The organism is Pontibacillus yanchengensis (genome assembly GCF_009856295.1).
Lineage (GTDB): Bacteria > Bacillota > Bacilli > Bacillales > BH030062 > Pontibacillus > Pontibacillus yanchengensis_A.
Map to the genome: position 1 here is coordinate 57,672 of NZ_WMEU01000005.1, position 57,671 is coordinate 115,342.

A 57,671-nucleotide genomic window follows, 5' to 3' on the forward strand; every position below is an offset into this window, starting at 1 on the left:
AACGTTTTGCATTTGTTGAAGTATCTCTTTTTCCATCCTTCCAACATTCAATGATTCTGTTATTTGGAAAGGATTCCCTGATACTTGTAACATGGAAATTCCCCATTTCAAGCTTTTTATTGGTACCTATCCTATTCGGGGGTTGGCTTAAAGATGTGTTGTTTGCTTATACGTCAGTCATTTCATCAAACGTCGTAGATCTTTTCTCTCCCAAAAACCTACCTCATCCCACCCAAATCTAGTAAAATAATAGTGGGACGGAGGGACAGGTTCCTCATCCCACCCAAATCTAGTAAAATAATAGTGGGACGGAGGGACAGGTTCCTCATCCCACTTTATGAGACAAGGAACCTGTCCCCCCGTCTCAAATGAAACGTTTTTTAACTTCAACCGTATATAGAGAATAGAGAAAAAGGAGGAATTGTATTGGACAGCGAAACGAGTAATGTCAGGGGAATGTCCTCTGCTCGAAAAAAGAAATGGAATAGATTTGGAGGCTGGTTTGGTAAAGGTGCAATGATTTTATTTGTGCTTTTGATACTTGCTCTCTTGTCCTTCAACTGGATTACAGACTACATATGGATGGGGACAGTAGGGTATCAAGAGTCCTACATGACGATTCTCACAAGTAAGTTGATGCTCGGAGTCGTTGGCTTTATTGTGTTTTCGATTTTTTCATATATCATGTTCAGTTGGGTTCGAAGAGTATATGTTGGATATTTTACCAACGAGCAGTTACCAGGAGTTGTCACCAGTAAGAAGCTAAGTCGTCTGTTGTTGCTGCTCATTTCCTTGATTATCGGATTTTTCGGAAGTTCGATTGTTCAAGGAGTGGGTTGGGAGCCGTGGCTCAAGTTTCTTAACTATGAATCGTTCGGTGTAAATGATCCCCATTTCAATCGGGATGTATCATTTTATATGTTCGTTCTTCCTTTCATAGAGTTCGTGCTTTCGACAGTGCTTGGTCTGGCTATCTTTTTCTTGTTAGTGGAAGTGGGACTTTATTCCGTCTTCCAAATGTATCGCATGAGCCGATCTGCACAGGTCCACATGGGTGTGACGCTTGCTACCATTGGTGTATTATTGGCGGCGCAACACGTCCTTCAACCGTTTCATTCGTTGCTTACGAATCGGGTGAACGTGGCTCAGGAAAGCGTCGTGTATGGCTTGAGCTATACGGATGATGTCATCAATAATCCGGCATCTTACGTATTAGCAGGTGTAGCGCTTTTAGGAACGATTTGGGTGATTATATCCTTGTTCCGTGGCAAGTGGCAAAGTATGATTGCACCAATCGTAATATATATAGCAGTCGGGATTCTTGCTCAAGGGGCGTCGATCATTGTGCAAAACTTCGTCGTATCCCCAAATGAATTTTCTCGTGAAAGTCCTTATTTGGAAGAGAATTTATCTATGACGCGTACTGCTTATGATTTTGAAAATATGACGGAGAATCAGCATCCTGGAGCAGACACGCTGGATCGTACGATGGTGGAGCGTAATCAAGATACGATTGATAATGTGCGTATCAACGATAGTCGACCGATTCTCGATGTGTACAATCAGCTTCAAACGTTCCGAACGTATTATGAATTTAATGATATTGATATCGATCGTTACAATGTCGATGGAGAATATGAACAAGTTTTCCTTGGAGCTCGTGAACTGAACACCTCCGACCTACCTTCACAAGCGCAGACGTGGGTGAACCAGAATCTTCGTTACACGCACGGTTATGGAATTGCCATGAGTAATGTCCATGAAATCACGCCGCAAGGACAGCCGGAGTATATGGTCGAGAACTTGCCTCCGCAAGGGGATATTGAAATCAATCGCCCTCAGATTTATTTTGGTGAAGAACAGTACGATACCGTTATTGTGAACAGTGGGGTTGATGAGTTTGATTATCCTGCTGGAGATGAAAATAAGTCGAACCGATTTGAAGCGGATACTGGGATTCAACTATCTGGTATTAATCGCGGGCTTTTTGCGATTGATGAAGGATCATTCCGTTTATTCGTTTCCGATCAAGTGAGCGGAGACAGTCAAATGCTGCAGACGCGAAATATCATGGATCGTGTGGAGCGCATCGCACCATTCCTCAGCTATGACGATGATCCTTACATTTTTGTTCGAGATGATGGCACATTGGCTTGGATGATTGATGCATATGTAACAGAGAGCAATTATCCTTACTCCGAGCCTTACGAGGGAGATAAAAGTTATATTCGCAACTCGGTGAAGGTAACAATTGATGCCTATACGGGGGAAACTACTTTCTATGTGGTAAATCCAGAAGAACCACTGTTGCAGACCTATCAGAACATGTTCCCGGATTTATTTACAGAGGAAGTGCCTGAAGATGTACGCAATCACTTCCGCTACCCTATCGATCTTTTCAAAATTCAGTCTCAAATGTACCGAACCTATCATATGACGAATCTGGAAGTATTCTATAACCGTGAGGACTATTGGGAAATCCCAACGGAAAAATACTTCAATGATGATGTGACCATGGAACCTTATTATGTGACCATGCGTCTGCCAGATGCGGAGGAAGAGGAATTCATTCTTATGACGCCGTTCACTCCGAGAAATCGTCAAAATATGATCGCCTGGATGGGGGTTCGAAATGACGGGGAAAACTATGGAGAGATGATGATCTATGAATTTCCGAAACAGGAAAACATCTACGGACCGCAGCAAATCGAGAATCGAATTAATCAAGACAGTGACATTTCCCAGCAATTGAACCTATGGTCACAGGGAGGATCTGAGGTAATTCGAGGAAACTTACTTGTCCTACCGATTGAGGATACGATTCTGTATGCTGAACCAATCTATATCCAATCTTCTAACGAAACGTCTCTACCTGAAGTCAAACAGGTTATCGTCGCCTATCAGAACCAAATTGTGATGGAGCCGACGTTTGATCGTGCCCTAGACGAACTTTTATCTAGAATTGATCCGGAAGGCGAAGGTGAACAACCGGAAGAAGATGGAGATGGTGATCAAGGTGAGGCACCTGATACTGGACAGGAAACACTTGAATCGAACCAAGTGCTTCAGCAAGTAGCCGATTTATTCGACCAGTATCAGCAACAAACGTCTGAAGGTAATTACCAAGAAGCCGGTCGTATTATGGAGGAAATTAAGTCTCTATTAGAAGATGCACAAAAAGAGCAACAGTCAACTCAGCCAGAGCTTGATGATGAAGACGCGCCGTCAGATGAATCAACGGATGATACAGAAGAATAGAGTATGTCAAAAAGCCTACCCGGTAGAGGGTAGGCTTTTTTTGTGGGACGAAGGGATAGGTTCCTCGTCTCACTTCGGCACAAAAATGGGACGGAGGGACAGGTCCCTCATCCCACCGCATCACATAAAAAAATGGGACGAGGAACCTGTTCCCCCGTCCCACTTATCTATATTGTTGTCTTCTGATCCATTGGGTGGCTGCCCATTTTTCTCCTACTATGACAGGTGAACCGCCATGTAAGGTTAGCTCGTTTAAAGATGGATCTTGATAGAAATATTCAAAGTAGACTGCCATTCCTTGTTTTGGTTCGACAGACAGGTTTAAGTGTGGGAAGTAAGTTTCCCCACCTTCTTCTACATCATTTAAGTACATGACAAGCGTGCTTATTCTGGGGTTGTTTACTGTTTTGTTAGTGGAAGTAAAGTAGTCCAGGTGGGCTTTGTATTCCTGTCCCACCTTGTAGTTCAGAATATGGAGTCCTTCACCGTGTTCAACGGGAACGTTCACGATTTGGGATACACGCTTTTCAACCCGACTTACCACATCGTTTTCTATTTCTGGAAGGAAAGTGCCGCTACTCGTACGAATGTCACTTATATCTCGATGGGATCCAATCTTGGAGCGGTTCATGTTGTCTTTGGATATCCGGATGAGTTCCTCGCATTCCTCCGTACTTAAGACATTTCCTAGGACGGCGATGCACGGTTCCTCGATTTTGGTGATAATATGAATCTCTCTATCTTCCGTTTTAATCGTGTTTCCTTCATGATTGAAAATGGATGCTTCTGTTATTTGCATTGCCATTTCTCATCATCCTCCTCTTAATAAATAAAACACAAGATACAAAAAACAAAATTGAAACCGTTTATAATACATCTGTTTACTATTTAGCGCTACTAACTATACTTTTGTTGCCAAAATAGAATAAATTAACTATTTCTTATATATTTTACCATACAGGGAAGCTTAATAGCTTCTATATTTTTCGGAACAGGAGCAGACAAAACTATTGAATCCCAACGAATGTGCCTGTAAAAACCCTTTTCCACCCAATTCAATCAAGAGTTCTTTTTCCTTCTCTGGGATGAAGTAGAATTGGGAAATCTTAGTGCCGAACATTATGGAAGAAAACCTCTTCTTGAAATAGACATTCTCATTGGGCTCCGATATAATTGGCAGAAAATATGGAATAGTATTAAAATATGTAATCATTATTGTACTAGGAGGTCTTCCAAACCTATGGTCTATACTCAATCCCAGCATTATCGCCAAGAATGGATGCAACCTACCCAAAAAGATATATGGGAAGCCAAACAACGAATAGCTACTTTTATTACGAACACACCGATACTTCGTACAGATGTATTATCCAAACAAAGTGGTACCAATGCTTATCTTAAGCTGGAAAATCTTCAGCAGACAGGTGCATTTAAACTTCGAGGTGCTGCTAATAAAATACTAAGTTTATCAGAAGAAGACCGACAAAAAGGCGTGACAACCTTTTCTACTGGCAACCATGGACTAGCTGTTGCATATGTAGCAAAACAGCTTGGTATTCCAGTAGTTGTGTGTATCTCGAGCCGTGTTCCTACTAATAAAGTAAATAAAATAAGGGAGATGGGAGCCGAGATTAGTATTGTCGGTGAAAGTCAGGATGAAGCACAGGAATATTGTTATACTCTCCAGGAAACAAAAGGGATGACAGTGGTGAAGCCGTTTGATGATAAGGAAGTCATTGCTGGCCAAGGAACCATTGCACTCGAGTTATTAGAGTCCATACCAGAGATGGATACGTGTATTATCCCTTTATCTGGCGGTGGTTTGTTTTCAGGGATTGCCCTTGGATTGAAGGTTGCTGATCCTTCTATTCGAATCATAGGTGTTTCAATGGAACATTCTGCTGTAATGTATGAGAGTATCCAAGCAGGGAAGCCAATTGTATTGGAGGAGCAGGATACGATTGCGGATAGTTTGTTAGGCGGTATAGGGGATAATAACACCTATACTTTTTCGATGGTTAAAAAATATGTTGATGAGATTGTCCTCCTTTCAGAAGAAGAAATTGCTCAAGGGATGAGCTATATCTGGCACCAACACCAACTTGGCGTAGAAGGGGCAGCCGCGACTCCTGTTTCTGTTTTATTACATTCTAAAGCTAAGAAGGTCGGTAGTCATACTGTGAATATCATCACCGGAAACAATGTGGATCCAACATGTTTTCTTGAGGCTGTAAAAAGTGGTGATGAATATGACGGTTAGTCTGCCCGAGATCATGACTTTGCCTATAATGCAGGAAACGGAGGTGTTGTCAGGGAAAAAGGTTTTACATAAGAAAGAGGTGGAATGGGTATCTGTTATTGAGATGCCAGTTGAAAATTTTGTACGAGAGAACGAGTTTGTATTAAGTACAGGTATTGGACTGGGGGAGAGCCATGAGGATCTTCTTCATTTCGTGAAGGATGTTTATGAATCAGGTGCTTCTGCTCTTGCATTTGCTACGGGGCGTCATCTGTTTGATATTCCAGAAGAGGTGCGATTCTATGCAGAACAAAAACAATTTGTGTTGTTTGAAATAAATTGGGAAGTTCGGTTTTCCGATGTGATTCATTGCTGTATGGATAAAATAAATGATTCCAAAGAAGAAGATCTCAAGCAATCTGAGGAAACTCAACAACAGCTGCTGGAAGTAGTGTTACAGGGGGGGAACCTCTCAGATGTTGCCAGGTTTGTGAATAGACATTTGAATACACCTGTGATGATTGTGGATCAGAAAGGGAAAGTAAAAGGTAAATCCGGTATAGATAAAGATATGCTAGAGAACTGGACTATACAGCCTACAGAAAAAGAAAGCGATATAGGAATGGATCAACACCCTTTACGAAGTAGAATAGAGGAAATCTCTATAAAAGGTACGACTGGATGGAGGATGAAGATTCAATCTGGAAATATGGAACAAGGAGAACTCATTGTATTTTGTTCAGAAACGGGAGAAGACATGGATTTTAGTCTTTTGGAACATGCTGTAACAGCTTCTGCTCTTGCATTTGTAAAAGAAAACGCTGTCAAAGAAACAGAAATACGGCTTAAAGATGACTTCATTCTAAGCCTTGCGAATGGAGAGTATGGCTCAAAAGATAGGTTGGTATCTCGTGGCAAATTGCTTGGATATAATCTTGCTCTTCCTTATGTTTGTATTATTGGAAAGGTAGATAATCTGGAAGAACTATACCAGAAAAATAGCAAAGGGTTTTCTTCCTATGAACATTGGTTTGAAAGTATGATCTACTATGTAAGCGAAGAAATTCTTTATGCAGGAGAGACTGTAGAACGAAAGGTGATGACAACTGCTCAGGAGAATCAGTTGACCATTTTTTTAGAGATGGAGTATTCGGTGAATTTAGAACCTGTTCAACAATTTCTAGATCTTGTGGAACGGCGAATCAGTATGTTGTTCCCTGGGATAATGGTGACATGGGGCATCGGGAAGAGTGACGATGGCTTCTATGCTTTTAATGAAAATTATGAGAAAGCTTTAACAGCACTTGATATAGGGAGTAAACAAAAAGGTCCGGGAAGTAGAATCGATTACGATGAAACCAAAATAAATCGCTTGTTGCAAAGCTTATCCAAAGATAAGGAAGTAAAAGATATTACGATGGATACACTAGCACCACTTCTTTCTTACGATGAAAATAGGCAAATGGACCTGATAGGAACCTTCACAGCTTATCACCAAAACAGTGGAAATGTGAGTCAAACCGCCCGTCAGCTCAATTTACATCGGCAATCGCTTCTATATCGGTTAAGAAAAATTGAATCTCTTACACAGCTGTCTCTTATGAATCCTGATGATGTATTTCTACTAGATCTCACTATCAAAATTTATTCTCTTGGGTTGAGGGATACGTAAAGCAAGACCTTACTGGTCTTGCTTTTTTTTGTTGCATAGGAAATTATAAAATTCAATGCTTGTGTATAACAAAAGTGATGTGGCCGAGGCCTCTATACGTAAGTGTGCTTTTTTTATTAGTGAATGTGTATAAAATCTTTTTTGTAACTTCATACAATTTTGCAATTGTCTATGAACCTGTACAGTAAGTAAGATATACAATAAGAATTTACAAAATATTATAAAAATATTGAAAATTACTAGGTGGCAGGAGGTGTTCTTATGTTGGCTTTTGATAAAAGCGAATACCTGGAGAGAATTCAGAAAACGAAACAAAGGATGCTGCATGAGGGGATTGAGGTGCTACTCGTTACTGATCCTGCGAATATGAATTATTTATCAGGGTATGATGGGTGGTCCTTTTATGTGGAACAGATGGTCGTCTTAATCATCGACGAAGATCAGCCATTCTGGATTGGTAGAGGGATGGATGCTAATGGAGCAAAGGCGACAACATGGTTGTACAAAGAGAATATCATTTCCTACACAGATGACTATGTAGATTCAAAAGAAAAGCATCCGATGCAATTTGTTGCGTCGATTCTAAAGCAAATGGGGCAAGGAAACCGAGTGTTTGGTGTAGAGAAGGGGGCTTATTATTTTACAGCTCTAACCTTTGAATATTTACAACATTCCCTACCAAATGCACATTTCAAAGATGCAACTTCACTGGTGAACCAAGTGCGCATCGTTAAATCAGAGCAGGAAATAGCTTATATAAAAAACGCATCTCGAATCGTAGAGTTAGGAATGAATCAAGCTATTCAATCCATAGCTGAAGGTGTACGTGAATGCGACGTGGTAGGGGATATTTATAAAAGTTTAATTAGCGGGACCTCCGAGTTCGGTGGAGATTACCCTGCAATCGTGCCTATGCTTCCTTCAGGTGAACATACATCTACGCCACATCTAACCTGGTCGGATAAAAGATACCAAGATAATGATCTCGTCATCATTGAATTAGCGGGGTGCTACAAACGATATCATTCGCCTATGGCACGGACGGTCTCTATAGGGCCTCAGGATGAGAAAGTAAATGATCTTTCGAAAGTAGTAGTGGAAGGGTTGAATGCAGCACTTGATGTTGCAAAGCCAGGTGTAACATGTGAAGAAGTAGAGGATGTATGGCGGAAGACAATTGCCCGTCATGGCATTACGAAGGATTCTCGAATTGGCTACTCAACAGGACTAAGTTATCCGCCAGATTGGGGAGAGCACACGGCTAGTCTTCGCCAAGGGGATAAGACAGTACTAGAACCAAACATGGTCTTTCATATGATTCCTGGTATTTGGTACGACGATTACGGAATTGAAATCAGTGAATCATTCCGAGTGACGAATCAGGGGAGTGAAGTACTTGCTGATATGCCGAGAAAGCTTATCCCAACTAGTGATTATTATGCATTCAGAAATGACGCCATTTAACTAAATAGGAGGTAGTCTATGTTTCTTGCTTCCGATGAAGAGATTCGTAGTTATATAGATCTCAATACAGAAACGGTTCAAATTATTGAAGATGCTTTTACGAGCCTGGTGACAAAAAATGTAGAGATGCCACCAATCATGAGGGTAGATATTCCTGCTCACAACGGAGAAGTTGATGTGAAAACAGCCTATGTAAAAGGATTAGATTACTTTGCTATTAAAGTATCCTCTGGTTTTTTTGATAACTATAAACTGGGTCTTCCTAGTGGCAATGGATTGATGATGCTGCTTAACTCCCAAACGGGTCAGCCCGAATCATTACTACTTGATAATGGCTACCTTACGGATATTCGAACTGCTGCGGCGGGGGCAGTGGTAGCCAAGCATTTTGCAAAAGAGGACGCACGGATTGCTGGAGTCATTGGTACGGGAAGTCAAGCGCGTTATCAAATAAAAGCTATTGCGCAAGTAAGGAAGATTGAAAGGGTTCTAGTATATGGGAGAAAGGAAGAAAATATACAACGGTATATCGATGATATGGAAGTAGATTTGGGGATAAAGGTAGAAGCAGTTAGAGCCGAAGAAGCGGTTCGAGGTAGTGACATACTCGTTACCACAACCCCATCTACCTCTCCAGTGATTAAAGCAGACTGGCTTCATAGCGGTCTCCATATAACAGCGATGGGTTCTGATGCTGAATCAAAGCAAGAGCTTGAATCAGAAATACTAGAACAGGTGGATGTTCTTGCATGTGATCGAAAAGAACAATCACAAGTATTAGGAGAGCTTAGACATGCTACATCACAGCAAGAAATGCTAGATAAGGCTGTAGAAATCGGAGAAGTCACTTCGGGCGACAAACAAGGCAGGAAAACCGCGGAACAAATTACGCTGTGTGACTTAACAGGGACAGGAGTTCAAGATACGGCGATTGCCATATATGCCTATGAGCTTCTACAGGAAGAAAAGGCAGGATTAGTTGTAAAACAATAAGGAGATGATCAAATTGACAAAAACAAACATCGGGACAAATTCAGTATGGGCAGGAGAAAAAGAGTATTTAGTACATGGAGCCACGCAAGTTCCTGTTGTTCATAGTGTCGCTTATGGATATGAGGACATGGATGAGTGGTACGAAGTCGCAATTGGGAATAAAAAAGGACATATTTATGGACGAAATACCAATCCAACTGTGCAGGCTTTTGAGGATAAAGTGAAGTCCTTGGAAGGAGCTGAATCAGCTACAAGCTTTTCCACAGGTATGGCAGCTATTAGTAACACGCTCTCTACGTTTTTATTTCCAGGGGATCGAATTGTCTCTATAAAAGATACGTATGGAGGCACTAATAAAATTTTCACCGAATTCCTTCCTTCATTAAATATTAATGTAGAGCTTTGTGAGACGGGTAATCATGAAGCTATTGAAGCGGAAGTTGCAAAGGGATGCAAAATTCTTTATCTAGAAACACCTACGAATCCAACCGTAAAAGTTACAGATATTGAACGCATGGTAAAGGCAGGTCATGATGCTGGCGCTCTTGTCATTATCGATAATACGTTTGCTACTCCGATTAACCAGAGACCTCTTCAATTTGGTGTGGACCTTGTCATCCACAGTGCTACGAAATTCCTTGGCGGCCATGCTGATGCACTTGGTGGTGTTGTATGCGGAAAGAATTCGTTAGTTAGTAAAATTTATCATTATCGAGAAATAAACGGGGCTACAATGGATCCAATGGCAGCATACTTGTTGCTAAGAGGGATGAAAACATTACAACTTCGCGTCAACAAACAATGTGAAAATGCCTTGAAGGTAGCAAACTATTTGCAATCTCATGAAATGGTTGAGGATGTATTTTATCCAGGTCTGGAAACACACCCAGGTCACGAGATAGCTAAGAAGCAAATGGATAACTTCGGTGGTATGTTCAGTTTTGCGTTAAAAGGTGGAGTAGAAACCATTAGACAGTTGCTACCAAAGCTAGAGTATGCCCATCGAGCAGCCAATCTTGGCGCTGTAGAAACAACAGTAGGACCATCTCGAACAACAAGCCATGTGGAATGTACGCCAGAGGAACGAGCAGCAATGGGCATCCCAGAAGGTCTTGTAAGATACTCTGCGGGTATTGAAGATGCAGATGATCTTATTGCAGATCTCGAGCAGGCTTTCCAAGCCATCTCTAGCCCTGAAAAGGTATAAAAACGCTTCGGATAAAGGGTGGGGTAAGCGATGTCGATCGTTGGATACTCGATAAAGGAACGAGCGGAATCATTAGAGGAAGATTTACGCAAATGGCGCCGAGCCATTCACTCCCAGCCTGAGCTGAGCTTTCAGGAGTATAATACAGCAGCTTTTGTTGCCAAAATATTACGCGAAATCGGGGTGGAGGACATTCGGGAAGGGGTTGGAGGTACCGGGGTCGTTGCCACCATTGCTGGTCAGCCCGGACCTACCGTCGCCCTAAGAGCGGATATGGATGCGCTACCTATTCAAGAAACCAATACGCATTCCTATAAGTCTAGGAGAGAAGGGGTTATGCATGCCTGTGGCCACGATGCTCATACCGCTATGTTATTAGGTGTAGCTAAGCTGTTAGTGAAAGATGCTGAGGAGAATCAACTCCGGGGAACGGTTAAACTATTGTTTCAACCTGCAGAGGAAGCAACAGATGAGCATTCCTTATCAGGAGCTCCTTATATGATTAAAGAGGGCGTTGTAGAAGACGTTTCCCATGCAGTAGCGTTACATGTCTGTCCTTGGCAGTCATTCGGAACGATACAGGTTAATGATGGCGAAAGCATGGCAAATGTCGATGTGTTTGAAGGAAAGATCATTGGTACAGGTAGCCATGGAGGGTACCCACATACAGGGTCAGACCCTATATGGATGCTATCATCCGTGCTTCAATCACTCTATAGCATCGTTAATCGTCGTGTTTCCCCACTAGAAACGGCAGTTGTTAGTATCGGAGAAGTTCATAGTGGAAGTGCAAGCAATGTTATACCAAGTGAAGTCAAGATTGTCGGAACGATTAGGACCTATCGAAATGAAACGAGAGACTACCTTATCGGTGAATTAGAGAAAGCCTTTAAAATTGCACAAGCACTTGGTGGGGACTATGAATTTAAAGTGGAGAAAGGAGAGCCGGCATTGAAGAATAACCCTGAAGTGAACCAGACGATAATCGGTGCTGCAGAAACTGTCTATCCCGATGTAAAGGTTGCTAAGGGGCCATTTGGACTTGGTGGTGAAGATTTTGCTTATTTTGCAAAGGAGGTTCAGGCATCTATGTTCTTTCTAGGATGTGCGATGCCTGATGGTATTCAACGCGATCTTCATACACCAATTTTTGATATAGATGAAAGGTGCTTACCAATGGGTACAGCAATATTAACTCAAACAGCACATCATCTACTTACTTAAATGGAGGTGGACATATTGGGTCACAACATAGCGTTTATAGGATTTGGAGGTGTTGGTCAAGGCCTGGCCAACATTCTCCTTCATCAAAAGGACAAGCTTATTCAACAAGAGGACTTAGATGTCAAAGTGGTTGCTATCTCAGATATGATGAAAGGCTCTTTATATCATCCAGATGGATTGGATGTAAATCTTGTTTTGGAAACGCTTCATTCTACAGGTAGTCTGAATGATTACCCAGATAGACGAGGGCTGGTTAAAGGGCTTGATAGTGTAGAAACGATTAGACAAACAAATGCAGATACCATTATGGAAGTAACGTTCACAGATGTGAAGACAGGACAACCAGCAATTCATCACTGTGAGACTGCATTTCAGGCTGGCAAAAATGTGATTACAACCAATAAAGGTCCTATAGCGCTTAAATACAGGGAGCTGAAGAAGCTAGCAGAACAGAATGGCGTCTTTTTTGGATTTGAAGGAACTGTTATGAGCGGCACGCCAGCTTTGAGGATGCCATTATCGTCGTTAGCAGGAAATGAAATCACAGAAATAACCGGGATTTTGAACGGAACTTCCAATTATATATTAACGAAAATGGAAGAAGGTTTGGCATTTTATGATGCGTTACAGGAAGCCAAGGATAATGGCTTTGCTGAAGCCGACCCTACGAATGATATTGAGGGATTTGATGTAAGGTACAAAGCGGTTATTCTTACTAATTATCTAATGGATGTTCCCATTGATGTACAGGATGTACCTTGCGAAGGAATCAGTCACCTAACACCAGAGGATATGAAAGAAGCTCAAAAGCAGGGAGAGCGTTGGAAGCTACTTGCGACGATTAAAAAGGAAAACGGTCATGTTACGGCTAGTGTTGAGCCAAAGCGGATTCCTGTTTCGGACCCTCTTGCTTCCGTAAGTAGTGCCACAAACGCTATTCTGTATCAATGTGATTTAGCTGGTCCGATTACACTTACAGGTGCAGGAGCTGGTATTACAGAAACAGGTTACTCGTTATTAATAGATTTAATTCATATTCATCGTAAGAAGAAAACGGTCAACGCTTATTGAAAGGATGGGTAAAATGACGACTAAAACAGCGGTTCAAAGCATGTATCTTGCGGGAGAATGGAAAAACCGTGAAGCCAAGATTGATGTTCTTAACTCACATGACCAGTCATTAATAGCTAGTGTACCATCAGCCAATAAGGAAGATATGCTGTTTGCAATTGAGGAAGCAAAAGAGGGGAGGGAGATATCTTCAGAGCTTCCCATCCATGAAAGAATGACGATACTTCAGCGTGCTGCCGATTATGTGGAGGAGCATATGGAACGGTATGCTAAGACGATAGCACTGGAAGGCAGTAAAACCATTCAAGAAGCACGTGGCGAAGTAAAGCGGTCCGTTGAAACGATAAGAATTTCTGCAGAGGAAGCGAGGCGCATAACTGGAGAAACGATTTCCTTTGATCAGCATGCTGGTAGTGAAGATCGGGTCGGCTATTATTATCAGTTTCCAGTTGGAATCATAGGTGCCATCACCCCTTTTAATGATCCACTTAACCTTGTAGCACATAAAGTAGGCCCTGCGATTGCATCTGGAAATGCGATTATTGTGAAGCCAGCGTCGGTAACGCCGCTCAGTGCTCTGCTTCTTGCTGAAGCATTGGATTATGCTGGTCTTCCGAATAAAATCTTGTCGGTAGTTACAGGTAGTGGACGAGAAGTGGGGGATACTCTTGTGACACATCCGGCTATTCGAAAAATATCTTTCACAGGTGGTTTGGAAACTGGACAAAAATTAGCAAGTCAGGCTGGATTGAAGAAAATCAATATGGAGCTGGGCTCTAATTCACCTGTCATTGTGCTGGATGATGCAATCCTGGAGGAGGCAGTCCCAGCTTGTGTTTCCGGTTCCTTTGCAGCTGCTGGTCAAAATTGTATAGGTGTGCAGAGAATTTATGTTCAGGAGGAAGTATATCATTCCTTTGAACAACAATTTATTAAGGAGACCTCTACGTATAATTACGGTGATAAATTACTCGAATCAACAGACATGGGACCTATGATTAATGAAAACGAAGCCATACGAGTGGAAGAATGGGTATCGGAAGCAGTTGAGAAAGGAGCAGACCTTCTCATTGGAGGAGAAAGAGAAGGTGCTTATTATCAACCGACAGTGCTGGCAAATGTTCCAGGTGATTGTATGTTAGCAAAGGAAGAAATCTTCGGTCCTGTTGTACTGCTTTATGCTGTCTCAACACTAGAAGAAGCAATCGATCGCTCGAACAATGTGAATTATGGGCTTCATGCTGGAATCTTTACGGAAAATCTTGAACATGCTTTTGAAGCCATAAGTCGCCTTCAAGTTGGAGGGGTTATGATAAATGATAGCAGTGATTATCGTATTGATGCAATGCCATTTGGTGGTGTGAAAGGTTCTGGTATAGGTCGAGAGGGCGTAAAGGCTTCTATACAAGAAATGACGGAGCCACGTGTTGTAAATATTAAATTGAAGCATCGTAAAAAGGTATAGCAAGTAACAGCCCCCCACTCACTGATGAAGTGAGTGGGAACCATTATAACGTCCAAAAAAGAAGGTGAGTGAACATGAACTCCAATGGTAAGAACCCTGTATTCTGGATATCAGCATTCGTAATTACGTTCATCGTTATCTGTGGAGCCTCTGATCCTAAAGGATTTGCTAAGCTTGCTGAAATGGTTTTTAGTTTTACGACTAATGCGTTTGGTTGGTTTTATTTGATTGCTGTGATATTTTTTGTGATTTTCTGCTTTTATTTAGCTATCGGCAAGTATGGAAAAGTGAGGCTTGGCCAACAAGATGAACGACCGAAATATTCCTATTTTACCTGGATTGGTATGCTTTTCAGTGCAGGGTTTGGGGTTGGGTTGGTTTTTTGGGGGGTAGCTGAGCCTATGACGCACTTCTCCACTCCACCGCTTGGTTTTGAAATCCAAGGCGGGTCCGAGGAAGCGGCAAGAACAGCAATGCGATATTCTTTCTTTCATTGGGGCATACACCAATGGTCCGTTTTCACAGTAGTTGGTCTAGTGATGGCTTACTTCCAGTATAAGAAAGGCCGAGGGGCTCTCATTAGCTCAACTATGACATTGAATAAACCGCAAAAGAAAGCAACATGGAAAACGACAGTTAATACTCTCGCAGTCATAGCGACAGTAATGGGGGTAGCTACATCACTAGGAATGGGTATTTTGCAAATTAACGGGGGACTGAACTATATGTATGATGTTCCCCAAAATGCTGCTATACAGCTTGCGATTACAGGAATTATGTTGGTGTTGTACCTTATTTCATCCACAACAGGGTTGGATCGAGGTATTAAGTACTTGAGTAACGTTAACCTCATAGTGGCTCTTGCTCTAATGATTTTTGTTTTATTTCTTGGACCAACTGTATTTATTTTTGAAAGCTTTACGCTTGGAGTAGGAGACTATGTACAAAAATTCATTCAAATGAGCTTCTATATGACTCCATATGAAGGAGGATCATGGGTGAAAGATTGGACCATTTTCTATTGGGCTTGGGTGATAGCATGGTCACCATTCGTAGGTTCGTTCGTAGCCCGTATTTCCAGAGGAAGAACGATAAGGGAAATGGTTTTTGGTGTACTAATTGTACCTCCATTTATTGCAATGGTCTGGATTTCTGTTTTTGGTGGGGCTGCATTGCATATGGATATGTTTAATAACGTACCTCTAGCAGGTGCTGTTAATGACGATGTAACCAGTGCTCTTTTTGCTACGTTAGAGCAGTTCCCATTTGCAACATTACTATCTAGTTTATCCATTTTCTTAATCTCTGTTTTTCTCGTTACATCAGCCGACTCGGCCACCTTTGTATTAGGGATGATGACCTCAAAAGGGAGCATGAACCCACCATTAGCTACAAAAATAGTTTGGGGTACTCTTATTGCTGCTATCTCGGTTGTCCTTATTATCAGCAGTGGTCTTCAAGGATTGCAGACAGCCTCCCTAACAGCTGCACTACCTTTTGCAATAATTATGATTATGATGTGTGTTAACATGTTCACTTCCCTTCGAAGGGATCACCAAGCTGAAGTGAGGGCAAGGGAACAAGCCATATTTAATGTAACATCAGAACAAATGGCTACAACAAGAGATGAGTAAGTAGAACATGAATAGTTAAAAAAAGAGTCCCACCGCTGGGACTCTTTTTGTATGCGTATCATATTAATCAAACGTTTGATCAATAATTAATTCCTATGAATCACACCCATCATCGGTACATACACCTGTCTGATTATTACCAATAGATTCAAAAGCTGGTGTCTTTTTCTCTTCTTCCAGGGCTTTGTTCAGTCCTTGTAAGAAAGCTTCTTTTGGTTGGGCTCCAGAAACAGCGAACTTACGGTTGAAAACGAAGAACGGAACCCCTTGAACGCCAATTTGTTGAGCTTCTTGTTCATCGTTTCGTACGGACTGTGCGTATCGGTCCTCTTGAAAGGCAGCGTCTACATCTTGTTGCGTCATCCCAGCTTGAAGGGCTATTGCTGTTAACGTTTCTCTATTCCCAATGTGTTTTGTTGCTTCAAAATGGGCGTGGAATAGTTGTTCAGAGACTTTATCCCCTAGCCCTTTTTCGTAAGCCTTTTGGAAAAGACGATGAGCATCAAATGTATTCGTCGGAATCATGTGATCAAAATCAAATTGCAGCCCTACTTCAGCGGCTTGTTGGCGTACCCCTTCAGTCATCTGCTTTGCTTCCTCTATGGACTTTCCATACTTAGCCGCTAGACGTTCGTATGTGTTTTTATCAGTATCCACTGGAGCAGAAGGGTCTAACTCAAAGCTCTTAAATTTGACTTCGACTTGTTCTGCTTCTGGAAATTCCGCTAATGCTTCCTCTAAACGACGTTTCCCAATATAACAAAACGGACAGACGAAATCTGACCATACTTCAATTTGCATGTGTAACACCTCAATGTAAATGTCTTTTTTTCATTGTAACATGGTTGCTCATAAAAGTAGGAAGTGGCAGCTTGAAAGACACTGCATGTTGTGTGAAGGTAAAGCTTAGAGTTCCCTGTTCAACATGAAAACTCATTCAGAATGTGTTTTGCTCTAAATGCTTGTATGAGGTCACCATTGTAAATTTTATAATTGAGAAAGACTCCTCTGGTGTGGTTTTAAAAGGAAAATGTAAAAACTGTGGGAATAGCGTTGCAAGGGTTGTTGAGGTATAAAGTGTAAGGAATCAGAATCCTAATTAGGGTTCTGTTTTTTTCGATTATGGCCCATATAAAAAATTTTAAAAAAATAAGCTGATTCGAAAGCAAAGCAAAACATCCTTCCCTCACGTCTAATCAATAGAACAGTAGATAAGGAAGCAGTTGATGAAGAACATACGACTCGTTAAAAAAGCTCAAAAAAGGGACCGGAAAGCGTACTCGAAGCTGTTTCAGCAATATGAGGAAGCTGTTTATCGGACCGCCTACATATATATGATCAGGATGGTGCGCTCGATGTCGTGCAAGAGACGGCTTTTCGTTCTTTTTCTTCGATTCATACCTTAAAAGAGCCGAAATATTTTAAAACATGGCTTATCGGATTGCCATTACAGATGAATCTATCATTTAAAATTGCTGGTTATCCAGTTGAAACCATCACTGGTCTGGAGCGTACGGGGGATGACAAATTAAGGATAAACGTTGATGTACATTACGATTCGAACGATGCAAGATCTCTGCACATGTTCAGAATCAAAGATAAGAGCCACAAGGCTAAGTTTAACTCGAAAACGAAAGCAATTCAGTACCTCGAATATGAAGTGGACTGGGATCAAGATAAGGTTAATGTAACATTCTCGATGAACTTGAAGTGTTTGTGCGAGGCCCATGGAAATTCGGGGATGAGGGGACAGGTTCCTCGTCCCTCCACTTTTCGAAATAAATGGGGTGAGATGAGGGACCTGTCCCTCCGTCTCATTCCTTAAGTTCAACGAATTGACCAAATAGGGTGTAGGGTATATTGTTGGATTTGAAGAGAATAATGAATATATGGAGGGAAATCTATGATGAATACCACTGTGAATTGGACGGGAAATATGGGGTTTTCAAGTGAAACTGCATCTGGACACAACATGATGATGGACGCAGGGCCAGATGCTGGTGGGGAAAACGCAGGAGCACGGCCTACTGAGTATCTAATGAATGCTGTTGCTGGTTGCACAGGGATTGATATCATCTCTATTTTAAAGAAGATGCGCTTAGAACCAACTTCTTTCCATATGGATGTAGAAGGAGATCGTGCTGAGGATCATCCAAAACGATTCACTACGATTCACATTCATTATGCCTTAGAAGGAGATTTACCTGAAGATAAAGTGATTCGTGCTATTCAATTATCTAAAGATAAATATTGTTCAGTATCCAACTCGTTGAATGCTGAAATAACGGCCAGTTATTCTATTAATGGAGATCAAGGTGAAAAAGAGTTGTAGTAGAAAGTTATGTATTTGAAAAGTATATTCATATGTTTAGTAAAGGGACCTTCATATTGGAGGTTCCTTTTATTTTTGGGGACGTGTGGGACTGAGACGAGGAACCTGTCCCTTCGTCTCACATCAAGCTGCCCAGTATGCTAAACCAACAGATAATAGAAATATCAAAATGATAATACCAACGAATAAGAATAAAAGCTTCATGATGCACCTCTCCTCTTAATAGATGTACTTTTGTACAGAATATGGATCTAATCTTAAGTATGGATAGGGAGTACAGTGTTTATACAATCTTTTGGTAGTGGGCTATGGGGACCTGTCCCCTCATCCCAACCCTTCATCGCACCTGTCTGAATATTCTTTACTTTGTGAACATATACTTTTAAACTATGAGTAATATGATTATTTTTCCAGTACATAAGGTGAAGGGAGGAGTTTGCAATGATTATGATTGTCGATACGAAATTAGGAATGGAAATGGTGGGATTTAATCGATAATTAAAGAACATGGAGGAACTTGTATGAAAACAATGGAACGTGTGAATATAGTCGAGTATCATGATGGTCTAGCGAAAAGTTTGGCGAAGATGTGGAATGAGAGTGGGGAGAACTGGGGTGGCGATGCTGTTGTAACAACGGAGCAAGATGTCATGGATAAGGAAGCTAAATCTACGAATCTTCATACATTCCTTGCGCTAGTGGAGGAAGAAGTTGTTGGATATTGCGGCCTCTCTGAGTATAGGGAAGACATTGGTGCACTTTATATTCCTCTCATCAACGTACATCCAGATTATCAAGGGTTAAAGATAGGGAAACAACTTCTCCTTACAGCCATAGAGAAAACGGTGGAGTATGAGTGGCCAAGGCTTGATCTATTTACATGGCCAGGTAATACAAAAGCTGTACCATTATATAAAAAATGCGGTTTCTTTTGGGAAGATAGAGATGATACGACTCATTTGATGAATTTTATGCCGATGGTGTTGCAAATCGATTGGTTGCGACCATTTTTTGAAAAACATGATTGGTACACGACCAGTCAACGAACTATCGATATCAAGCCAGATGGCATAAAACCAAATGAACACACCTTTTATGAGTATAGGTGGGAAGCAGGAGATGAATTCGTTCGCATTCAGTTTGAGCGGACAGGAAGAGGTATTCGCCTAATTGAAACACAGGATTTGTTAATCGAAATGGAGCTACCTGATTTTAAGCTTCTGGAAAAGAAAAATCATGCGGTGAAGTATCGTATAAACAATAAAACGGCAACACCTCTTAATGTTTCGCTAACAAGTAATGCAGCAGAGCTTGTTCATCATCCATTACAAGAAAGCGTAAACATCTCAGATGAATGGCACGGAGATTTTCCTTTTTCTATCACGGTTCCAAAGAGTGAACCTAGTCCATGGAAAACGCATCCTGTCGTAGGAGCGACGATTGATATAGAAGGCTACATTTTCCCTATGAATATGGGTGTGTTCCCAATTAAGGCAGGGAAAGTCGAAGTCCGTTCCGTTACAAAAAGTTGGAGAGCTCAGCAAACGGGAACGTTATATTTAGATTTGGTAAGTCAGTTAGAAGAAGATTCGAACTGGACTATTAAACTCCCAGAAAACAAAGTTGTGAAATGGGAGACATCCGAAATTAATACAAAGGTGGCTAGGAAAGGTCGCATTTCCGTTCCATTATCAGTACAACTTCTACAGAATGGATTCCTATCTGAAGAAGTAGATGTACTTGTTGAATCTGAAAATGGAGCGTCCTACACGTTTACAGCTCGGTTAACACAGGCTTTCCCAGGGTATGGCGGGAAATTTGGAGGAGATACGGACACTCATTGGTACGGCTATAACGGACTAACCTATGTAGAGGTTGAAAAAAGAAACCATCTTGTGAAGATAGGGTCCATGTATTCCTGCGAAGATCCAGTAGTGTTTTTTACTCCTAAAATCGGTAAGCCATATAGTGAAGAGTTTTCAAAAAGAGAAGCGTCGTATGTGGAATACATCGAGCTTCCTGAGGCGTTTGTTATCAAAACAACACTAGCGTCGGAAGCCTTCTCGCCGCTTTTACTCCATACGTATTTCAAACTCTATGGAGAAGGGTTAGTTGAAATCAAGCATGAGTTCGTAAATGACGGATTAGAAACTAAGTCTTCCATTTCCCTTCTTCAGCCGGTCTTCATGGAGTTTAAAAGTGTAGCCATTCCTCAACAAGGTCACGTCATGAAAGGGCATGAAGCGTTGATTCCTTTTATAGAGTATATCCGTGATAAAGACATCTCAGAGCCATGGTTATTTATGAAATCGATGGGAGAGACGAAAGGCCTTGCTTGGTCCGAAGATGCTGTCGGGAAGAAGGATGATTGGCGTTTTGCAGTCGAGTATTCTATTGAATCCATTCAACCGAAGGAAAACATATGCTTAGGTCCGATTCAAGTTGGTGTTAATCTTTCACCGAACTGGCAGAAATGGAGAGAATTTGTATTAGGCGACAAAGCCCCGAATATAATGGAAAGTTCTATGTTTGCCTTAGAAGCAGAGGATGGAGCATTTATTTCTAAAGTAGGAGAATCGGTGGATTACGCTTTTCGTTCTTTGCTTACCCCTTATGTTCATGGAACATTAAGTGTGAAAAACGGTGGCGGAACATTTATAAAAGAAGCTGGAAAAGAAGATGAAGCAACCAAAATGAACGTACAGCTTACGCATAGAGAGCCCGGTGTAAAAGCAATATCAGGACAGTTCCGCTCTCCAGGGCAACGAGCAGCCTTAAATACGTATCAGCTCGTACAAGGAACAGGCAATGTGCAAGTTGTTCAGGGTGAAGATGGATGGTCTGTCGATAATGACATAATTTCTATGAAAGCATGCCCTGACTATTATCCAGGATTGTATTCTCTCTCCTATAAAGGAAAAGAAACATTGCATAACCAATATCCAGAAGCTGGCCCGAGAGCATGGTGGAATCCATGGGGAGGCGGAATCAGCTATAGGTTCCAAGCTGTCAGCGCTTATTCCATGTTAAAAGAAGAAACAAAGATTGAACCTGTTATGAAAATCGACCAGCTCGGAAATCAATGGACTGGTATTTGTTTATCGACTTCGTTCACAGAGCATGAAACCTTCAAAGGAGTTACACTACGTCAATATATGCTGACGCTACCAGAAGTTCCGGTTCTTGCTGTCTATGCGGAAATTCACCAAGGTTCAAACCGCACGTTTGCAAAGGAAAAATTACTATATGATAGCTTTTTTAATCCAGCTGAAAAGTTAACCTCAAGCTATGTGAATGTGAAAACAGATGGCATTTTCCAAAAGTATTATGCAGGTGTGGAGGAATATGAGCTACACGATACACCTTCTGTGACGATTGGCGCTGTTGAGCGCAAAGAAACGATGACCGTTATACACCCGACGACGCGGAAAATGGCGGGAGTGTACATGAACCCAGAAGTGTTTCTTATAGAAGCTGAGTATGAATGGGCAGCTGCATCTGGAGAAACAACAGCAGTAGATCCAACCATACTATTCTTTAGTGAAGACAATCTACCTCCAGCCCAACACCCATTCCACGGAATCAATTTTAAATAGTGAGACAAAGGGACAGGTCCCTCGTCCCATTGGGATGAGGGACCTGTCCCCGCGTCCCAAAATAGGAGGATGTTTTTTGAGAATCATTGATGCACATATTCATTTTTCGTCTATTGATAGTTTTGAATACACCGCCAATCACCTATCACTAGTAGATTATTCTGGTGAAGGGCTGCAACAGGAAATGGAAGATAGTGGTATTGAAATGGCAATTGGTATGGGGGTGACGGAAACTCCTCGAATGGGGTTTCCGGACCACCACGCCACATCTCCTATGGGGCTTGATTTAGAGCATGACTTGCCACCGGGTGTAATGATGTGTCCAGGCATCAACCCGTATCATTTGCATCAATCAGGGCTTGATAAGCTTGAAAAAGACCTGCAACAAGAAGAAGTTGTGGGAATCAAAATTTATTTAGGATATTATCCTTACTATGCATATGACGCAGTCTATCAGCCTGTTTACGACCTGGCAGCTGCTTACAATGTCCCGGTTGTCTTTCATACAGGAGATACATATTCGGAGCGTGGGTTACTAAAATATGCACATCCTCTCACGTTAGATGAGGTTGCTGTAGCAAGAAGAGATGTGAACTTTATGATGGCTCACCTGGGAGATCCATGGGTGCTGACGGGAGCAGAAGTGGTGTATAAGAATCCTAATATGTTTGCGGATTTATCGGGATGGGTGGTTGGCACGGATAAGACGCTAGAAGAGAAGATTCATAGTAATTACTTCGATCACGTGCGACATGCCCTTACCTTCTGTGGTCATTATGAAAAATTGCTTTTTGGATCGGATTGGCCTCTCGTTCCGATTAAAGGGTATGCTGATTTCATCGCTCATTTTATCCCTTCCAAACACGTGGAGCAGGTTTTTTATGAGAATGCAGTTAATCTTTTTCCGAAATTAAAAAAGGCAAAGAGTTCAATATGATGTGAGACGCAGGGACAGGTCCCTCGTCTCACTCTTCCGAACATGAAACGAGGAACCTGTCCCCCCATCTCACTAAAAAAAGCAGGTAGAATCCTAGCTTAATAGAATATATAATGAAAAAAGAATAAGAATGAGAACAAATAGATGGTAGAACGGATTTTAAATCCGCTACCATCTATTTTTCTGATGAAAGTTTTCTTTTGGAAGGAGGACAGCCCTATGGACTTCTTTGAACGAATGGAAGAAAAAACGGGCGTCTGTTTGAATGATGTTCAGAAACAGGCGGTAGTGCATACAGAAGGGCCGTTGCTCCTGTTGGCTTCTCCTGGCTCAGGGAAGACAACGACGCTTAATATGAAAATCGGCTATCTACTGTTAGAGAAAAAAGTGAGAGCGGATCAAATTATGGCAGTCACGTTTAGTAAAGCTTCCGCACAAGATATGTCAGATCGATTTGATTCCTTCTTTTCTGGGTTAACGGAAGATAAAGTTTATTTCTCAACGATTCATAGTTTTGCCTTTAAAGTTGTCCGTGAGTGGTTAAGGAAGAATAGACAAGATTTTTTAATCATTGAAGGAAACATTAGCGAGGAAGAATTGAAAAAAGGCTTTAATGGACCGGATATTCCACTTCATAAGCATTTTATCTTGAAGAAGTTGTTTGAAGATACGAATGGAGCGCAAATTTCTGATGATGACATGGACGAGCTGATGACATATATAAGCTATGTGAAGAACAGAATGATTAGTGGAAAGGGCCTCGAAAAAGTTCAAGTTAACGTGAAGAACGCGGCTTCCATCTTTCATTCTTATGAACAGTTTAAGAACCACCATGAAGACAGAATCCTGCTCGATTTTGATGATATGCTCACTTATTGTTATCACATTTTACTAGAAGATGAGGAAATCTTATCGAAATACCAGCGGCAGTTTGAATATATTTTGACCGATGAGAGTCAGGATAACTCGGTAGTCCAACATAAAATTGTTGAGTTATTAGCAAAACCTCATAATAATCTCTGTGTAGTGGCGGATGATGATCAGTCGATTTTTATGTGGCGAGGTTCTGATGTGAAGAACCTTTTACAGTTTGAGAAAACATTTGCCAATGCTACCGTCATGACGATGTCCCAAAACTATCGGTCTTCACAAGAAATAGTTAACACGTCTAATCAGTTCATCAAACGTAATCAAAATCGCTATCCTAAAGAAATGTTCACTGAGAACCCGTCAGCTAATTCGGTGCAAATTAAATCGATGCGTAGCTATGAGGATCAGCTAAAGTATGTCACGGAAGAAATCAAACGAAGTGGGTGGGACGAGGAGATTGCTGTCTTGTACCGAAACAATTCTTCGGCAGTGCCATTAGTAGACAAGCTCGATAAAGCTGGAATCCCTTTCTATATGAAGGATATCGATGCTAAATTCTTTAAGCACTGGATAGTCGAGGATATGCTGAACTTTATGCGTTTTTCCTACAATGATCGCCGGGTCGATATTCTAGAGAGGATTCATACGAAATTCAATGCGTATATATCCAAGCAGCAAATTGCCTTTTTAAAAAAGAAACCCACTCATACATCTGTTTTTGATACGTTGCTAGATAGCGAACTTCCTTCCTATCAGCAGAAATATATTACGAAAGCAAAGCAGCAGTTCAAAAATATTAACCAGATGGAGCCAGCCAAGGCGATTCGTACGATTCGTGAAAAGCTTGGTTACGACCGTGCTATAACGAATATGTGTGAAAAGTATGGGTTCAACGCTGAACATCTTTTCGGCATCCTTGATACTCTAGAGGAAATCGCAGAGGGACTTGGTTCCCTTAAAGGCTTTGCAGATCGCTTAAAAGAACTTGAAAAACTAATTCAGACATCAAAATATAATAAGAGTAAAAGCAAACTTACGCTCACCACTTTCCACAGCGCCAAAGGATTAGAGTTCGATAGAGTATATATGACGGATCTCGTTGATGGCGTAGTTCCCTCTAAAGATGATATGGACCGCTACCGTAATAAAGAGTATGGGCCTATGGAAGAAGCGACTCGCTTATTCTATGTTGGCATGACGAGAGCTAGGAATCATCTAGAACTCTTGAGCTACAACTATAAAGGCAATGAGCGTGTTACAGAATCAATATTTGTGCAGAACGTTCGAAAAATCGTCCAGCCTAAGAGTGCTAACGCTTCTGTAAAAGGTACACCCCATAGTTCAGATGCAAGCTTGATGCAAATGGATGATATGGACATTGGTGAAGAGGTTGTGCATAAAAAATTTGGTATAGGTGCTATCAAGGTATTTAATGGAGAACTGATTGGCATTGAGTTTGAAGAAGCTGGTTATAAAGAACTGAATGTAGGTATTTGTGTAGAGAATGGTTTGTTATGGAAGTCTGATAAGGTGACAGAAGGTTAACATGTACAAAAGAGCGCTACCCCTAAAGTGGGAGAGCGCTCTTTTTATGTAGGATTAAAGGTGCTTCACGCAACAACCACAAACCACCCCATATCCTATGGGGAGCAGTTTGTATGTCGCTAAACTTTCTTATGTCACTCATCCCCAAAAGCTTCTGGTAACATCTTAAACCCATCAATCTCGGCATCTTCATCCACTTCAATCATAATACAGCGTTTCCCTTTGTAGTTGACTTGTTTTACGAACTGCAAGTCTTGTGGGCTTATCGAGATGTTGGCTACTTTTGTGTTGATTTTTATTGATTTGGAATTGTATTTAGGGACAATGTTGCTTGCTTTTAGTTCGTAAGATTCATTGTCAGTAACGGTTTGAAAAGCACTTTTCACTTTTTCCGAATCGACAGTCTCACCGCTTTCCGTTAAGACACGCTCCACATCTCTATAGCCAAGTGTGGGAGCTTCATCTTCTTCATTTTCTTCGACGACACGGTTGATTTCTCCATAGACATTGGCAAGGGTTGAAGGATTGAGCTCATCTCCTACTACACCTCTAATAACTTCCTCAAATACCGCTTTGTCCTCTTTCGCTGTCATCGGTTCTTCACCGTTTAATACTTCTTCGATGAAATGTGGGTCAGGTTCATGTGCTTTACCTGCTGCGTAAAGAATGTGATTCACATCTGCAGTATGATTTGTGAAGGTAGGAAAAAGAAAGCCTCCCATTGGGGTGTTCAGGTCAATGACCGGATCCACATCGATGTTGTACTTGAACTCTTTCTCTACATAATCAAAAAGCCATTCTTTTTTAGGTTCCTGCGTTTTATTAACGCTACAAAGAATAAAGGGATGGGAATAAACGGTGTCTCGTTCACTTTCCTCTGCTTCTTCGTTCCTACGTTTCGTTGGCTTTAAATATTCGGCTCGGATGAAGGTGATAACAACATCCTTTTCATAAGGCTGGTCCTGGATCATTTTTTCGGTCATGTGAAGCATTTGTTGCTTCCAATCCTCGACATCGCTGCTTAGAAGCCCTTTATGTAAAATAAGTTGTGTGTGGTTTTCGGCTTCACGTTGAAATTTTAGTTCAAATAGTTTCTCATCTAATTGACCAGTCAGAACCTTTTTAAAATTATTCATAAATAGCTCTTGTTGATCTCTGTCGAGCATTTCAAAGGGCTGACTTTGATGGTGAAAAATCTCAGTCGTTTCTTTCATAATATATACATTAAAGATGTCAGATATCTTCATTAAATCATGGTCCACTTTCATTTGCTTGCGAATGCCGGCAATATCTTTTTTGTCCATCAATCGTCCACTCCTATGCTGCTTAGGTTAATATATTCGCTTCATGATTCTTTTATTTTAACATATGGTCGAATCTATCTTAGAGGATTATGGTCCACATTATATCTATTAATTGAAATTAGTAGAAAAGGGCTCTTTCTAAAGGAAAGGAGCTATATAATGTTTTTTAAAGCATGAAATGGTAGATAAATCAATCTGAAATTTCCGGGGTAACGCTTTCAAATTCTATATATGGACATTTTGTTACATTCATTGCTTGTAGAAACATATAGAGCTACACTTAAATGTGAAATGTTTCACAATATTAAAATGGGCGGTGGTCCGATTGGAACAAGAAGCAATCAATAAAGTGATACATGCGGCCAAGCGAAAAAAGATTATGTTGGATGAAACACCTCAACAATATATAGTGCGTGCGGCATTAGCCGGAGTCTATATAGGTTTTGCGGTGGTGTTGTCTTTTACATTGGCTCAGCCATTTTTTGAGCAGCATGCGGCATCGACTTATTTCATAAATGCCATATTCTTTGGAGTTGCCTTTTGCTTGATTGTGTATGGTGACTCTGAACTATTTACCTCGAACACACTATATATGACAGTTTCTTCTCTTACTAAAGAGACGAGTTGGTTCGATACGTTAAAAGTGTGGACCTATTGTTATGCTGGAAATGTAATTGGGTTACTATTTTTTGCAGGAATGATTTATTTTACTGGTCTCTTTCAATCCATTGTTCCTGAGGACTCATTCCTCATCAGTATTGCTGAAAAAAAGATGAACCTACCAACCTCCATGTTGTTTACACGCGCCATTTTAGCGAATTGGCTCGTTTGCTTAGCTATTTGGATTCCTTTGCATGTGAAAGATGATGTTTCTAAAATTATGCTGATGATATTAATTGTATTTACCTTCTTTATTTCTGGCTATGAGCACAGCATTGCTAATATTGGATTGTTCTCTATAGCACTGTCCTCCCCACATACAGCAATGGTTAGTATGGAGGGATTTGTTCATAATATTGTTCCGGTTACCTTAGGAAATGTCGTTGGTGGGGGCTTTTTCGTTGGTGCGACATACGTCTATTTAAATACCAAAAAATCAGTTGTATTTCAGCTCGATAAAGTTCACGCTTTTGAAGAGAAAAAACATTTATAATCTAAGCAAGTAAAAGGTGGTGGCTCTTGCATGTCTAGATCCAGTGCCTTTCTTTATCGAGTACCTGTCAAAGACTGAGGCGACAATCTCAAGGGTGACGGGTATTTTTATGATATGCACACTTTTTTAATCATAAATAAAGGATTCCCCTATAAAAGAGAAATCCCGTTATATGTTTAGTTGTTCTGCTCTGGCTGTTGAGATTTGCGGGCTTTTTTTGCTTTTTCTTTGTGGGCTTTATTAGCAGCTGCACTTCCGAATTCTTCACCAAACTCTGTATCTGCTTTCTTCGGATCGAAGCCTTTTTTATGTTTTTGCTCTGCGTCGTTTTTCTTCGTTTTCTTTGCCATATGAATACCTCCTTGTTATCTGTTTTAGTATGGGAAGTGGTTAAATATTTTATTCTGAAGAAGCGATTGGCAATAAAGGCTTCTATATGGTTTCTCTCCATTTCAAAATCAAATCTTTGACTTATATATCTAAGCGTATTATATTAGTTGATGGGTCAAAAATTGATGCATCAATTAATTGACAAGGAGGGAATTCATTGACTAATTCCTATCAAGAACAACAGAAGATTATTCTTCAACTAAATGATATTTATAAGCAAATGAGCCCTAAGTTTGAGCGCTGTACTGGTATTAGTCAGTCTCGATTAGAGCTTTTGCATAAGTTGATGGAAGTAGACGAAATCAATCAGACCGCGCTAAAGCAACAGGTTCATATAGATAGTGCCGCTGTGACAAGGCACTTGAAGCAACTCGAAGAAAAAGGGATTGTTTCCCGTCGGAAAAGCTCTGAAGATAACCGGATTACGTTTGTTAAGTTAACAGGTGAAGGCCGGAAGAAGATCGAGTGGTATTGCAAGGAAAAAGAAGATTTTATTTCTAAAGTCTTTGACGGATTCACGGAAGAAGAACGTACGGTTTTGACCGAGTTATTAAGCAAAGTTCAATACAATGTAAATAAGATAGAAAACTAATATTCATAAAAAGGGGAATGCAACATGACACAAGCTACAGTAAACGATTTTAATCACATCATCACGGGTCGTCGTTCGATTCGGAACTATGACCCTTCCGTAAAAATAAGTAGGGAAGAAATGGAAGAAATTCTAAGCGAGGCAACACTTGCTCCATCTTCAGTAAATTTACAGCCATGGCGTTTCGTAGTTATTGATAGCGAAGAAGGGAAAGAGACGCTTAAACCATTAGCGATGTTTAACCAGACACAAGTAGAAACGTCCGCTGCCATGGTGGCAGTTTTTGTTGATATGAACAGTACAGAATATCTAGAAACAATCTACAACCAAGCAGTTGATGAGGGTAAAATGCCTGCTGAAGTAAGGGACCGTCAAGTACCTGCCATTCAAGGTCTGATTGAGCAATTAACAGAAGAGCAGTACCGTGAAATGAATGTCATTGACGCTGGTTTGGTGTCTATGCAATTTATGCTAGCAGCTCGTGCACATGGTTATGATACCAACCCAATTGGTGGTTTCGAGAAGGACAAAATCGCAGAAGCCCTCGATTTGGATAAAGAACGTTACCACCCTATTATGTTACTTTCTATTGGAAAAGCAGCAGAAGACGGTTATGAATCCGTACGCTTACCAGTTGATACGGTTACAGAGTGGAAATAAACCATTAGAAAAGAGGAATGACAATGATCATCACGCATGCACATTTTCAAATCGATCCAACAAAAGAACAAGAATTCTTAGAAGAAATTCGTTCCCTTATTGAGAAATCAAGAGTAGAAGAGGGGAATATATCGTATAATCTTATGAAAGATATCGAAAAGGAAAACACGTACACGATGGTCGAAGTGTGGGAAGACCAAGAATCTGTTGAGCGACATGGTAACAGCAGTCATTTTACAGCTTTTGTTGAAAAAGCTCCGCAGTTCTTAACAGCGCCACTTCAAATTGAATCGTATGAAGGACAGAAGTTGGAAAGATAAAATAAATTAGGAAAGGCATTTGAAATAATTTTGGGTACCTTTTCTATGCTCCATCATAAGAAAAGCAGGAAGCCTAGGGAGCTCCTGCTTTTTTGATGTATAGCGTACTATAAACGCTGCGTCACCCATGTACTGTGAGCAGCAGTTTGTACATCGCTAAGCGGGCGCCCCGAGCTTCTGTTCCACGTAAAGCAAGTATGAAATGTTAGCGGTGAAGAAGATCAACGTAGCTTTGGAGGAGTAACTAGAAAAGGTACATACTGTAGGTTCTTCTCGTATAAGAAAGAACAAATGGACTGCTTCGACATTAGTCCATTTGTTCTTTAAATTTGGTTCGTCCTAGCTTCACTTTACCACCTGTTTGAATCGTTACTTCTACATTGAGTGACTCAATTGTGTTTTCTGTAAGCCAATCTTGTTCACCCAGATTTTGTTCTTTAAATTCTTTTGGAAACTTTTTAAATAGTTTATACCCTAGATGGTAAATGTCTGCTTGCTTCTCTACAGCTTTCATATAAGTAGAACGAATCTCACCTTCAATGGCTTTTTCTGCTTTCTCTTTGACCTTTTCAACGGGTATATTTTTAGGATTCTCAATTATCATTCCTGTAAGAGTAACCTTTATTGTAAAGTGTGGGATGCCACCGTTTAGCTCAGGTGTAATGTCAACTTTAGGATCATTAGCTACAAATGAAAGATATGGAGATCCATCTGTTTTCAAAAAAACAGTTGATCTCTGAGTGGATGGTTGCATCCATCGGATTCCCTTCATTTCATCAAGTGTAAAGGTGCCCTTTAATGAGTTAAAATCCATAACTGCTAACCCAGACCATTCCTGTATTGGATGAGGATTGCTATCTCTTTGCCATTGAATTGTATTTAAATCAATGATAGGGAAGACCACCATATTTCCTGGTTCATACTTCTCAATTAAAAATTCCCGTATTGTTTTTGGTCTTACAAAAGAAAATTGTTTATAAACATTTAAAGGGTTATTTTCCTTAGAGTAATATGGGGATAAATCTAAAATAGGCTTTCCCTGAAACAATTCTGCGAGATCGGTTGTAGTACCATACATCCAGGTGGCACTACGTGTTTCAGCATATCTGTTTAATACATCCATCACATCTTCCACCAATCCCTTTTTCTCAAGGGCCTTGGTGGAAAAGATGATATGTTCAATGTGGGACCATGATACACGGTGTTGGGACGTAAAATAAATATTATCACTCGCGCTATCAAATGAATCCCCAATTCCATGCCCAATAAATACAGGAGCTTCTTCTGAGTCACCACCCCCGCCTTCCGTTTTACCGATATTATGAAGGGGGAGTGTTTTGATATACACATGCATTTGATCATCTTTGAAATCTATGCCTAAAGCTGTAATATAGATATCATGTTCTAATTCTTTGAGATCCCAGCAACCTGAAAGAAGCATGACAATACATAAACAAGGAAGAATCAATCGTTTCATTTTTTCTTCCTCCCTTGTCTTGTTTTATCTGGTGTTTTCAACATTTTTGGTCGATTCTGAACAACATCTCTTGGGTTCCATAATGCTTGAGGAATCTCTTTAGGTCGTGTTGGTGATAACGGGGCTAGATATGGAACACCAAAAGAACGTAAATTCGCAAGATAACCAATGACGGCAAATATACATAGGAAAAAACCGAACATTCCAAGGAAAGAGGTAATCAATAGGATAATGAGTCGTAATATTCCTACCAGACTAGTAAGAGACTGGTTGATTAATGTGAATGTGGAAACAAGTGCTACAGCATTCACAACAAGTATGCCAGGCGCAGTAAAGCCTGCAGCAATGGCTGCCTGGCCGATAATGATTCCCCCTACAACGGATAATATCTGTCCTACAGCCATGGGTAATCTGACCCCAGCTTCTCGAAAAATTTCAAAAAGTAATAGCATGAAAAAACATTCTAATGGAGCAGGTAAAGGGACCCCTTCCCTTGAAAGAGCAGCTGTTGCTAATAAAGTAAATGGAAGCTGGTCTGGATGATAACTAAGAAGGGCAATCCAGAAGGCAGGTAAAAATAAGGCGAAATATAAGGCCATATAACGTAATAAACGCTCAAAAGCAACAAAAATGGAAGAAACCTCATTATCTTCTGCTGTTTTTAATACAAATAATAAGTTAACAGGAGCTATCAACGCCGTAGGAGCACCATCCATGAGAATAGCAAAGCGACCATGCAGCAGGCTATCCACCACAAAGTCAGGTCGGCCGGTGTATACAAATAATGGAAAAAGTGGTTTCTTTGTATCAACAATCAATTCTTCTAGCTGAAGATTACTTACTAACCCATCCACCTTTAACTTTTCTAGTCGAGACTTGGCTTCTTCTACTGTTTCACTATTCGTGACATCTTCTAAGTATAGTAACATCACTTTCGTTTTGGTTCGTTCTCCAATCTCGTATTTAATCATCTTTAATGTCTTACTCGGGATACGTTTACGTACAAGAGCCATGTTCACACTAACTTCTTCAACAAAACCTTCTCGTGAACCTCGAATGGATATTTCGGTTTTAGGTTCTTCTACCTGTCTTTTGGGATGGCAGACTACTTGCACTTCCCAAATGGAGGAACGTTCTTCATGAAGTACTATGACATGACCTGTGAAAACTGCTGTTAGGATTTGCTCGGTATAGACCTTCTTGTGAAGTGAAAGTGAGTTTTCACGAAAAATGTAATTAAGTTCCTTTTCAAGTTCATTATGATTATTTTGTATGGTTTGTAAAGGTTTTAAAATTTGATCGAAAAGTTGTTCCTCATTATATAATTCGTCACACATAATCGCTGTGAAAACGCCTGCTTGAGTCGCGATATCATAAAATTTCACATCTGCGCAGCCATCAAATAATTCCCTCATGGCTTCCACAGTAAGGGTGGCGATTTGTTGATTAGAGGATTGATGGGATGATTCCGATTTTCTTTTCTGTTTTCGGCGAAATCTCATATCTTTTGCCTCCTATTTACCCAGGTTACGACGGCTACAAAAATAAAAAAGTAGATGCTCATACATATAATCATTACAGGCAGAAATAGCTCTTTTATGAAGGTATAGAAGTCAATATCCGAGATTGGAAGTAAGAGAGATAGTACTAATCCAATAAGAATAGCGAGGTGAACTTTGGATTTTGTTTTTGCCTTCTTAATTGCAAAAAGTTCAGGAATTAATATAATCATTAAGGCAATCCGAACAACAGCACCTGATAACCATTGATAAATGGTTAAATAGTCCACATGACTAATATAATTTCCGATTGTTACAACCCTCCATTGTTCATAAGCTGGATATCGTAATTGAGAATTAATTTCTGGACCGAACAAAGCGATTCCACCTGTTATAGGAGCCAGCAATAAATTAGTTAGTAACAATCCTATAATGAGATACTTCCAATAAGACGCTTTTTGTTTTAGCTTATCTTGAAGGAAGAACAGAATAATTAAGTCTACACTTCCAGACAAACTGTAAAAAAAGCTTTTCAAAATAGGATCCCATCCGTTAATAAAGGGCGGGAATAAGAGACTATAATTTTTGTTAGGCATATTAGAAAATGACACAAACAAGCCTAATATGACTACTACAGGTAAGAGTATCCCACTAATAATTGTTATGGATTGAATGCCCCCTTTAAGAAATAATCCAATAACCAAAATGGAGCTAATGCTTAAGACCAATTCAGGTGTATTAGGAAGGTAAGAAACATTCGTCCAAGTAATCGTATCAAAAAAGGTGATATATGCTTGTAATAGAAAGTAAATGATAATCGGTAGTAACAGGAACTTGGATCCTATTTTCCCAAAACAAACCTCAAAATATGAAACAATGGATTTATTTTTTGTTTTCACTTGAATGAAGTAAATGATGGAAAGAAAGATTGTAATAGGAATGAGGCTCATTAAAGCCCCAATCCAAGCCCCCCGGCCACCTTCATTAATAATAGCACTCAAGATCACATGATTATAAAAGCCAGTACTCATCATAATCAGAAAAACTAACTGTAGAAAGGAAATGGGTTCGTTTCGCATAGACAGAATCCTTTTCTCCTTATTGTCTATAAAATAACTTTGTTTATTCATGAAAATATAATTGAATGGGATAGACGCTTAAAGGCCTACATAATATTGTGTATTTCACCCATAGCTATTATCGAAGTACTCCAAGAACGATATTCGGATAAAGCTTCTAAAGTATTATAAAAAAAAGCTCCCAAACACTCAGTTAAGAATGTAGGGAGCTTTCCTAGTAATCCAGAAAACTTTAAAATCCATTGCATGTGTGTAACTGCCACGTCCAGCCCTAGTGCTCCGCGACTAGTGTGTAACCTATTCTAGGTAATACGATTGTACTTGTCATCTCAGTTTGTGATAATTGGAAAAGAAAGAGAATAGATTAAAAAGATGATTAAGGCACTATGCATGAATAAGTAGGCATTTTTAATTTAATAAATTAGTGAATATTAGTATAAAGATTATTAGAAAGAGGTTCAAAAATGGTTTATATCTTTTTGGTTGTGGGCTTTGTATTACTAATAAAAGGTGCAAATTTATTTGTTGATGGATCTTCCAATATTGCACGCTCCTTTCAAGTTTCTCCATTGTTAATAGGTTTGACAATAGTAGCATTTGGAACAAGTTCTCCTGAAGCAACAGTAAGTATAATTGCCGCATTGGAAGAAAATGCTGGAGTTGCTCTTGGGAATGTCGTGGGCAGCAATATTTTAAATATCACTTTAGTAGTGGGAGTGGCTGCTTTCATTTATCCCTTGAAAGTAGAAAGTGAAACCATTAGGAAAGAAATACCTTTTACATTGTTAGCAAGCGTTGCTTTGCTGATTTTAATTAGTGATGTGTTACTTCAAACGGTTTCCGAAAACCTTCTTACAAGAGGCGACGGCTTTATCATCATGTTATTTTTCATGATTTTCTTATACTATATCTTTGAAGTGGCAAGGAATAGTAGGGAAAAGGTAAAATCGGAGACCAAGGTTAAGGATTCGAGTTCATGGAAAAAGAACATTATTTATACAATAGGTGGCCTTGTTGGAATCATTTTTGGTGGGGAGTTAGTTGTGAAAAATGCCACTGAAATTGCGTTTTCCTTTGGTATGAGTGAAACGTTAATTGGGCTAACAATTGTAGCAATTGGTACGTCGTTACCAGAATTAATAACATCTATTACTGCTGCATTAAAGAAAGAAAGTGAAATAGCTTTAGGGAATATAGTGGGGAGTAATATATTTAACATTTTATTTGTACTAGGCGTTACTGCTGTCATTCACCCACTTGCTGTTAATGGTAAGATTATTATTGATATTATAATTATGATTTTATTAACCGGAACATTGCTGCTCTTTTCAAGAACAAATTATAAAATTGGAAAGTTTGAAGGTATGTTTCTAGTTATTGTATATATTATTTACATGATTTTCATCATTATAAGGAATTAATTCAAAGGTAGGATATATTATATAGTCTACACTGGAATCCCGCTGCTTCAATCTAATAATTAAAAAGACCGCAAAGTATACAAAGTTAAAAAAACTCTATATTTTGCGGTTTTTTTTACAAGTAAAGAAAGTACAAGGTTTTAGCTCTTACATATCTAGCTCCAGCGCACAGCAACTAGTATGCTTCCTTCGCCACCGTGCGATAAGTTAACATCGAATCACACATGGAAGTTCGATTAAAATCGCTACATCACGTAGCAACATCGACCAACCCACATCCGTGGGCAGCAGTTTGTACATCGCTAACCGGGCGCTTGCGCTTTTGTTCTCACATACTCATCAATTGGGCATTCCAATGTGCTAAGAGAGAGTCAGGTGGAACGGGTTTGCTAAAATAGAAGCCTTGTACTTCTTCACATTGTAATTGATGGAGAAGAGCTAGTTGTGCTTGTGTTTCAACTCCCTCTGCTGTTACTCTAATATTTAAATTTTTGGCAACGGTTAGAATCGATTGAACGATAGCTTTGTGGTCTTTATTATCTGGTAAATATTGAATAAAGGAACGGTCAATTTTGATACGGTCTAATGGGAACATAGATAGGTAACTCAGGGAGGTGTATCCAGTTCCAAAGTCATCCATGGAAATTTGAATACCGTATTGTTTTAAGATTTGTATCTTTTCTATCGTAGATTCTGTATTTTCAATGGCTAGTGATTCTGTGATTTCTAAATCTAACTTTAACGGAGACATACCTGTTTCCTCTAACACTTGGATGATATTATCTGTGAAATCTGGGTGAAGAAACTGTTTTGGTGAGATGTTGATGGATAGATGGAAATTAATGTATGATTGTTGCTCCCAAACTTTATATTGATAACATGCTTCTTTTAATACCCAATTGCCTAGTTGAATAATTAAATCACTTTCTTCAGCGAGAGGGATGAATTCTCCAGGGCTAATCATTCCTTTTTCAGGATGTTTCCATCGAACAAGTGTCTCAACCCCTTCGATTTGATTGTGAGCTAGTCCATACTTAGGTTGAAAATGAAGGAGCAATTGATTTTCTTCGATTGCCTTTTTTAGGTCCTCGAACAGAACGATCTTGGAAACATTCTTTTCTGCGAAGGATGGAGAATATTCCATATAGCTATCTCGTCCGTCCCTTTTCACCTCATACATAGCCATATCCGCATGTCGAATAAGTGTATTAAAATCTTTGCCGTCTTTAGGATAAAAAGAAACACCTATACTTAAGGAAATTTCTTTATAATATTCTCCAAGGATAAAAATGTCTTTCATACTATCTTGAATGGAAGTTATCTCGTTTCTGACCTCTTCATGATTTTCAATAGAAGGGATGCAGATTAAGAATTCATCTCCACCTAATCGTGCAATAAAACCGCGCTCACCAATCGCTTCCTGCATTCTCTTTGCTACTAATTGTAATAGGTGATCGCCGTACGTATGCCCAAGGTGGTCATTGATATCTTTAAACAGATCAACGTCAATGACTATGGTCGCTAATTGTTCCCCATCCTTTTCAATAAGACTTTCCATCTCATTTTTGATCCTTCTGCGATTTAATAATCCCGTTAGCTCATCATGATAAGCTAAGTACTCAATTTGTTCTTGGGCTTGTTTTTCTGCTGTGATGTCTTGTGCAATACCATATACACCTGTAATCTTGTTATCTACTTTTATAGTAAAGGCGGTAATATCCAGATTCACAATGGTATGGTCTTTGGTAAGGATAGCCGTTTCAAAATTGGCTGTATTGCCTTGTTTTACGTTTTCGTATTTTTCTAAGACGTAAGGGATTTCTTCTGGCACAATAAGGTCTTTGATTTTACGTTTATATAATTCTTCTAAGCTATACCCTGTAAGAGGAACGGCGGAAGGATTAAATGCAGTGAAATTCCCTTTTAGGTCCAAGGTGTAAATAGCGTCAGGATTATAGTCAAAAAGGGAACGATAATGTTGTTCTTGTACTTTTAGTTCTGTATGTTTTTCTTTTAATTTTTCCTGCTGATGGGTAAATTGATCTTCGATATAAGTGATGGTAATTAAAAATAAAAGTAATACACTACTTGCTTCAATTGTATTCATAAGAAAACTATTATGAAGGAATAAACCATCTATAAAGCAGTAGACGACTGAGCAGATGGCTATGCTAATCATAGCAAATAATGAAATATTTTTTATTAATGACACCTCTCGGCCAAGCAATGATTGGTCCATCTGTATATGCTCAAATATCCTTATGGTTGTATAAATGGTCCCAATTAATAAAAGGAGAGAGTAAAAACTATTGTCTTTTTTTAGTATGAGTGTAGGGGTATGAGAGAGTGTTATATAATACGTAAATACTAATATAAAAGAACTTACCACAACGCTCAATATTAAATGGATATGTACATTTCGTTTTTGTAAATGGTCTGCATTTATTTTTTTCTTACCGAAGAAGCCCATGATTAAAAATGTTATAAAAAATAGGGTTAGGGAATAAAGGCAGTGGAGTAAAAATGGAAGAATATTTCCTAAGGATAACTCAATCACTCCCTGAATTACTAGAGCCATCGTAGGGATGATAGTTATCGTGAAGCCACATAAACTAGCTAGAATGAAAGAAAGGGAGATTTCATTAAATCTTTCTTTCCATTTGCTACGGGTTACAAACATGATTAGATTTATAAGACTAACGGTTATTATGGATCCTAGTAGTAAATAAACGAGTTGGTTACCCATGTTTTGTTCTCTCCCATATGTCCTAAGAGGATGATAGTACTTAAGGACTATTATCACATATGGAGGAAAACATTGCGAATATTTTACAAAAATAATATGCAAAGATTTTGTACTACAAAAGAAGAATGTCGAGTTTCCTTACGACAGCCTTCCTTTTTATTTGTGCATTTAGATGAAAGCTTACATCTTTTAAGAATGATAGTATAAGTCCAACTAGACCTTTATCTGCACTAAAGGCTTGCCACTCGGCAAGCCTTCTTTAATAGGAAAGAAAGTATAAAATTTTGGCCCGCAGATGTCTAAGGACGTTCGATTAATACCGCTGCGTCACGCAGCAACATCGAACCAACCTATATCGTGTAGGCCGCAGCCCATACGTCACTAAACGGGCGCTTGCGCTTTTCTTCCCCTCACACTCGGGAGAAAAGTATATTATTTTCTAAATGTATATGTTCATGCAAGTCAGTCTCAATGGCTTCAAGTCGTTGATAAACGAGACGATAAGTGCCACAGGCTCCTTGGGGAGGAGTGTAATCATTGGTAGCCTCGCGTAATTTTTTTAATAGGTTTCCAGCAGTATAATGTTCATTTTCTAATTCTTGTACTATTTTCATAACGTTCCTACGAGTTTCTTCTGTTGGATTTTGCTCATGTTCTAATAATAAAGGAAAGTCATGTGTTTCTTCTTTGATGGTATGTTGTTCAAGTTCTGTCTTTAAGCGATGAAATAGCGTGTGAACAGTAGATAAGTGAGGGTTAGAGGTGCCATGCACACGCAACACTTTTGTTACATAAGGGCTTAGTTGTGGCAATTCTTCATTTAAGTATCGATGATGTTTGGCAATAATATGATCAATCAGTTCTTGAGAGGAAGCATTGAGCCAATCAATTTCTGCATCCTGTAATGCTTTTGATTCACTGTAAAGGGTATTTAAATCAGTTAATACTTGCTCTGGAGACAATTCTCTTTCTTCAATAGCTTCAATTAGTGGACGATTTCCGCCACAACAAAAATCGATACGATACGATTTGAACAAATCACTAGCTTTAGGGAATTTCGTTACAATATCACCTACGATGGATTCTTTCGTGAACGTTTGTTGCATCCTAATCCCTCCATTTAAAAAGAATTTAACTCTATATTTAGAATAGCAAGATGGATGTAAATAAAACGTGATATATATCACATTAAACAACTTGTTTTATGACAACTTTGTGTATGTTGGTTACTTTTTTAGAAGTAAAAAAAGGTTCTGGCGCCCCGAGCTTTTGTTCTTAGCCTTTGGTCTTTCGCATGCTTTTGGGGATATACACACAAGCTGGTTCACTCTCTAAGTAGTCTCCAGTAAGTGCATAGGCCCTTGACCTAGAACCGCCACATACATAACGGTATTCGCATACACCACATTTACCTTTATATTCATCTGGGTTTCGTAAACTCTTGAAGACAGGGGAGTGGCGGTATATGTCAGCTAAAGATTCTGTTCGAACATTACCTGCTTTAACTGGTAATAGGCCGCTTGGGTAAACATCCCCAATATGAGAGATAAACACAAATCCATTTCCGTCATTTACACCTCTAGGGGCACGTCCAAGCCCATCAAATTGCCCCGTCTTCCCAGCATGCAAAGCATCTACATATTGAATTTCAGTTTGTTTATCTTTATTTTTTCTCATCTTATCCATAATGACTACTCGGCGGTAATGTTGAGCGGCTGTTGTTTTAATGTCGAAGGATACGTTTCCTTGTAAGTCGTTTAACCAACGGAAGACTTTTTCATGTTCAGCCGGTGAAATCATATCGCTGTCTTTCCCTCTTCCAGTTGGTACAAGGAAGAACACACTCCAAAGCACACACCCTAATGTCTGGATCAAGTCTGCCATTTCGTCTAACACGTCCACATTATAGCGTGAAATGACAGTGTTAATTTGTAAGGGCAAGGATAATTCATGTATATACTCAATCGCGTTCATCGTTAGGTCGAATGATCCAGAAGTACCTCTGAAGTGATCGTGTATTTTTGCATTGGGGCCATCCAAGCTAAAAGCCCAACGAGCAAGACCGACATCTTTGGCTTTCTTAATTGCTTCTTTGGTTACATTTGGTGTTGCACTCGGTGTCATGGATACCCGAACACCTTTTTGAACAGCATAAGAGGCAATATCATAGACATCAGGCCTCATGAGAGGGTCACCACCGGTGAACACAAGCATAGGGTTGTCCATTTCATAAATGGAATCTATTAATTGTTTTCCTTCTTCAAAAGTCAATTCAAGTGGATGGCGGGTGTATTGAGCTTCCGCTCGGCAGTGAAGACAATGTAACTCACACGCTCTTGTTAGTTCCCATATGACAATAAAGGGATTCTTATTAAAGTCTCGATCGATCATATACATACCCCCTAATTTTAGTTACTTCTATCATAAAAATAGAAAGAACATATGTATGTGAAATTTATCACATTCATTCTATTTTTCGTTCATTATAATAAAGGTACCTAGATAGAAAAGAGGGGATTGCAATGAAACCATTACTACCAAAGCAACATGGAGCATGGGCTATGCTACTTGTACCATTTCTATTAGGAATAACCTCAAGCGCATTTACTAGTACACATGTCCCGTTGTTCCTAGGATGGTTATTTCTTTATTTATCAACTTATCCATTGTTGATGCTAGTGAAGGGGAAAAAGAAGAAGGAGTACTATAAATGGTCAGGTATATATGTCGGCTTCACTTTACTTTTTCTAGCTATTGTTTTGTTGAATGAGTGGGAAATGCTCTATTTTGGACTTATGATGATTCCTTTGTTCTTTGTGATTTTGTATTTTGCTAAAAGGAAGAAAGAGCGGGCTTTTCTCAATGATGTAACAGCTATAATTGTTTTTTGTATAGGAGGATTGGCAAGTTATTACCTTGGAGCTGGTAGCTTAGATAAGCAGGGGTGGATGATTGCTATACTATGCTTTCTGTTTTTTCTAGGCAGCACATTCTTTGTTAAAACGATGATAAGAGAAAAGAAAAATGTAGCCTTCCGTTGGTATTCTTGGAGTTATCATGCATTGCTTCTCATACTTGTCGTTTTGTTTACGCAATCTTTGCTATTCATGATTGCATTTATTCCAAGTGTGATACGGGCATTTACGCTTTATGGGAAAAAACTCACCATTATGCAGTTAGGTGTTGCGGAAATTGTCAATTCAGTGTGCTTCTTGGTTACAATCATTATCTTGGTGTAGGTGGATAGTTAAAGAAGGGGTGTTTTATAACAAGATTAGAAATATAAAAGGGAGGGGAATGATCATTCCCCTCCTTGTACTTCCTGTATTTTAGCTAATTACAGTTAAGCGTTTTGAGTTTGTTGTGTTGATTGTTGCTGTGAACTTGCTTCTGTTTCCTGTTGTTCAACGGGTCCATCTTGTTTTTTTACGAAGAAGGATAAAACCATCCCTAAGAAGGAAAGGACAGTAATGACCATGAAGGCTACATTGACGCCATGTATTTCAGGGTTAGCGATAGAAGATTGCTGCTGAGCGGTCTCTGCTGTCTTTGTCATGACGGTTACAAGGATAGCTGTGCCTACAGATGCAGAAACCTGACGCATCGTATTACTCATAGCTGCACCGTGAGGGATGAGTTTGTCTGGTAGCTGATTTAATCCAGCTGTAGTAGCTGGCATCATGACCATAGATAGACCAAACATTCGGATTGCATAAAATACAGTTAACATAGTCAATGTCGTCGCTGTATCTAAGAAGGAAAGGAAGAAGGTAGAGACGGTGATGATGGATAAACCAACCATCGTCAAAAGTCTCGCTCCAATCCTATCAAAGATACGACCTGTAATAGGGGACATTAATCCAGAAATAATCGCCCCAGGTAACAGAACAAGTCCAGATTGTAGAGCTGTGAAATCACGCATGTTTTGCATATATAGTGGAATAAGTGTTTCAGAACCTATTAAACCGATAAATCCAATCATTCCAATCATGGTTGCAATGGTAAAGATAGGATATTTGAATACTCTAAATTCAAGCATTGGATGATGGAGTCGTAATTGACGTAGGATAAAGAAAAGTAGCGTCACAACCCCGATTACTAGTACAACGATGGTTCTGGAACTGTCCCATCCATAATTCCCAGCGCTTGTGAATCCATATAATAGACCTCCAAACCCTGCTGAAGAAAGAATGATGGAAATTGGATCGACTTTTGGTTTGGTAAGTTCCGTGACATTTTTTAATGCGTAATTGGCAATCCCAATAATGATAAAGGCGATTGGTAGAATAAACAGGAACAACACTCTCCAGGAGTAATGTTCTGTTATATAGCCAGATAAAGCCGGGCCGATGGCTGGAGCGAATGAGATGACAAGTCCAATATATCCCATGGCAGCACCGCGTTTGTTATAAGGGAAAATCATAAGAAATACGGTTTGCATGAGCGGGAGCATCACACCTGCACCACTCGATTGAATAACCCTTCCCATAATCAAAACCGGATAGTTGGGTGCAATAGCACCAACTAACGTACCAAAAGCAAATACAGCCATCGCTGTCATAAATAATTGGCGAGTTGTAAAACGTTCAATTAAAAAAGCACTGATGGGAATCATAATCCCATTCACAAGCATGAATATCGTGGTTAGCCATTGCGCCGTATTCGCCGTTATGTTCATTTCTTCCATGATGGGCGGAATTGCTGTAATCATTAGTGTTTGGTTCAATACGGCGATGAACGATCCGGAAAGAAGCAAGGCAGCAATTAAGACTTTATTATAATTTTGATCTACCATTCTGTATCCTCCTAACCTATAAATGTATTGAAAAATGATAAGTTCTATTTAAAAAGCATCGTTAATTTTCTTAAGCACCAATTATGAAATTATACTCCTTGTTTAAGAAGTAGACAACCATATTGCTTCCTTTATTTTGCATTGCTAAATTTGATCAAACGTTTGATTAATAATAATAAAGAAACCTCCTTATAACAAAGGAGGTCCGTCCACTTCCTATACAATAATGGGTTGATGGGAGGTAGTAGTATTGATGGTTTGTAAGTGTTTCTTGAATTGATGCATCACCCATAAATGAGCTTTTGCTTGGGTGTATTTATAGATGAACCATGGTAATGATGGCATGTAATCATGTATGGCAACGATACACTCTTGCTGATTAGGGATTTGTCTAAACTCTAGCCTCCCTCGTTCATTTTTCTTCGCGTCTTCAAATACACCTCCTGTAATGTAAAAAAGAGTTCGATCTACCGTGCTACGCTCTGGTGAATACGTGAATTCCAGGACAGGCTGATGCGTGATTGGGAACAGGATTTGATACTGACCCTGATCCTTTTCCCTTACCTGTAATAAAGGATGTACCATTTTAGACAACCACTCTATATAATAAAGAGCTACCCAGTCAGCCTTTTTTCCATCAGGTAGGGGAATTCGTTGCACAGATCGTACATCATGTTGAATAGATGGTGGTTGAAGTTTCATGGATGGCAATGTTTTCTGTTGGCCTTGTTTTTCCTCTTCTTGTAGAGAGTACCTTGCAGCTTCTTTGAATGGGATTTTGCCATAACTAATTTCCTCAGACATATTCTCTGGATGAGTTGTCATCGGATGAACAAGGCTTTCAATCAATGGATAGACCATTTCTTTTGGTGTGTTAGTCGTTAAACTCACCCATAATCGGGACAAGTTGACGGTTAAAAAAGGGACATCGATCAAACGTCGTTCTTTTCCCATTGCTTGAGCTGTTTGCCGCATCATTTCTTTGTAGGTCATCGTTTGTGGCCCGCCAACATCAATCGCTTTTCCAGATAAGTTAACATTACCGATGCTGTGATCTAAAGCATATAAAACATCTGGTAGTGCAATGGGGTGCGTCTTTTTCCTTGTCCATTTAGGCAACAGCATCACAGGTAGTCGCTTAACGAGCTTGGCTAAAATAGGGAAGGATGACCCTTTTGGACCAACGATAAGGCCTGCTCGGATAGTGGTCACAGGTGTTCCATACGCTCTTAGAATATTTTCTACCTGAAGACGGCTACGCAAGTGACGGGAAAGTCGTCTCGATTTAGGAATAATGCCACTTAAGTACACAATTTGTTTCAGACCTTGTTTATTTGCAGCTTGAGCAAAATTATCAGCTAATATCACGTCCATATCTTCAAACGACCCTTGTGTAAGCTTGGCAGAGGGGAGCATAGAATGGACAAGATAGACGGCGAAATCAGCGCCTTCCAGTGCTTTTTCAGCATCAGCTAACGAATATAAGTCACACGCACGCCACGTAATATGCTCTGTGTCTTGTTTGTTCTCTATGTTCCTTGAAAGGGCTATGACATCGGCATGCTTGGTCAGTTTTTGTAATAGATTATTTCCGATGTATCCACTTGCACCTGTTAAGGCGACAACAGGTCTTCTTCTGGCTGATGGGTTTTGGTTCATCACGTAACACTCCAGTACGTTATAAGTCTTTGTACCACTCGATTTACCCTTTATGTTTGTATGCTTAACGTTATAACTCTCTTCTATCTAATGAGGTGTTGGTAAATCTTATCCTACTATGGACGAGGTGGTAGGCATAAACTAGAACAACGACCACTGTAGAAGGAATCAGATAAAGGATGCGAAAAACGGTGAGGAGGACAAAGGGATGGCGTATGTGGAAGTGGATGATGGTGTTGAATTGTATTATAAAGCAGAAGGGGAAGGGAAGCCTGTTATTTTCATTCACGGCGTGTGGATGAGTAGTCGTTTTTTCCATAAACAAATGGCTTATTTTAAAGAGGGATACCGTGCAATAACATTAGATTTGCGCGGACATGGTAACGCTTCTAAAGTACAGACTGGTCATACTGTTGCTCAATATGCTCGGGATGTGAAAGCGTTCATGGAGAAGCTGGAGTTAAAAGATGTAACGCTGATTGGTTGGTCGATGGGAGCGTTTGTGATTTGGGAATACCTGCACCAATATGGAGAGGACAATATTAAAGCATCTGTCATAGTAGATGAGCTGGCTTCTGATTTTAAGTGGGACGATTTTGACATTGGTGCCTTTGATCTTGCTACTCTTACAAGTATGATGAGAGATATTCAAACAGATCAATCGCAGCTACTGGAAGGTTTTCTACCTTTAATGTTTAAAGAGGACCTCTCTAAAGAAGAGTTGAAATGGATGCTAAGAGAAACTATGAAAGTACCAGCCTCTATTGCAAGTGCTATTTTATTTGATCAATCGATTATCGATTGTCGCCCCTACTTTTCTTCGATTACGTTACCCACCTTACTTTGCTTTGGAAGAGCAGAGAAACTCATACCTGTCGCAGCCGGCGAGCATCTGCACAAAGAAATTCCGTATTCTCGTTTAGAGATTTTTGAAGATAGTTGCCATTGTCCATTTTTAGAGGAGCCGGAGCGGTTTAACATGGTGGTTGATCGCTATTTGCAGTCGTTATAGGAACACATATCAAATGATAGGTATAAACAATATTCATGCCTAATTTCGTCTTTTCGAAATTAGGCATGAACTGGGTCTAAGAAGCATTGGTTTCTTGGATTACTCTATTCATTTCATTTTTGTACAAGTCAGATCGTCCACCAAAGATCGCTTGGATGTTGTGATCAACCTTTACTACCCCTGATGCACCAAGCTCTTTCAATTTATCCTCATCTATCTTATCTAGTTCAGAAACCTCTACTCTTAACCGTGTAAAGCACGCGTCTACATGCTTAAGGTTTTGTTGGCCTCCAAGGGCATTCATAATCGCTACAGCTGTTTCTTTGGATTGGCCACTTTTATTTCCTTTTTTCTGTTCGTTGTAATCTTGTCGTGTAAATAGTTTGTTGTCTTGTCCACCACGTCCAGGTGTGGCAAGGTCCCATTTTTTTATAGCAAAAGAGAAAGAGAAATAATAGATTACAAAGAATACAGCACCAGCAACGATATTGACCCACCAGTTATTTGTTCCAGGAATGGCGTTAACAAGAATGTAGTCAATTAATCCTGATCCACCTGCCCAGCCAAGGTGGACATCTAGCATGTACATAACTGCAAAGGAAATTCCTGCTAGAAGCGAGTGGAAAAGAAACAGGAAGGGTGCAACAAATAAGAATGTAAATTCAATAGGCTCTGTGATTCCCGTTAAGAATGCTGTACCTGCTGCTGCAACTAACATGCCTTTTACGACTGGGCGGTTCTTCAAATCTGCTTGACGGTACATAGCAAGAGCAGCACCAACCAGCCCGAACATAATTACTGGGAATTTACCAGCCATGTAACGACCAGCGGTTACTTTCACACCCTCTGAAACTTGGGCAAGGAAAATGTATTGATCACCAGAAACTTGATTACCAGCTACTTCAGTTGTTCCGCCGAGAGGTGTCCATAAAAATGGAGCATACCAGATATGGTGTAATCCTGTTGGGATTAAGGCACGTTCTAGAAAACCATATAATCCGATGTAAAGTGGGTTTGTAGCTCCGTTTGAAATGATATTGGCTACGGTATTGATACCTGTTTGGATTGGAGGCCAAACGACCATCATAGCCATAGCGAGAAAGATGGAAGAGAAGACCATTGCAATTCCAACAGATCGATCTCCTGCAAAGAAACCTAGAACTTCTGGAGGATCAAATTCATGGAACTTGTTATAAATCCATACGGCTAATAAACCAACGACAATTCCCCCAAGCACGCCTGTTTCAAGCGTGGGTATGCCAAGCGCCATCCCATACTCACCGTTATTGGAAGCCATTTCAGGCGTAATACTGAGGGCAAAGGAAATGGTTTTGTTCATGATGATATAACCTAGTAATGCAGCAAGAGCAGCAATACCAGATCCACCGGTAAGGCCAATAGCAACACCAATAGCAAAAATGACAGCCAAGTTGTTAAAAATGCTAATGCCGATATCAGACATGCCTTTCCCAATAAACTGAACGATATCATTTTGTAGGAAGGTGAGTGTATCGACGAGTGGCCCTGTCAGAGCAGCACCGAAACCTAGTAAAATACCTGCCGCTGGAAGCAAGGCCACAGGCACCATTAGTGACTTTCCGAACTTTTGTAGGCTTCCGAAATATTTCTTCATGTATTATCCCCCTTTTTAGTAACCGCTTTCTTTTATGGGTAGAAAAGAACCGGAACCCTGTTCCGGTTCTGAGCCATTCTATGAAGTTACGACATGTTGCTTGTTTGCATGGAGAGTTGGCCAATAGTCTTTATTCGCATCGATAAGGTCATCAAGTATTTTTCGTGCTTTTGGAACGTCAACGACAGTCCGGTTTAACGTCAGTGCTTGTAAGGCTTTCTCATAGCTGTTTTGTTCGTATGCATCTACGACGAGCTTTTCATAAGCAAGTTGGTTTTCGATTAAACCTTTATAAAAAGTAGAAATATTTCCAACAGAGAAAGGCTTAGGTCCACGGTTTGTAATCATAGCTGGTACTTCTACCATGACATCATCCTGAAGGTTGGCAATCGTTCCGTTGTTCTCAACCATTACGATAAATATATCTTCGTTGTTATAAGCCATCGAAGCTGCTACTCGAACCATATATCGACCATGTATATCCACTTCTAATTCTACATTTTCGGTCGATCCATCTTTGATGATTTGATCGGCTAATGTGTGTACTCTTTTTTCTCTACCATTGATTACTTGGCGAGCTCGAGTGTTGGTTGGATCTTCTTTTTCTACCATTTGAGTTGGGTATAAATAATACTGTAAATACGTATTAGGTAAGTATTCAGGGAAGTCTGTCACCATCTGTTCTACTTGTTTGAACGTTTTGATCCAATTCGGATCATTCGCAATTTCTGCATCTTCAGGGATGAAGCCATCTTCTGTAATAGCTCGTTTTAATGTGTTTGTATGGTCCACACCTTGTTTATCATAAATTTTAGTGAACCAGCCAAAGTGATTTAGCCCGAAGTATTCGGGTACGAGATCAAAGACTTCTTTTCCTAGAATGCTTGCATAGCTAACCATGATAGCAGCAGGCATATCGCAAATGTTGAGGACTTTGTTGTCTTCTGGAAATTCGCGTCGCAAAGCTTCTGCTACAATCGCAGCTGGATTTGTATAGTTTAATATCCACGCATCAGGCGAAAAGGAGCGAACATCGTTTACGAGCTGAATCATATCGCCAATGGAGCGTAGGCCATAAGCCATTCCCCCAGGACCGCACGTTTCTTGACCAACCGCATCGTAGCGGAGAGGGATTTGTTCATCCTTTTCTCTCATAGCAAGACCGCCAGTACGAATTTGAATAAAAACAAAATCTGCGTTTGAGAAAGCTTCTTGTTTATCGGTCGTATAGTGAAAACTATCCAGTTCTGGGTAGCGCTCTCTAAGAATGATTTCGGAGGCTTTTGCTACCTGTTCTTGTCGGTCTACATCTGTGTCATAAAAGGTGATGGATTTTAGCGGGAACTGTTCTTTTTCTGCAATTAAGCTCATGATCATACCAATGGTGTATGTACTGCCTGCACCAACCACTACTAGGTTTTGTCTTTTCATTCTTTGAACCTCCCAAATATTTAATAGGTATTATATTTGTATCTTCATTAATTTAATACAAATATAATACCTTTTTATGAAAGCGTCAACATATAAAGTCGAGTTTTTGTGTGAAATTCGTTATAATAGGCTTATAGAACTAACAGGAGGACTACATATGGCAGATCCTTTATATAGAAAGATTGCTACCCAAATAAAGAATGAAATAAAAGAAGGGAATTGGAAAGAAGGGGAGTCTATTCCGACAGAGGCGCATTTGTCTGAGCAATATACTGCATCGCGCGTTACCATCCGTCAGGCCATCAAAACGTTAGTAGAAGAAGGGCTGCTGGAAAGAATACAAGGTAGTGGGACGTATGTAAGGGAACGTAAGGTAGAGCATAATATATTTGAACTTGTAGGGTTTACAGAGGAAATGAGAAAGTTTAACAAGCAACCAGTAAATAAAGTTCTCGATTTTCAATTAATGACTCCTACAGAACATGTACGAAGTATGCTTAATGTTCCTGAGGAGGAAAAGGTGTTCTATATAAGAAGACTGAGAATCGTTGAAGATATTCCTTACGTACTAGAGATTACATATGTTCCAGTAAGTATGTTTCCAAATTTATCTTATAGCACCATGCAAGGTTCGAAATATGACTACATCGAGAGGGAAGTCGGGATGAAGATCAAAGAAAGTTATCAAGAAGTAATCCCTATTTTACCTGAACCTGATATTGCTGAGGCTTTAACTGTTGATGAAACAATGCCTTTGTTAAAAATACAATCGTATAGTGTATTAGACAATGGAACCATTTTTGAATATACAGAGAGCTACTTTAAGAGTGATGAGTACAGATTCAAGCTAAAAGCGAGCAGACCCTAAAATAGCAGATAATAATAAAAGCCAGGACCTGATTAATAGGTCCTGGCTTTAGTATGTTGTGTAAAATATAATTTGTGGATCTAATATATATATCCAGCTCCAGCGCCCAGCGACTAGCAAACTTCCTGCTCCTCGTTGCGATAAGTCAACATCGAACGCTTGAGCTCTTTCCTTTCGGTCTACAGGACGTAGGTTGGTTCGATGTTGCTGCGTGACGCAGCGGTTTTAATCGAACTTCCTCTGAACCATTGTTGGAAAGTTTGTACGTCGCTAACCGGGCGCCCTGAGCTTTTGCTTCTAAATCCAAGTATAATCCTTGCCCCAGCTCTCTTTTGCGAGGTTCTGGGTTTTTTGGACAAGTTGAGCATCAACCGCGTATGCTTCGCCTTGTTCATATGGGTTGTAGTGAAATGCATAGAGTCTGGAAGTGAATTCGTGGAAAAGTAGGGAGCTTTCGCCTTCTTGCTCACCGTTTCCAGTCACACCTGGCTCAATGTTTTGTCCCCAGTTTTGGGAACCATCGTTATTTGGATTATAAAAGTAAATACGATATTCTCCGCTTGGATCTTTATCAATCCTTATGATGGATACCGCATGGAAACCAAGTAGTTTTCCATGAACGTTCGTAATGAAGATACCAACGGGATTTGGATAAATCATTTCATAATCATCATTGTATTCAGGGTGATGGGTTGCATAAAAAAGACGCACGAATCCTGGGTAATCGTGAATGTAACCTGTAATGGGATCAATGACCGTGCTGAATCCTTTTTGAACCCAGTTACCATAGAAAGCAGGATTGACCCAACGGTGACCATCTTCTCCACGCAAAGCCACTCTTGCCATCATTTCGCTATAAATCCGGTCAAGGTGTGGTACTAACACAAGCGAAACAGGGTCAAGCTCAGTATGAAGATCAGGAGCAAGTCCGCCACTAAGGTTTTTTGAGTGAATCGATGCCCCTTCAAAGGTGAAATCAATGTCGCCATCACGAGCAGCTCGAGGAATGATTTCTAGCAAAAATCCAGGAGCGTGTTGAGCCCATAGACTAATCCCTCTGGCAGCTTGGCAAGTAGGATTGAATCCTTGTCCAACGCCAAGTGGTTGGCCTAGAACGCTTATCGTACCAGCTACAAGGATGCTGTTCGCTGTTAATCCTTCTCCATTTTGTGAAGATTGATAGAGTGCACTGCGCACGTCTGCACGGATATCGAGTTCAATTAATCTACGAAGTCCTGGAGCGACAGGAGAAGATGAAAGAACTCCACGCTCGAGCATTAAGGCTAATCCGTAGATAGCTTGGCGGGTTGCAGGGAAGATGGAAGATTTTATGAGCTGCAGAACCAGTTCATTATTCTCTTCTAGATTCGCAATTCCTTTGCTATTTAGTTGTAAGGCGTAAGGTAGAATCCCAGGCATGCGCTTCGTCAAAAAGCGAATTAACGTAGCATGATGGGGAGCTACTAATCCAGTTTCGCGCATCGACTTAGCCAAGGCTACACTTTCGGAAATCAGTTCTCCACGAGAAAGGTCTTTTAAACGTAAGCGATATGCATTCACATCAGTGTATTGCTCGCTTAACGGGGAAGGACCTTCAATGGCTGCAATGAACCCTCTTAACTCGTTTTTATGTTCTTCATCTAAATCGGTATCTAACATGCCTTTAGCCATTTTGATCATCGATACGACACGTTTGATCATAATAGGACGTTGGGCTGTTAGTCGTTCAATTTCTTGGATGAGTGTTTTCGTTAGTTCATTAGTAGATAAATAGCTTGCGAGAAACTGAAACAGTTCACTCGCTTTCTCATCATTCTCGTGTTTTTCTATACGATCGCTTTCAGATGAATTCGGAAACAATAAATTTAAGTTAAGCGCCATGATTTCATTTAAGAAATCTTCTGCTATCTGCGCGGGTACGTTCTGAGTTTGGTAGATTTCCTTTGCAATCGCAAGCATCCGTAGTTCACTTAGGACTTCAATAATCATTGGTAATCCTTTTGCTTTTAGGGATCCTGATACAAGGGGAGCTTGCAATTTCGCTGCATCCTCCCATGGTCCATCCTGAAATACACCAGCTTTTTCAAAACGGTGAGCATACTGAAATAAATGCTCAAATCCGTCTTCCATTTCAATTAAACGGTTTGCCTCCTGATACACATCTGTTTGGTATCTTGCTTTGGCAAAGGGCGGTGCTTGATCTAAAGTGTCTAACGCTTTTTGGAATCGTTCGACGACAATAATAGTAGGCTGAGCCATATCACCTCTCCTTTCTAAAAGAGCTTCTGTTACTTAACGGTAGAAATTATATTGTTCATACAGTTTCAATAGGTCAGTCATCTCATCACTATCTTTACCAAACATAAATATCGTTCCGTAATGATTACCAAAACCAACTCGCTCGGCAACTTTCCCTTGAGGTGGTGTGAACATATCATGCTTCAAAAAGTATGGATGCTGCTCTAACTCTTCAGGAATGTTGAGATCCTCAACATAATCAATGTCAGGGTGAACCATTAAACAACCAGCATATCCTTGAAAATTATCAGCACTTGGGAAGAAGGCGTCTATCTCCTCCTGTGTTGTATTCGGATCACTACACAAAATTTGCGCTTCATAAGCACTAAATCCATATGCTCGCTCAATTAAATCAAAGATATGTCCACCAGGTACACGAGCTGCAACTTCGCCGAAATGTAACGTACCATCTGGCATAATGAAATACTCAGGGTGAATGACTCCATATTCAATTTCAAAAGCATCTACTAACTGCTGAACTGCTTTTTCAATTAATGGTCGTTTGGCTTGTAAGGATGGGGAAGCTGGTACAAAGTTAGAATAGCCCAAGCGAATATATTCTGTGATGTTCAAGAATTGCACTTTTCCTTTATGGATAAATGCCTCGCAAGAAAACTCCTGACCATCTAAGTGACTCTCCATCAATAGTGGGAAATCTACATCTTCTAGCTGACTAATATCTTCTACTGTGTCAATTGCAAGGTGCCCCACAGATCCTGCTTTATCAAGTGGTTTCACATGGATAGGATCAAAATGATCCCCATCTATTTTAAGTAAGGCTTGATTCACACGCTCTAAGAATCGTTTTACATCATCTTTCGTTCTGGCTTCTTCAAAAACGCCTACTTTGATGCCTGCAATTTGTGCTTTTCGCTTCATCATACCTTTATCACGCAGTAACCAAGAACGGTTGAATATGCGTGGGTCCTCACGGAAACGAGCGTTCAGGGCACCAGCCCATTCCACACATTCTTCATATAAAGGAATCGCTAGTTCAACGCCTAACGACTGAAGTTGTTTATATAAATTATCTGAGCTTTCATTAAGTCTACTGAAATCCCAACCAACAAACTGTAAATCATGCTTCTTTGCATAGCTTTCAAAATCAGGAGGACCAACAACGACGAAAGGTCGATTCATACGGGAAGCTGCTTCAATAGCCTCTAAACTCCATCCAATTAATGCAGTTAAGTATGGCTTTGTTTTGTCTTTCTTTTTAGCTTCTTCCACTGAGGTATTACGTTCTAGCTGATCTAATTCCATTTACTCCCTCTCCTTTTTGTGAATTGTTATGGGGTGTAAAACAGTAAAACGTTGTGAAGCAAATGCGGATGTAACTCCGAATAGCATCTCATCTTTAAAAGTAACAGAACTTCATAAAAACTGTAAGCTTTTGTTGTGGGATTCGACAGTATATGTCAAAACTAGTGAACATTCTACGAAATCTTTATCTGAAACTATCTGTTTGAAAAGTGAAAGCTTTGCGAAGTCCCTGTCAAATCAGTTACGATAAATCAGATAAAGATTATAAGGTGCCTGACCTCCAGGGCGTTGATACGTTATCGCTGAGAAGTGGTGGGGGTCTAGCACCATAAAAACGAGGGATACATATGAAGCAAATTTATAGCGATGTTTTGCAATTTCGAGGTACGCATTATGATTTTGGATATATGCAAGGTGAGTTACTTAAAGATTCGTTAACAGTAGAAAATAGAGAGAAACAGTGGAAGCTACGCAAACCTAGGTTTTCAGTAGAAGAGCAGGAAGTGAAAGACGCGATTCTCCGCTTTGCACCAGGTGTTTGGGATGAGCTAGTCGGAATCAAAGATGCAATGGATTGGCCGATGGAGCGGGTGTTGATGGAGTTTGGCGGGTATCGTCTTGATTACGTGAAGTCAGGTTGTTCGATCTTAACCGGTGACGACTACATGGTGCGTAACTATGACTATCAGCCAAAAACGTATGAAGGTCGGTTCGTATTTTTCCAGCCAAGTGATCAAGGCTATGCTATTATCGGACCTTCTCAGCGTATTACTGGACGTATGGATGGGATGAATGAAAAAGGCTTAGCACTTGGTTATAACTTCATGCATCGAAAAAAACCAGGTGAAGGGTTCATCTGCTGCATGATTGGAAGGCTGATTTTAGAGAGCTGTGCAACTGTTGAGGAAGCGGTAGCGATGCTGCAAGAGATTCCGCATCGCCATTCCTTTAGCTACATTGTGTTTGATGCGAGTGGGCAAACCTATGTGGTCGAAACATCCCCGCGAGGAGTCGAAGTTCGCCAATCCAATGCATGCACGAATCATTTTGAATGTATGAAAGACGAAAACAGAAATTATTTAGCTGATTCCTATCGCCGTTTAGATACGATGAATCAACAAAAAGATCAGCTGAGCTCTCCCTATGAGGCCTTCCGATTATTAAATGATACTGACAAGGGTGTGTTCTCAAAGCAATACAAAAATTGGGCAGGCACCATCCACACATCAGCGTATTTTCCTCAGGAGAAAAAGGCATGGTTTGCATTAGGTGGAGATCAGGGATTGTTTTTGATTTTGATAAGTGGTTAGCTGGAGATGATGTAGCTACGGAACGTATTACTGGAGAAGTAGATACAGGTCTTCCATTTCCGCATATGGATGAAAACGCAAGATAGAAGAGGGGGGCAGGTTATGTACTTAACCATACAAGAAACAGCAGAATATTTAGAACTCCCAGAAGCCTATATAGAAAAACTAGTCCAACAGAACCGCATCCGTTCCTTACATGACGGCGAGCAATTTCTAATTAACAAAGAACAATTCAACACTCATTTCGAACAAATGGAAAAATACCGCGAATATGTTCAGCAGATTTTGAATGAACCACTACCGGAGGACATGGATGTAAAGGATGAGGATTAGTGTTGTAGAGGTGAAAACGCTAAAGTAGCGGATAAGAGCAGAAAAGTGCGGATATCTGCGCCAAATCAGCGGATATACGTGCTTAGACACCCAATTCTGACAAATAGCAATCACACAAAAAACAAGTGAGCTGCCTCAGCTCACTTGTTTTGCTCCCATTTCGTATTACTATTCCTTCACAGCAATTGCTTCCACTTCAACCTTAGCACCTTTTGGTAGGCGTCCTACCTCAATGGCTGCGCGGGCAGGATATGGTTCGCTTAGGAAGCTTGCGTACACTTCGTTTACTACAGCGAAGTCGTCCATGTTATCAAGATAAATGTTGGCTTTGGCGATGTGCTTGTAATCCAAGCCGGCTTCTTTCAAGATCGCGCCAACGTTTTTCATCACTTGTTCTGTTTGCTCTTTTACGTCATCAGAAACGAAGGCTTGTGTTTCTGGATCTAACGGGATTTGTCCAGATACGAATAGTAAATTTCCTAGGTCTACAGCTTGGGAATAAGGTCCAATAGCTGCTGGTGCTTGATCTGTAGCAATTGGTTTAAACATGAAACAACACTCCTTTTTCATCCTATTATAGGGGGTAGCTACCTTTTTAGAAAAGGAAAACCATTCTACAAAGTGGAAGGGATTCTCCAGGTTCAAGTGTGGCACGTTATTAATTGCCTTTCTCTTAAGCCTGTGGTATTCTTATACGTAATGCCATCCCTTAAATCGATACGACTGCGGGAACTTAACCACCTGTATGGGATGGCAGGTTATTTATAAAAAACAACTATCATGTTTTTACATAGACCATCATACACTACCTCATAAGAAAAAATGTAGTTTATTACTTTACTTCGCTACCAAATGTATGTATGATGTGTGTTAACAAATAATTTAAATAGCGCTAACTTCTTATCCAGAGAGGCGGAGGGACTGGCCCTTTGATGCCCGGCAACCATTCAATCAATTTATTATTAATTGGAACGGTGCCAATTCCTGCAAGGTGAAGACCTTGGGAGATGAGAGGATCGTACGGTTATATACTTACGACCCCTTTCTTGGATGAGAAAGGGGTCTTTTACGTAAATAAAAGGCTCGTCGATCTCTACGATAGAAGTTTTCGTTACAGAGAAAGGAAGAGATGATTATGGCAACAGCATTGTTTGCGGCAGGATGTTTTTGGGGAGTAGAGGCATTTTTTGAACGACTTAATGGCGTTGTGACGACTCGAGTTGGTTATTCAGGCGGCCATGTTGAGAATCCATCCTATGAGTTGGTCAAAACAGGGACGACAGGTCATGCTGAAACAACCAAAATTGAATTTGATCCAGACATTATCTCCTACCAACAACTAGTCGATGTATTTTTTGAATGCCATGACCCAACATCTATCAATCGCCAAGGTGAAGATGTAGGCTCGCAATATCGTTCCATTATCTTCTATGGAGATGAGGAGCAAAAAGAAATTGCCGAACAAAAATTGCAAGAGTGGTCCAATAAAGGGATTTTCAAACGTCCTATTGTAACCGAAATTACTGAATCTGCACCTTTTTATGATGCTGAAGAATACCACCAAAAGTACTTGCAGAAAAATGGATCCGTTTCATGTGGGGTCGTGTGATGAACTTATCATCACACGATTTTTTTACACGTTTTCGTATTCTCTGTTTTTGCTCAAGCGCCGAGTTTCTAACCTTCCATTTTATACACATAAATCGGAGTCACCCCAATTGAAACTTGTTTCTCAGGATGATGACCTGGTAAAGCAAACGTATGAGTGATAAGTCTAGTGGGAGATGCCTTATTACGAAGCTTCGTCATTGCGTCAACGTATAAATAACAAAAGACCACATCATACTGAGAGGAATCGACGTGGAAAAAATCTTTTTTCCAAATATAGAGATTAGCATGATCGCTCATCCGTAGGCGAGCCTTCATTAGAAAAAATGGAATCCATGAGGTTTCATATGCATCTACCCTGGCATTAGGGAATGTCTTGGCGAAACCAAAAGCCATGGTGCCAAATCCCGCTCCGAAATCAGCGACCTTCATTGGTTGATAAGACTTGGTCAAAGAGAGTACTTCTTTTTTGACGCGAGTGTTCGTGGGCGTTGGGGTTATACCATTTTTTATTGAAAAATAGGCAATAGATAATAAACTCAATATAACAACAATCAGTACTATCCCTTGTACGACAGTATAAACCATATGGCGGACCTTCCTTTATATACGTATGGGGGTAAGCAAAAATAGCGATTCTACAAAGAGAACCTGATATAATACAGGTAGAAAAATAAAAGGTGTTGATGTAAATGAAACGTGCACAATCAATAGAAGAAGTGCGATCCTTCGTACAACAAGAAGATATTTCCCTATTATATATTTCTAGACCGAACTGTTCTGTTTGCCATTCCTTACTTCCACAGGTAGAAGAACTATTGGAAGATTATCAAAAAGTATCTACCCTATATGTAGATGCAGATGAGATTCCAGAGATTGCAGGAGAATATGAAATTTTTACTGTACCTGTTTTAATTGTATCAGTGGAAGGAAGAGAAATGTTCCGAAAAGCCCGAATTGTTCCGATAGAAGAATTAAACCAACAACTAGGAAAGCTTTATAGCGCGTACTGGGACGAAGGGACAGGTTCCTCGTCTCAGTAAGTGGTTTTGGATAGGAATGGAACGGTAACGTATATTATAAGAGAATATACTGTTGCGGAGGTGTACGTGAATGCCTTGGGATACAGATGATTATCCAAGTTCATTAAAGAATCTAGAAACCCCTGTCCGAAAAAAAGCCATCGAAATTGCGAATGCTATGTTAGATGAAGGGTACGATGAAGGAAGTGCTATTCCCATTGCAACTGAGCAAGCAAAAGAATGGTACGACGACGCTAGTGAAGATGAAATCACAGAAATGAAGCAAAAAAG

Annotated in this window: 46 protein-coding genes, 1 pseudogene and 1 riboswitch (2 of these 48 cut by a window edge); of the genes and pseudogenes, 28 read left to right on the forward strand and 19 right to left on the reverse strand. The window is 40.1% G+C overall.

Going from position 1 to position 57,671, the window contains the following annotated elements:
- On the reverse strand, positions 1-93 hold the start of the coding sequence (locus GLW08_RS15045; RefSeq protein WP_160849476.1) for a protein-glutamine gamma-glutamyltransferase. The gene continues 759 nt to the left of window position 1, outside the view; the window shows 93 of its 852 coding nt (coding positions 1-93); its start codon is at positions 91-93; its stop codon lies off the left edge, out of view.
- Between the two features lie 333 nt (positions 94-426).
- Here GLW08_RS15045 and GLW08_RS15050 point away from each other — a divergent pair, with 333 nt between their 5' ends.
- Positions 427-3,258 (forward strand): UPF0182 family protein, encoded by a 2,832-nt coding sequence (locus GLW08_RS15050; protein ID WP_337193949.1) that lies wholly within the window; start codon positions 427-429, stop codon positions 3,256-3,258.
- Between the two features lie 163 nt (positions 3,259-3,421).
- On the opposite strand, the gene GLW08_RS15055 is transcribed toward GLW08_RS15050, so the two are convergent.
- A complete protein-coding gene (locus tag GLW08_RS15055) occupies positions 3,422-4,036 on the reverse strand; it encodes a 2OG-Fe(II) oxygenase (RefSeq protein WP_423808699.1) in 615 nt (204 codons plus the stop codon).
- Positions 4,037-4,498: 462 nt separating this feature from the next.
- Between GLW08_RS15055 and GLW08_RS15060 the strand changes: the two genes are divergently transcribed.
- The 9 genes from GLW08_RS15060 (at position 4,499) to GLW08_RS15100 (ending at position 16,227) form a co-directional block, all read left to right on the forward strand.
- Complete coding sequence (locus tag GLW08_RS15060; protein WP_237458466.1) at positions 4,499-5,518, forward strand: threonine/serine dehydratase; 1,020 nt, start codon at positions 4,499-4,501, stop codon at positions 5,516-5,518.
- The gene (locus GLW08_RS15065; RefSeq protein WP_160849478.1) at positions 5,508-7,169 is read left to right on the forward strand and encodes a PucR family transcriptional regulator; all 1,662 of its coding nucleotides are present in this window, start codon (positions 5,508-5,510) and stop codon (positions 7,167-7,169) included. The genes GLW08_RS15060 and GLW08_RS15065 overlap by 11 nt, the downstream gene beginning before the upstream one ends.
- Before the next feature lie 261 nt (positions 7,170-7,430).
- Positions 7,431-8,633 carry a M24 family metallopeptidase gene (locus tag GLW08_RS15070; RefSeq protein WP_423808698.1) on the forward strand — a complete coding sequence of 401 codons (1,203 nt, stop codon included), beginning with the start codon at positions 7,431-7,433 and terminating at the stop codon, positions 8,631-8,633.
- Positions 8,634-8,651: 18 nt separating this feature from the next.
- Positions 8,652-9,626 carry a cyclodeaminase gene (locus tag GLW08_RS15075; protein WP_160849479.1) on the forward strand — a complete coding sequence of 325 codons (975 nt, stop codon included), beginning with the start codon at positions 8,652-8,654 and terminating at the stop codon, positions 9,624-9,626.
- 13 nt (positions 9,627-9,639) lie between these two features.
- Positions 9,640-10,833 (forward strand): cystathionine gamma-synthase family protein, encoded by a 1,194-nt coding sequence (locus GLW08_RS15080; RefSeq protein WP_160849480.1) that lies wholly within the window; start codon positions 9,640-9,642, stop codon positions 10,831-10,833.
- 30 nt (positions 10,834-10,863) lie between these two features.
- Complete coding sequence (locus tag GLW08_RS15085; RefSeq protein WP_160849481.1) at positions 10,864-12,057, forward strand: M20 metallopeptidase family protein; 1,194 nt, start codon at positions 10,864-10,866, stop codon at positions 12,055-12,057.
- Between the two features lie 15 nt (positions 12,058-12,072).
- Positions 12,073-13,128, forward strand: a complete 1,056-nt coding sequence (locus tag GLW08_RS15090; RefSeq protein ID WP_160849482.1) for a homoserine dehydrogenase — start codon at positions 12,073-12,075, stop codon at positions 13,126-13,128.
- Between the two features lie 13 nt (positions 13,129-13,141).
- Positions 13,142-14,593, forward strand: a complete 1,452-nt coding sequence (locus tag GLW08_RS15095; protein WP_160849483.1) for an aldehyde dehydrogenase family protein — start codon at positions 13,142-13,144, stop codon at positions 14,591-14,593.
- 74 nt (positions 14,594-14,667) lie between these two features.
- Positions 14,668-16,227, forward strand: a complete 1,560-nt coding sequence (locus tag GLW08_RS15100; RefSeq protein ID WP_160849484.1) for a BCCT family transporter — start codon at positions 14,668-14,670, stop codon at positions 16,225-16,227.
- A 93-nt stretch (positions 16,228-16,320) separates the two neighbouring features.
- Here GLW08_RS15100 and GLW08_RS15105 read toward each other — a convergent pair whose 3' ends face one another.
- Entirely contained in the window at positions 16,321-17,028 is a 708-nt protein-coding gene (locus GLW08_RS15105) for a DsbA family oxidoreductase (RefSeq protein WP_160849485.1), read from the reverse strand.
- Positions 17,029-17,587: 559 nt separating this feature from the next.
- Between GLW08_RS15105 and GLW08_RS15110 the strand changes: the two genes are divergently transcribed.
- The 5 genes from GLW08_RS15110 to GLW08_RS15130 all read left to right on the forward strand — a co-directional run bounded on the left by GLW08_RS15110 (position 17,588) and on the right by GLW08_RS15130 (position 25,507).
- Positions 17,588-18,052 carry a hypothetical protein gene (locus GLW08_RS15110; RefSeq protein WP_160849486.1) on the forward strand — a complete coding sequence of 155 codons (465 nt, stop codon included), beginning with the start codon at positions 17,588-17,590 and terminating at the stop codon, positions 18,050-18,052.
- An 81-nt stretch (positions 18,053-18,133) separates the two neighbouring features.
- Positions 18,134-18,559, forward strand: coding sequence for an OsmC family protein (locus GLW08_RS15115; RefSeq protein WP_423808637.1), 426 nt, complete (start codon positions 18,134-18,136; stop codon positions 18,557-18,559).
- Between the two features lie 521 nt (positions 18,560-19,080).
- Positions 19,081-22,155, forward strand: coding sequence for a GNAT family N-acetyltransferase (locus GLW08_RS15120; protein ID WP_160849488.1), 3,075 nt, complete (start codon positions 19,081-19,083; stop codon positions 22,153-22,155).
- A 76-nt stretch (positions 22,156-22,231) separates the two neighbouring features.
- Entirely contained in the window at positions 22,232-23,092 is an 861-nt protein-coding gene (locus GLW08_RS15125) for an amidohydrolase family protein (protein ID WP_160849489.1), read from the forward strand.
- A 219-nt stretch (positions 23,093-23,311) separates the two neighbouring features.
- On the forward strand, positions 23,312-25,507 hold the full coding sequence (locus GLW08_RS15130; RefSeq protein ID WP_160849490.1) for an ATP-dependent helicase: 2,196 nt from the start codon (positions 23,312-23,314) through the stop codon (positions 25,505-25,507).
- A 134-nt stretch (positions 25,508-25,641) separates the two neighbouring features.
- On the opposite strand, the gene GLW08_RS15135 is transcribed toward GLW08_RS15130, so the two are convergent.
- The gene (locus GLW08_RS15135) at positions 25,642-26,811 is read right to left on the reverse strand and encodes a DUF4317 domain-containing protein (protein ID WP_160849491.1); all 1,170 of its coding nucleotides are present in this window, start codon (positions 26,809-26,811) and stop codon (positions 25,642-25,644) included.
- A gap of 325 nt (positions 26,812-27,136) precedes the next feature.
- Between GLW08_RS15135 and GLW08_RS15140 the strand changes: the two genes are divergently transcribed.
- Positions 27,137-27,964, forward strand: coding sequence for a formate/nitrite transporter family protein (locus GLW08_RS15140; protein WP_160849492.1), 828 nt, complete (start codon positions 27,137-27,139; stop codon positions 27,962-27,964).
- A gap of 176 nt (positions 27,965-28,140) precedes the next feature.
- On the opposite strand, the gene GLW08_RS21675 is transcribed toward GLW08_RS15140, so the two are convergent.
- A complete protein-coding gene (locus GLW08_RS21675) occupies positions 28,141-28,314 on the reverse strand; it encodes a hypothetical protein (RefSeq protein WP_202406362.1) in 174 nt (57 codons plus the stop codon).
- 197 nt (positions 28,315-28,511) lie between these two features.
- On the opposite strand from GLW08_RS21675, the gene GLW08_RS15145 reads away from it, so the two are divergent.
- The 3 genes from GLW08_RS15145 to GLW08_RS15155 are packed head-to-tail and all read left to right on the forward strand — an operon-like array spanning position 28,512 to position 29,926.
- A complete protein-coding gene (locus GLW08_RS15145) occupies positions 28,512-28,946 on the forward strand; it encodes a MarR family winged helix-turn-helix transcriptional regulator (protein ID WP_237458467.1) in 435 nt (144 codons plus the stop codon).
- Between the two features lie 24 nt (positions 28,947-28,970).
- Positions 28,971-29,606 (forward strand): nitroreductase family protein, encoded by a 636-nt coding sequence (locus GLW08_RS15150; protein ID WP_160849493.1) that lies wholly within the window; start codon positions 28,971-28,973, stop codon positions 29,604-29,606.
- Between the two features lie 23 nt (positions 29,607-29,629).
- Positions 29,630-29,926 (forward strand): putative quinol monooxygenase, encoded by a 297-nt coding sequence (locus GLW08_RS15155; RefSeq protein ID WP_160849494.1) that lies wholly within the window; start codon positions 29,630-29,632, stop codon positions 29,924-29,926.
- Between the two features lie 307 nt (positions 29,927-30,233).
- Here the strand turns inward: GLW08_RS15155 and GLW08_RS15160 are convergent, their stop codons facing one another.
- Genes GLW08_RS15160 through GLW08_RS15170 form a run of 3 tightly spaced genes read right to left on the reverse strand, consistent with a single transcriptional unit; the run spans position 30,234 to position 33,981 of the window.
- Positions 30,234-31,403 carry a Ger(x)C family spore germination protein gene (locus GLW08_RS15160; RefSeq protein WP_160849495.1) on the reverse strand — a complete coding sequence of 390 codons (1,170 nt, stop codon included), beginning with the start codon at positions 31,401-31,403 and terminating at the stop codon, positions 30,234-30,236.
- Positions 31,400-32,905, reverse strand: a complete 1,506-nt coding sequence (locus GLW08_RS15165; RefSeq protein WP_160849496.1) for a spore germination protein — start codon at positions 32,903-32,905, stop codon at positions 31,400-31,402. Before GLW08_RS15165 ends, GLW08_RS15160 begins: the two co-directional genes overlap by 4 nt.
- Positions 32,902-33,981, reverse strand: coding sequence for an endospore germination permease (locus GLW08_RS15170; protein ID WP_160849497.1), 1,080 nt, complete (start codon positions 33,979-33,981; stop codon positions 32,902-32,904). The genes GLW08_RS15165 and GLW08_RS15170 overlap by 4 nt, the downstream gene beginning before the upstream one ends.
- 464 nt (positions 33,982-34,445) lie before the next feature.
- On the opposite strand from GLW08_RS15170, the gene GLW08_RS15175 reads away from it, so the two are divergent.
- Positions 34,446-35,402 (forward strand): calcium/sodium antiporter, encoded by a 957-nt coding sequence (locus GLW08_RS15175; RefSeq protein ID WP_160849498.1) that lies wholly within the window; start codon positions 34,446-34,448, stop codon positions 35,400-35,402.
- Between the two features lie 328 nt (positions 35,403-35,730).
- On the opposite strand, the gene GLW08_RS15180 is transcribed toward GLW08_RS15175, so the two are convergent.
- The 3 genes from GLW08_RS15180 to GLW08_RS15190 form a co-directional block, all read right to left on the reverse strand.
- Positions 35,731-38,148: an EAL domain-containing protein gene (locus tag GLW08_RS15180; RefSeq protein WP_160849499.1), complete on the reverse strand. Its 2,418-nt coding sequence runs from the start codon at positions 38,146-38,148 to the stop codon at positions 35,731-35,733.
- A 410-nt stretch (positions 38,149-38,558) separates the two neighbouring features.
- Positions 38,559-39,254: an iron-sulfur cluster repair di-iron protein gene (gene ric, locus GLW08_RS15185; RefSeq protein ID WP_160849500.1), complete on the reverse strand. Its 696-nt coding sequence runs from the start codon at positions 39,252-39,254 to the stop codon at positions 38,559-38,561.
- Positions 39,255-39,423: 169 nt separating this feature from the next.
- Positions 39,424-40,539 carry a TIGR04053 family radical SAM/SPASM domain-containing protein gene (locus tag GLW08_RS15190; protein WP_160849501.1) on the reverse strand — a complete coding sequence of 372 codons (1,116 nt, stop codon included), beginning with the start codon at positions 40,537-40,539 and terminating at the stop codon, positions 39,424-39,426.
- A gap of 131 nt (positions 40,540-40,670) precedes the next feature.
- Here GLW08_RS15190 and GLW08_RS15195 point away from each other — a divergent pair, with 131 nt between their 5' ends.
- Positions 40,671-41,387 carry a YwiC-like family protein gene (locus GLW08_RS15195; protein ID WP_160849502.1) on the forward strand — a complete coding sequence of 239 codons (717 nt, stop codon included), beginning with the start codon at positions 40,671-40,673 and terminating at the stop codon, positions 41,385-41,387.
- Between the two features lie 104 nt (positions 41,388-41,491).
- On the opposite strand, the gene GLW08_RS15200 is transcribed toward GLW08_RS15195, so the two are convergent.
- Complete coding sequence (locus tag GLW08_RS15200; RefSeq protein ID WP_160849503.1) at positions 41,492-42,943, reverse strand: DHA2 family efflux MFS transporter permease subunit; 1,452 nt, start codon at positions 42,941-42,943, stop codon at positions 41,492-41,494.
- A gap of 216 nt (positions 42,944-43,159) precedes the next feature.
- Positions 43,160-44,602 carry an NAD(P)H-binding protein gene (locus GLW08_RS15205; protein WP_160849504.1) on the reverse strand — a complete coding sequence of 481 codons (1,443 nt, stop codon included), beginning with the start codon at positions 44,600-44,602 and terminating at the stop codon, positions 43,160-43,162.
- Between the two features lie 208 nt (positions 44,603-44,810).
- Between GLW08_RS15205 and GLW08_RS15210 the strand changes: the two genes are divergently transcribed.
- Complete coding sequence (locus GLW08_RS15210; RefSeq protein WP_160849505.1) at positions 44,811-45,614, forward strand: alpha/beta fold hydrolase; 804 nt, start codon at positions 44,811-44,813, stop codon at positions 45,612-45,614.
- A gap of 76 nt (positions 45,615-45,690) precedes the next feature.
- On the opposite strand, the gene GLW08_RS15215 is transcribed toward GLW08_RS15210, so the two are convergent.
- Both GLW08_RS15215 and GLW08_RS15220 read right to left on the reverse strand, forming a co-directional pair.
- On the reverse strand, positions 45,691-47,247 hold the full coding sequence (locus GLW08_RS15215; protein ID WP_160849506.1) for a PTS transporter subunit EIIC: 1,557 nt from the start codon (positions 47,245-47,247) through the stop codon (positions 45,691-45,693).
- Between the two features lie 78 nt (positions 47,248-47,325).
- Positions 47,326-48,678 carry a 6-phospho-alpha-glucosidase gene (locus tag GLW08_RS15220; protein WP_160849507.1) on the reverse strand — a complete coding sequence of 451 codons (1,353 nt, stop codon included), beginning with the start codon at positions 48,676-48,678 and terminating at the stop codon, positions 47,326-47,328.
- A gap of 157 nt (positions 48,679-48,835) precedes the next feature.
- Here GLW08_RS15220 and GLW08_RS15225 point away from each other — a divergent pair, with 157 nt between their 5' ends.
- A complete protein-coding gene (locus GLW08_RS15225) occupies positions 48,836-49,546 on the forward strand; it encodes a GntR family transcriptional regulator (RefSeq protein WP_160849508.1) in 711 nt (236 codons plus the stop codon).
- A 297-nt stretch (positions 49,547-49,843) separates the two neighbouring features.
- Here the strand turns inward: GLW08_RS15225 and GLW08_RS15230 are convergent, their stop codons facing one another.
- Entirely contained in the window at positions 49,844-51,805 is a 1,962-nt protein-coding gene (locus tag GLW08_RS15230; RefSeq protein WP_160849509.1) for a hypothetical protein, read from the reverse strand.
- Between the two features lie 33 nt (positions 51,806-51,838).
- On the reverse strand, positions 51,839-53,107 hold the full coding sequence (locus GLW08_RS15235; protein WP_160849510.1) for an ATP-grasp domain-containing protein: 1,269 nt from the start codon (positions 53,105-53,107) through the stop codon (positions 51,839-51,841).
- Positions 53,108-53,454: 347 nt separating this feature from the next.
- Here GLW08_RS15235 and GLW08_RS15240 point away from each other — a divergent pair.
- Both GLW08_RS15240 and GLW08_RS15245 read left to right on the forward strand, forming a co-directional pair.
- Positions 53,455-54,503: pseudogene (locus GLW08_RS15240) on the forward strand (C45 family autoproteolytic acyltransferase/hydolase).
- A gap of 16 nt (positions 54,504-54,519) precedes the next feature.
- On the forward strand, positions 54,520-54,750 hold the full coding sequence (locus GLW08_RS15245; RefSeq protein ID WP_160849511.1) for an excisionase family DNA-binding protein: 231 nt from the start codon (positions 54,520-54,522) through the stop codon (positions 54,748-54,750).
- Between the two features lie 168 nt (positions 54,751-54,918).
- Here the strand turns inward: GLW08_RS15245 and GLW08_RS15250 are convergent, their stop codons facing one another.
- Positions 54,919-55,299, reverse strand: a complete 381-nt coding sequence (locus tag GLW08_RS15250) for a RidA family protein (RefSeq protein WP_160849512.1) — start codon at positions 55,297-55,299, stop codon at positions 54,919-54,921.
- A gap of 348 nt (positions 55,300-55,647) precedes the next feature.
- Positions 55,648-55,764, forward strand: a riboswitch (SAM riboswitch).
- 121 nt (positions 55,765-55,885) lie between these two features.
- On the opposite strand from GLW08_RS15250, the gene msrA reads away from it, so the two are divergent.
- On the forward strand, positions 55,886-56,359 hold the full coding sequence (gene msrA, locus GLW08_RS15255) for a peptide-methionine (S)-S-oxide reductase MsrA (RefSeq protein ID WP_160849513.1): 474 nt from the start codon (positions 55,886-55,888) through the stop codon (positions 56,357-56,359).
- Between the two features lie 68 nt (positions 56,360-56,427).
- Here the strand turns inward: msrA and GLW08_RS15260 are convergent, their stop codons facing one another.
- Entirely contained in the window at positions 56,428-56,946 is a 519-nt protein-coding gene (locus tag GLW08_RS15260) for a class I SAM-dependent methyltransferase (protein WP_160849514.1), read from the reverse strand.
- A gap of 104 nt (positions 56,947-57,050) precedes the next feature.
- Between GLW08_RS15260 and GLW08_RS15265 the strand changes: the two genes are divergently transcribed.
- Both GLW08_RS15265 and GLW08_RS15270 read left to right on the forward strand, forming a co-directional pair.
- Positions 57,051-57,401 carry a thioredoxin family protein gene (locus GLW08_RS15265; RefSeq protein ID WP_160849515.1) on the forward strand — a complete coding sequence of 117 codons (351 nt, stop codon included), beginning with the start codon at positions 57,051-57,053 and terminating at the stop codon, positions 57,399-57,401.
- Positions 57,402-57,471: 70 nt separating this feature from the next.
- Positions 57,472-57,671, forward strand: the 5' end (the start) of a protein-coding gene (locus tag GLW08_RS15270) for a DUF2188 domain-containing protein (protein ID WP_160849516.1). The gene runs 262 nt beyond the window's last position; 200 of the gene's 462 nt are visible here — the first part of the coding sequence; it begins with the start codon at positions 57,472-57,474; its stop codon lies off the right edge, out of view.

Coding starts and splice junctions, on each gene's coding strand:
- GLW08_RS15075 (WP_160849479.1), top strand. CDS start 8,652: ATGTTTCTTGCTTCCGATGAAGAGATTCGTAGTTATATAGATCTCAAT.
- GLW08_RS15195 (WP_160849502.1), top strand. CDS start 40,671: ATGAAACCATTACTACCAAAGCAACATGGAGCATGGGCTATGCTACTT.
- GLW08_RS15180 (WP_160849499.1), bottom strand. CDS start 38,148: ATGGGTAACCAACTCGTTTATTTACTACTAGGATCCATAATAACCGTT.
- GLW08_RS15260 (WP_160849514.1), bottom strand. CDS start 56,946: ATGGTTTATACTGTCGTACAAGGGATAGTACTGATTGTTGTTATATTG.
- GLW08_RS15200 (WP_160849503.1), bottom strand. CDS start 42,943: ATGGTAGATCAAAATTATAATAAAGTCTTAATTGCTGCCTTGCTTCTT.
- GLW08_RS15245 (WP_160849511.1), top strand. CDS start 54,520: ATGTACTTAACCATACAAGAAACAGCAGAATATTTAGAACTCCCAGAA.
- GLW08_RS15095 (WP_160849483.1), top strand. CDS start 13,142: ATGACGACTAAAACAGCGGTTCAAAGCATGTATCTTGCGGGAGAATGG.
- GLW08_RS15100 (WP_160849484.1), top strand. CDS start 14,668: ATGAACTCCAATGGTAAGAACCCTGTATTCTGGATATCAGCATTCGTA.
- GLW08_RS15135 (WP_160849491.1), bottom strand. CDS start 26,811: ATGGACAAAAAAGATATTGCCGGCATTCGCAAGCAAATGAAAGTGGAC.
- ric (WP_160849500.1), bottom strand. CDS start 39,254: ATGCAACAAACGTTCACGAAAGAATCCATCGTAGGTGATATTGTAACG.
- GLW08_RS15210 (WP_160849505.1), top strand. CDS start 44,811: ATGGCGTATGTGGAAGTGGATGATGGTGTTGAATTGTATTATAAAGCA.
- GLW08_RS15065 (WP_160849478.1), top strand. CDS start 5,508: ATGACGGTTAGTCTGCCCGAGATCATGACTTTGCCTATAATGCAGGAA.
- GLW08_RS15215 (WP_160849506.1), bottom strand. CDS start 47,247: ATGAAGAAATATTTCGGAAGCCTACAAAAGTTCGGAAAGTCACTAATG.
- GLW08_RS15130 (WP_160849490.1), top strand. CDS start 23,312: ATGGACTTCTTTGAACGAATGGAAGAAAAAACGGGCGTCTGTTTGAAT.
- GLW08_RS15225 (WP_160849508.1), top strand. CDS start 48,836: ATGGCAGATCCTTTATATAGAAAGATTGCTACCCAAATAAAGAATGAA.
- GLW08_RS15235 (WP_160849510.1), bottom strand. CDS start 53,107: ATGGAATTAGATCAGCTAGAACGTAATACCTCAGTGGAAGAAGCTAAA.
- GLW08_RS15250 (WP_160849512.1), bottom strand. CDS start 55,299: ATGTTTAAACCAATTGCTACAGATCAAGCACCAGCAGCTATTGGACCT.
- GLW08_RS15160 (WP_160849495.1), bottom strand. CDS start 31,403: ATGAAACGATTGATTCTTCCTTGTTTATGTATTGTCATGCTTCTTTCA.
- GLW08_RS15085 (WP_160849481.1), top strand. CDS start 10,864: ATGTCGATCGTTGGATACTCGATAAAGGAACGAGCGGAATCATTAGAG.
- GLW08_RS15120 (WP_160849488.1), top strand. CDS start 19,081: ATGAAAACAATGGAACGTGTGAATATAGTCGAGTATCATGATGGTCTA.
- GLW08_RS15220 (WP_160849507.1), bottom strand. CDS start 48,678: ATGAAAAGACAAAACCTAGTAGTGGTTGGTGCAGGCAGTACATACACC.
- GLW08_RS15165 (WP_160849496.1), bottom strand. CDS start 32,905: ATGAGATTTCGCCGAAAACAGAAAAGAAAATCGGAATCATCCCATCAA.
- GLW08_RS15265 (WP_160849515.1), top strand. CDS start 57,051: ATGAAACGTGCACAATCAATAGAAGAAGTGCGATCCTTCGTACAACAA.
- GLW08_RS15060 (WP_237458466.1), top strand. CDS start 4,499: ATGGTCTATACTCAATCCCAGCATTATCGCCAAGAATGGATGCAACCT.
- GLW08_RS15070 (WP_423808698.1), top strand. CDS start 7,431: ATGTTGGCTTTTGATAAAAGCGAATACCTGGAGAGAATTCAGAAAACG.
- GLW08_RS15205 (WP_160849504.1), bottom strand. CDS start 44,602: ATGAACCAAAACCCATCAGCCAGAAGAAGACCTGTTGTCGCCTTAACA.
- GLW08_RS15175 (WP_160849498.1), top strand. CDS start 34,446: ATGGTTTATATCTTTTTGGTTGTGGGCTTTGTATTACTAATAAAAGGT.
- GLW08_RS15115 (WP_423808637.1), top strand. CDS start 18,134: ATGAATACCACTGTGAATTGGACGGGAAATATGGGGTTTTCAAGTGAA.
- GLW08_RS15230 (WP_160849509.1), bottom strand. CDS start 51,805: ATGGCTCAGCCTACTATTATTGTCGTCGAACGATTCCAAAAAGCGTTA.
- msrA (WP_160849513.1), top strand. CDS start 55,886: ATGGCAACAGCATTGTTTGCGGCAGGATGTTTTTGGGGAGTAGAGGCA.
- GLW08_RS15170 (WP_160849497.1), bottom strand. CDS start 33,981: ATGCGAAACGAACCCATTTCCTTTCTACAGTTAGTTTTTCTGATTATG.
- GLW08_RS15190 (WP_160849501.1), bottom strand. CDS start 40,539: ATGATCGATCGAGACTTTAATAAGAATCCCTTTATTGTCATATGGGAA.
- GLW08_RS15150 (WP_160849493.1), top strand. CDS start 28,971: ATGACACAAGCTACAGTAAACGATTTTAATCACATCATCACGGGTCGT.
- GLW08_RS21675 (WP_202406362.1), bottom strand. CDS start 28,314: ATGGCAAAGAAAACGAAGAAAAACGACGCAGAGCAAAAACATAAAAAA.
- GLW08_RS15155 (WP_160849494.1), top strand. CDS start 29,630: ATGATCATCACGCATGCACATTTTCAAATCGATCCAACAAAAGAACAA.
- GLW08_RS15105 (WP_160849485.1), bottom strand. CDS start 17,028: ATGCAAATTGAAGTATGGTCAGATTTCGTCTGTCCGTTTTGTTATATT.